General features: G+C 58.6%; 6 protein-coding genes. All 6 read left to right on the top strand.

Translation table 11 applies throughout. The annotated features are described in order from the left end of the window. Positions 1 to 21 precede the first annotated feature (21 nt). Positions 22 to 4,686 carry a non-ribosomal peptide synthetase gene (locus L1N82_RS21960; RefSeq protein ID WP_328284513.1) on the top strand — a complete coding sequence of 1,555 codons (4,665 nt, stop codon included), beginning with the start codon at positions 22 to 24 and terminating at the stop codon, positions 4,684 to 4,686. Between the two features lie 10 nt (positions 4,687 to 4,696). Continuing rightward, positions 4,697 to 16,981 carry a non-ribosomal peptide synthetase gene (locus tag L1N82_RS21955; RefSeq protein ID WP_235289592.1) on the top strand — a complete coding sequence of 4,095 codons (12,285 nt, stop codon included), beginning with the start codon at positions 4,697 to 4,699 and terminating at the stop codon, positions 16,979 to 16,981. 19 nt (positions 16,982 to 17,000) lie between these two features. Then, positions 17,001 to 28,931, top strand: a complete 11,931-nt coding sequence (locus L1N82_RS21950) for a non-ribosomal peptide synthetase (RefSeq protein WP_235289591.1) — start codon at positions 17,001 to 17,003, stop codon at positions 28,929 to 28,931. Positions 28,932 to 29,052: 121 nt separating this feature from the next. After that, positions 29,053 to 33,675, top strand: coding sequence for a non-ribosomal peptide synthetase (locus L1N82_RS21945; RefSeq protein ID WP_235289590.1), 4,623 nt, complete (start codon positions 29,053 to 29,055; stop codon positions 33,673 to 33,675). Between the two features lie 96 nt (positions 33,676 to 33,771). After that, positions 33,772 to 41,112, top strand: coding sequence for a non-ribosomal peptide synthetase (locus L1N82_RS21940; protein ID WP_235289589.1), 7,341 nt, complete (start codon positions 33,772 to 33,774; stop codon positions 41,110 to 41,112). 18 nt (positions 41,113 to 41,130) lie between these two features. Beyond that, a partial coding sequence (locus L1N82_RS21935) for a non-ribosomal peptide synthetase (protein ID WP_235289588.1) occupies positions 41,131 to 46,277 on the top strand: 5,147 nt, incomplete at its 3' end.

Raw genomic sequence — 46,277 nt, 5'->3', positions numbered from 1 at the left:
CAGGGAGAAGCGTACACCCGCATCCCGCAGGCGCCGAAGCAGCCGTTCTACCCGGCTTCCGCGGTGCAAAAGCGCTTGTTTGCCCTAAGCCAGATGGACGGCGCTGGCATGAGCTATAACATTACGATGACTTACAGCCTGACGGGAACACTCGACGAAGCCCGGCTGCAAAGGGCCTGGCAGCAGGTGGTGGAGCGGCATGAAGCGCTCCGCACCTCGTTTGCTTACGTGGACGGCGAGCTGATGCAGCGGATCGACCCGCAGGCGGCCGCGGTAATTGAGCAGCTGCCCCGGACAGCAGTGAAAGCAGGCGAGGAAGAGAGCTCTGACGTCCGGAGGCGGGTGGAAGAATTCTTCAAGCCGTTCGACCTGAAGAAGGGCCCGCTGATCAGAGCCGGTCTGCTGCCTCTCGCGGGTGACCGGCACCTGTTCCTGATTGATATTCATCACACCATTGCGGATGGGATGTCAGTGCCTCTCCTGATGCAGGAGCTGTGCGCGCTTTATAAGGGGCAGGAGCTTCAGCCGGTTCCGCTTCATTATAAAGACTATACCTGCTGGCAGCTGCAGGAGCCGTATCAGCAGGCCCAGCGGGAACATGAATCCTACTGGCTGAACGAGCTCTCGGGCGAGATTCCGGTTCTTGATCTGGTAACGGATCATCCGCGGCCATCAGTGCGAAGCTTCGAAGGCGGCCATGTCCGCTTCCGGATAAATGCGGAGCTGACAGCAAGACTCCGGTCAATGGCTGATGCTTCGGGAACAACCTTGTACACCGTCCTGCTGGCTGCTTTCAGCGTGCTGTTATCCAAGTACTCGGATCAGGAGGATATCCTGATCGGTTCGCCGGTTGCCGGCAGAACCCACGCAGACCTCGAGCAGGTAGTGGGAATGTTCGTCAACACCGTGGTAGTGCGCAGCCGGCCGAGACAGGACTTGACCTTCGGCGGCCTGCTTGATCAATTGAAAGAACGCGTGGTGCGTGCCTTCGAGCACCAGGATTACCCGTTCGAGCAGCTGGTGGACAAGCTTGGGCTGCAGCGGGACGCGAGCCGGAATCCGCTGTTCGACGTCCTGTTCATCCTGCAAAATGTGGACCGGAGCAGCCTGTTGATGGACCAGGTCAGCATTGAACCTTATGATTACCTGCATCGTACAGCCAAGTTCGATCTGACGCTGTTTGCCGCTGAAGAGCTGGACGGCATCAGTGCGGGCTTCGAATACAGCGTACAGCTATTCCAGCAGGTAACAGTAGAACGGATGGCTGCTCACTACATGCAGCTGCTCAGCAGCCTGGCGGAATGCGGAGGACAGATTCGGCTGTCAGAGCTCAGCCTGCTGTCGCGGGAAGAGCGGGCAAAAGTTACGGAAGAATATGCCGTCAACCGGTGGGCGGTAACGGGGCCGGCGACCATCCACCAGCGGTTCGAGGAGCAGGTTATGAAGCGGCCGCAGCACCCTGCGGTGCTGTACAACGATGACACGATTACGTATGCGGAGCTGAACGCCAGAGCGAACCAGCTGGCGCGGTCCATCCGGGCCAGCCATCCAGGCCTTCACGTACCGCATGAACGCCGGCGCGGGCAGGAGGACGGCCTGCTGGTCGGCATTATGGCGAAGCATCCGGTTGACCGGATTGCCGCTGTATTGGCCACTCTGAAGGCAGGTCTGGCCTATGTGCCGATTGATCCCTCCTATCCGCGCGAACGGATAGCCCACATGGCAGAGGACAGCGGCATGCAGCTCGTCTTAACGGATCTGGAGGAAGCATCGCAGCTGCTGCCCGGAAGCATTAAGGTGCTCCCGCTGAGCCAGGAGCCGGTTGCTGCCCCAGGTCAGGGTGTATTGGCGAATCAGGAGAATCTAGGTCTGGACGTCCAGGCAGATGATCTTGCATACATCATTTACACGTCCGGCTCGACCGGGCTGCCCAAGGGTGTGGCTATTGCGCACCGGGGCGTTGTCAACTATGCGGCCTGGCGGACGCAGGCTTACGGCATCGGTGCGGATGACCGGACGCTGCAGATGATATCGTTCTCCTTCGACGGATATGGAGCAAGCCTCTACTCTGCACTCCTAACAGGCGGCAGCCTGGTAGTTGTGAGAGATGAAGACAGCAAGGATTACAAGGTTATCCGGGAGCTTGCCTCCCGGCATGGCGTCACGTCGTTCAGCGCGATCCCTTCGATGTATCAGGCGCTGCTGGATTTTGCGGAAACGAGCGGCGGACTGGATCAGTTGAAGACCGTCATTCTCGCGGCGGAACGGCCGGCAGAAGAGCTCGTGGCCAGAAGCCGGCGGATGCTGCCGAAGACGCTGCTGATTAACGAATACGGACCGACCGAGAACACGATTGCGACTGCAGCCCAGATTGGGATTGAACCGGGCAGGACTGCAGTAATCGGCAGACCTGTCGGCAACCATCAAATCTATATTGTAGACCGGGCTGGACAACCGGTACCGATCGGTGTTCCGGGCGAGCTGTGTGCGGCAGGTCCCGGCCTAGCGCGCGGATACTGGAAGAAGCCTAAACTGACGGCTGAGAAGTTTACTGCGCATCCGGAAACCGGCCGCCGCATGTACCGGACGGGAGACATGGCGCGGTGGCTGGAAGACGGTACGATTGAGTTTCTTGGCAGGCTTGATGAGCAGGTCAAGATCCGCGGCTTCCGTGTTGAACTGGAGGAGATTGCCGCCCGCCTGCGTCTGCATCTGAGTGTCACGGAAGCGGTCGTGCTTGACCGGAAGGACGAGCATGGGCAGCCCTATCTATGCGCCTATATTATACCGGAGGATGCGGCGGGCAGGGCAGACGGCGGCAGTCCGGCCCCGTCTTACACCGTCACAGCCAGGCAGGCGGCAGCGTACCGCACCTTCCTGGAGGAGGCGCTGCCGGATTACATGGTACCCGCCTACTTTGTCCATCTGGAGCGTCTGCCGCTGAGCCCTAATGGAAAGCTCGACAAGAAGGCGCTGCCTGCACCGGATGTAAGCAGCGGGGCTTCTGAGATCTACGAGGCGCCGCGTACCGAGATGGAGTGCAGACTCGCCGAAATCTGGCAGCAGGTGCTGGGCACGGAGCGGGTCGGCATTCATGACCATTTCTTCAATCTGGGCGGCGATTCAATTAAGGCCATTCAGGTTTCATCCCGTCTGCATCAGCAGGGGCTGGTGCTGGAGATGAAGCATCTGTTCCAGCATCCGGTACTCATGCAGCTGGCACCTCATATCAAGGAAGATGAGGAGACGATCAGCCAGGATGAGGTGACCGGGGATGTGCCGCTTACGGCCATTCAGCATTGGTTCTTCAGCCAAGCCTTTGAGGAGCAGCATCATTTTAACCAGGCAGTTATGCTCCAGCGGAGCAGCGGCTTTGACACGGATGCCCTCAAGCAGGCGCTAACGGCAATAGTTGTCCATCATGATGCGCTCCGTATGGTGTTCAGACAAGTTAGTGGGACCTGGACAGCACGGAATCTCAGCGCACATGAGATTGGCCCGGTCACGCTGAATATCGTCGAGACAGGCAGCATGACAGAGGGGGAGCGGGAGGCTTATATTTCCCGGCAGGTGGAATCAGCTCAGAGAAGCCTCGATATAGAGAAGGGCCCGCTGTACCGCTTCACACTGCTTCGGACCGCGGGTGGTGACCACCTGCACATTGTAATTCATCATCTTGTGGTGGACGGAGTCTCCTGGCGTATTTTGCTGGAGGATCTGGCTGAGGCCTATGTCCAGGCGGAACGCGGAGAGGCGGTTCGGCTTCCGGCGAAGACGCTGTCAGTCCGGGAGTGGGCGCACAAGGTCCGGCAGTATGCGGTCCACAGTGAACTGCTGAAGGAGATCCCTTACTGGCAGGCGGTGGAACAGGATAATCCGGGACCGCTTCCGGCCCGCAGGATTGCAGGCCAGCGGCGGCCTGAGGAGCAGGCCGAGGCGGTCATGGAATGCACGCGGGAGCAGACTGAACAGCTGCTGAAGCAGGTGCACCGGACCTACAGTACGGAGATTAATGATGTGCTGCTTACGGCATTGGCGCTGGCGCTCAGGCAGTGGTCGGGCCGGCAGAAGACGCTTATTCATCTGGAGGGCCATGGCAGGGAGAAACTCGACAGGCCGTACAATATTTCCCGGACAATAGGCTGGTTTACTGCCCAGTACCCCGTCGTCCTGGATGCCAGCCGTCCCGATGACATGGGATATATGCTGAAGTCGGTCAAGGACAGTCTGCGCCGGATTCCTAACCATGGCATCGGCTACGGCGTGCTGGAATATTTGACACCGCAGGAGCAGCGGCAGGAGCTGCGGTTCGGACTGCAGCCGGAGATTAGCTTCAACTATCTGGGCCAGTCAGATCAGGCGCAGGATAACGGAGTATTCTCGTTGTCGAAGCTCGGCAGCGGCACGAATATCAGCCCCAGTGCCCGCAAGCTTTATGCAATGGAGTGGACAGGCATGGTGGCGGACGGGAGGCTGCGGATGACGGTCGGCTACAGCCGCGGCGAATATGAGGAAGCGGCGATAGCAGAGCTCACCGGCCTTTACAAGGAGCAGCTGCAGGCCATAATAAGCCACTGCATGGGCAAAACCGGCACAGAGGTCAGTCCCTCGGACTTGGTGTACAACAAGCTGTCGATTGACAAGCTCAGCCAGATCAGCCAGCTGCTCAACAAAAAACTAAAGTAGGTGAAACGAAGTGGATGGCGTACAGATCAAAAATCTTTACCCGCTGACACCGATGCAGGAAGGCATGCTGTTTCATTCCTTGCTGGATCAGGATCATCCCGCCTATCACCAGCAGATGACCTTAACGCTTAAAGGCACGGTTAACCTTGATTATATTGAACAATCCATGAACGCGCTGATCGCCAGATATGATGTATTGAGGACGGTGTTCCTGGTTGAAAATGTCGAGCAGCCGCTGCAGGTTGTGCTGCAGGAGCGGACGCTTACATTGATTCAGGAGGATATCGCTGCTCTTCCGGAGGAAGAGCAGCGGGCCTTCATCCGCCGGTATGAGGAAGAAGACCGCAGGCAGGGCTTTGACCTGACCAGCGACCTGCTGATGCGGGTATCGGTGCTGATCACCGGGCCGGACAGCTGCGTAATAGTCTGGAGCTTCCACCATATCATTATGGACGGCTGGTGTCTCGGCATAATCTTGGACGATTTCTTTCAGGCTTACGAAGCGCTCGCTGGCGGACTTCCGATCCTGGAAAAGGCAGTCTATCCATACAGCGATTATATGGAATGGCTGCTGCAGCAGGACAAGGACGGAGCAAGAGCCTATTGGCAGGAATGCCTGGAAGGTTACGAGCAGCAAGCTGTGGTGCCGGGAATGCGTCAGGATCAGACGGACCGTCCTTACCGCGGTTCAGAGCATGAATTCCGGTTTCCCGAGGAACTGACACGGCAGCTTGAACAGCTTGCGAGGGCTCAGGGCGTTACCTTAAGCACCGTGCTGCAGGCACTCTGGGGCGTGCTGCTGCAGAAATACAATTACAGCGATGATGTGGTCTACGGCACGGTAGTATCAGGCCGCCCATCCGCGTTAACCGGCGTGGAGCAGATGGTGGGACTGTTCATTAATACGATTCCGGTCCGTGTGCAGAGTACACCGGGACAAACCTTCATGGAGCTTCTGCAGGCTATTCAGCAGCAGTCACTCCGCTCAAACGACAACGCCTTCTTCCCGCTTGCCGAAATTCAGGCGGATTCCGTGCTGCGCAGCGGGCTTATTCAGCACCTTGTCGTATTTGAGAACTACCCGATCGATGAGGCGCTCGACAGCCGCTACCCGGGGCTTGGCTTTGCAATAGAGGATGTCCGCGTCTTCGAGCAGACAAGCTATGACTTTAACCTAATGGTCGTTCCCGGGGCACAGCTCAAGCTGGCTTTTAACTATAACGAAGCTGTTTATGACAGCAGCTTTGTCGCAGCTATCGGCGGTCACCTGCTGAAGCTTGCCGAAGCGGTTGCCGGCAATCCTGCCGTCCCGCTGCATACCATTGAAATCATTACGGAGGCAGAAGCTGAGCTGCTGGCCTCGTTTAACGATACGGCAAGAGAATACCCGCTGCATAAGTCCTACATGGAGCTGTTCGCCGAAGCAGTGGAGCTGCACCGGGAGCGCAGAGCGCTGGTATTCGAGGATGCCTCGCTGACCTACGGGGAGCTCGACCACCGCGCAGACAGGCTCGCAGCACGTCTGCGCGGGCGGGGCGTAAGCCGTGAAAGCATCGTCGGCATCATGGTGGAGCCGTCGCTCGAGATGATCGTCAGCGTGCTGGCGGTACTGAAGGCAGGAGGAGCATTCCTGCCGATCGACCCCGGTTATCCGCAGGAGAGAGTACAGTATTTTCTCGCGGACAGCGGAGCGGAAATTCTGCTTACGCAAACCCGTTTTATGGGCACTATTTCATTCGCGGGCGAATGCCTTAACCTGGAGGATAAAGAGCTGTATAACGTGGATGTCCCGTTCCCGGATGGAAGTCTGCCGTTAATCAGCAGGCCGGATGACCTGGCTTATGTTATTTATACATCCGGTTCGACTGGACAGCCGAAGGGCGTCATGATTGAACACAGCGCGCTCGTCAATCTGTGCTTCTGGCATAACAACGAGTACGGTGTCACCCCGGAGGACCGGACAGCCAAATATGCGGGCTTCAGCTTTGACTGCTCGGTGTGGGAGATTTTCCCCTACCTGTTATGCGGGGCCTCTATTTATATGCTTCACAAGGACATCCGTCTCGATATCGAGCGGCTGAATCGTTATTTTGAAACCAACCGCATTACTATTACATACCTGCCAACCCAGTTTGCGGAGCAGTTTATGAAGGTCCAGAACCGTTCACTCCGGATGCTTCTGACAGCGGGTGACAAGCTGAAGCAGTATGTGCCCCAGACCTATAAGCTGGTCAATAACTACGGGCCGACGGAAAATGCAGTCATCACTACCTACTATTATGTGGATCGGCAACAGGACAACATTCCGATTGGAGTCCCTGTCCACAATCATCGCGTCTATGTGCTCGATAAAGGCGGGAAGCAGGTACCGGTAGGCGTACCGGGCGAGCTGTGTGTTTCCGGAAGCGGACTGGCCAGGGGCTACTGGAACAAGCCGGAGCTGACGGATGAGAAGTTTATCGCCAACCCATATGAGCCCGGCGAGCGGATGTACCGGACGGGTGATCTCGCGGTCTGGATGCCGGACGGCAACATCCAGTATCTAGGCCGGATTGACCAGCAGGTGAAGATTCGCGGCCACCGTATTGAGATCGGCGAGATTGAGACCCAGCTGATGCAGCTGGCAGCCGTTAAGGACTGTGTAGTTGTACCGCTTAAGGATGACAACGACCAGGTTTACCTCTGTGCTTATTTTGTCCCGCAGCAGGAAGGCGAGGCAGAGACGCAGCAGCTGCGGAAGCAGCTCGAGGAGCGTCTGCCGGATTATATGGTTCCGGCCGTGTTTATGGAGCTGGAGCGGATACCGGTTAATGTGAACGGAAAAGTCGACCGCAAGGCGCTGCCGAAGCCGGCTGCTCCCGCAGTTTCCGGTTATGAGGCGCCTGAGGGGAAACTGGAGAATCACCTTGCCGAGCTGTGGGGCAGGGTGCTCGGACTGCCGCAGGTGGGACGGCAGGACCATTTCTTCGAAATGGGGGGCCACTCCCTTAAGGCGGTCATGCTGGTAGCGGAACTGCAGCAGAGCATCGATATACCGGTGCAAATCCGCGATATCTTCGCTTGCCCGACAATCAGGGAGCTGGCAGAGCTGCTGGAAGAGCGCAGGCGAGGACAAGAAGCGCCCGCCGGCGGTCCGGAAGGCATTCCGGCGGCAGGAGTGCGACCGTATTACCCGCTTTCCCCGGCTCAGCGCCGTCTGTATGTGCTCAGCCAGATGGAAGGTATCGGCACGAGCTACCATCTGCCTGGCGCCCTGCTGCTGGAAGGCTCCTTGTCCAGAGAGAAGCTGGAGCAGGCGGTGGAGCGGATGCTGGACAGGCATGAAGCGCTGCGTACCCGTTTTGTTATGGCGGATGGCGAGCCGGTCCAGCAGATTATGCCGCCTGCACCGTTCAGGCTGCCGGTGCATGAACTGCATCCTCCAGCGGAGCTTGGAGAAGGGACAGGGCTGGCACGTTATATTCAGTCTTACATGGAGACCGAATTCATCCGGCCGTTCGAGCTGGATCATGCGCCGCTGATGCGGATGGAGCTGCTGAAGCTTGGAGAGGACAGGCATGTCCTGCTGTATGACATGCATCACCTGATTACCGACGGTACAAGTACTGCGCTGTTTGTCCGTGATTTTATAGAGCTGTATAACGAAGAGACGCTTGCTCCGCTTGAGCTTCATTACAAGGACTATGCGGTCTGGCAGCATGAGCGGCTTGCAGCTGGGGGAAGCGAAGAAGACGGGAAGTATTGGCTGGACACCTTCGCAGATGGCATTCCGGTTCTGCAGCTGCCAACCGATTATACCCGGCCGGCCGTGCGCCGGTTTGCCGGCAGCCGTACGGTGTTTGCCGTGGACTCTGCCACTACGGCACGGCTTGAGCAGCTTGCTTCAGATACCGGCTCCACGCTGTACATGGTGCTGCTCGCCGCTTATCATCTGCTGCTCGCGGGCCATTCCGGCCAGCGGGACATTGTAATCGGCATGCCGGTATCCGGGCGGACGCATGCTGACATGCATCAGATGCTGGGCATGTTCGTGAACACGCTGCCGCTGCGCACGGCCTCCCGGCCGGAACAGACGGTGCTCGAGCTGCTGCTGGAAATCAAGGAGCTTGTCCTGCATTCGCTGGAGCACCAGGATTACCCGTTTGAGGAGCTGGTTCACCGCCTTGCCCCTGAGCGGGATACCGGTCGGAATCCGCTGTTTGATACGATGTTTGCGCTGCAGAACATGGATGAGGAAGAGCTCAAGCTGAGCGGGCTGCAAGTCACGCCGCTTGCTGTACAGGCCGATATGGCCAAATACGATTTAACATTAATTGGATCGCAGCATGGCGGCGGTCTGAGCTTTGAGCTGGAATACAGCACCGATCTGTTCCATCCGGAGACGATGGAGCGCTGGGCTGCGCACTATCAGGAGCTTCTGCACCTGATTACCAGGGATGCGGAAATGACTCTGGCGGATGTGAGCTGCCTGCCGGAGCAGGAGAAGGAGCTGCTGCTGCATGCGTTCAACCGCACGGAGCTGGAGGTGGCGGACAAGCTGCTGCATGAGCTGTTTGAAGAGCAGGCGGCCCGCGCGCCGGAACACACCGCACTGTCTGATAACAGCAGGAGACTGACCTTCGCTGAGCTGAATGACCGGGCGAACCGGCTGGCCAGACTGCTGCGCCGTGAGGGAGCCGCACCAGGGCAGATTGTCGGAGTATCGACGGACCGCTCCGCAGATGTCGTAACGGCGATGCTCGCGGTATTGAAGGCAGGAGCGGCGTATCTGCCGCTGGATCCAAGCTACCCAGCGGATCGGCTGCGGTATTTTGCCAGTGACAGCGGAGTCCGGCTGATCGTGACGAACCACGATGCTGCAGCGGAACTGCTGCCGGTTGACGGCGTCCGCGTGATTAATATGAGGGACCATGCTTTGCTTGAGCAGTATGAGGGCGACAACCTGCCGCGGACCGCACAGTCCGGGGATCTGGCTTATGTCATCTACACCTCGGGTTCAACCGGCCTGCCGAAGGGTGTTATGGTTGAACACCGCAGCATTGCAGCCACGCTGCAGTGGCGTCAAAGCGTATACCGGTTTAGCAGCCGGGACACGGCACTGGCCATCTATCCGTACGCCTTTGATGGCTTTATCATCGGCTGCCTGTCGCCCCTGTTTGGCGGATCGGCGGTTGTCCTGCTGGATGAGCGGGAAGCCAGAGATCCGGCAGGCATCAGGGACAAGATCGTCTCCGAGCAGGCCACGCACCTGATGTGCATACCATCCTTGTATGCAGGTATTCTCGGCTGCTCCGAGCCGGAACAGCTGAAGACCCTGCGCATTGCTTCGCTGGGCGGGGAGCGGTTGACCGCTGCTGTGGTCCAGGCGCACTGGCATCACTGCCCCGAAACCGTGCTAGTTAATGAATATGGTCCGACTGAGAACAGCGTCACTTCGACGCATCTTGTTCTGTCCGGCGGGGAGACCGACATTACAATCGGCAGACCGAACGGTAATATGCAGGCGTTCATTCTTGATGAACGTCAGCGACTGCTGCCGATCGGAGTGCCGGGTGAGCTGTGTGTGAGCGGTGCGGGTCTGGCCAGAGGTTACTTGAACAGGCCGGAGCTGACAGCCGAGAGGTTTGTGGACCATCCTTACCGGAAGGGAGAGCGGCTGTACCGGACCGGTGACCTTGCCAGATTCCGCCCGGATGGCCGGATCGAATACCTTGGGCGGATCGACCATCAGGTGAAGATTCGCGGCTATCGTATTGAGCTTGGAGAAATCGAGGAGGCACTGCTTGCTTGTCCGGGCGTACGGGAAGCCGTTGTAATGGACCGGACCGGCGAAGACGGAGCCGCTTATCTCTGTGCCTATGTAGTGGCAGAGCAGGAGTGGAACGGCCCGCTGCAGACCGGTGAGCTGCAGGCTTCTCTATCCGGAAGGCTGCCGCACTATATGATACCGACCCGCTTCATGCAGCTGGACAGCATTCCGCTTGCGCCTAGCGGCAAGGCGGACCGGCAGGCGCTGCCTGAGCCAGCCGGACAGCCGGGCGGCAGCAGGTATGAAGCTCCGCGCGGAGAGACAGAGCAGCTGCTTGCCGGCATATGGCAGGAGGTGCTCGGTACCGGCCGGGTTGGACGAGAGGACAGCTTCTTCCAGCTTGGCGGCGATTCGATTAAAGCGATCCAGGTCTCGTCCCGTTTATATAAATCGGGTTATGCCATGGAGATGAAGGAGCTGTTTCAGGAGCCTGTGCTGAAGCGCTTTGCAGCGACGCTCTCCAAGGTGCTGAAGAGGGCGGAGCAGGGGCCTGTAACCGGGGAGGTGCCGCTGACGCCGATCCAGCGCTGGTTCTTCGGCCGGCAGTTTACGGATGCGCATCATTTCAACCAGTCGGTCGTGCTTTTCCGCAGGGAGCGGTTCGAGCCGGCCAAGCTGTATGCGGTGCTGGACAAGCTGACGCAGCATCACGATGCCCTGCGCGCCGTATTCCGCTACGGCGGAGAGGGGCAGGAGCCCGTGCAGATCATTCGTGGCCTTGAGGGCGAGACGTTCGACTTCCAGGTAAGGGATATGCGGTCTGAACCGAACCCTGCGCAGCGGATGGAGCAGCTCATTGAACGGACGCAGCAGAGCTTCGACCTGCACGACGGGCCGCTTGTCAAGGCGGTACTGATGCAGGCGCCCGAGGGTGACCATCTGCTGCTAACGGTGCACCATCTCGTAGTGGATGGGGTGTCCTGGCGGATTTTGCTGGAGGATTTCAACCTTCTGTACCGGCAGGCACTGGAGGGGATGCCGCTTACGCTGCAGGAGAAAACCTTCTCCTACAAGGATTGGGCACTAGCCCTTGGGGAGTATGCGGATACCGGAAGGCTGCAGCGGGAAGCGGCTTATTGGGGGAATATAACAGCCGCGGCGGCAGAACAAGGCCCCGGGGCATTCCCGGCGGATCGGCGCGCGGATACGAATACGTACCGGACCAGCAGGAATTTAACCGTAACGCTAAGCGAAGCGGATACCGGCAGGCTGCTCCGGCAGGCATCACAGGCCTATGGAACGGAAGTGAACGAGCTGCTGTTAACCGCACTGGGGCTGGCTGTTCGTGAGTGGAGCGGTCTGGAGCAGACGCTTGTGACGCTGGAGGGGCATGGCAGGGAGAAGATCCGGGATGATATGAACATCTCCCGGACAGTCGGCTGGTTTACCAGCACCTTTCCTGTGCGGCTGGATCTGGCGGGAGGCCGTACACTGGCTGATTGCATCCAGAGCATGAAAGAGAGTATGCGCAAAATTCCGATGCGCGGCATTGGCTACGGCATTCTGACTCAGCTCGGCAGGCGCCCGGCGGACTGGGCAGAGACTTCCGTGGGCAGCAGGGTTCAGCCGGCAATCAGCTTCAACTACCTGGGGCAATTCGACCAGGATATCACAAGCGAGCTGTTCGAGCTGTCCAGCCTGTCCATGGGCGAGCTGATCAGTCCGGATATGGAGCGGCAGGCTGAGCTGGAGTTCAACGGCATGGTCGTGGAAGGCAGAATGACCTTCTCCCTTACCTATAACGGTCTTCAATACGAGGATGGTACAGCCGGACGGCTGATCGGACTTTTCCGTCATTATCTGGAGGAGATTATCAGCCACTGCTCGCAGCTGACGGAGACGGTGCGCACGCCAAGCGACTATGGCTGTTATGACCTTAGCTTGCAGGAGTGGACAGGGATTCAGACGCTGGCTGCACAACGAGGCGCCGGAATTGCCGATCTGTATCCGCTCACTCCGATGCAGGAGGGCATGCTGTTCCATGCCCTGAAGGATGCGGATTCATCCGCTTACGTGGAGCAGATGTCTCTGCGGCTGGAAGGAGAGCTGGACGCGGCGGCTTTACGGCGCAGTCTTACTGCCCTCTTCGACTGCCATCCTGTGCTCAGAACAATGTTCGTGTATGAAGGCTTAAGCCGGCCGTACCAGGTAGTCCTGGACCAAGCCGTACCGGATATTCATCTGGCGGACTGGTCGGACAGGCCGGCTGAGGAACAGGAGGAGCTGCTGGCTCGGTTCAAACAGGGGGATCTGGAAAGGGGGTTTGATCTGACGCGTGATCCTCTTGTCAGGCTGACGGTTATGAAGCTGGGCGGGGAGCAATGGCGTCTGGTGTGGACCCATCATCATATTCTGATGGACGGCTGGTGCCTTGGACCGCTGTTCGAGGATTTGTTCACCTGTTACGAGGCTGTTCTTGCAGGCAAAACGCCTGAACCGGCCGCCCGTGCTCCTTACCGGAACTATATCAACTGGCTGCAGGAGCGGGAGCGTGAGGAGGCAGCAGCATACTGGCAGGCTTATCTGGCTGGCTATGAAGAGCCGGTTACCCTTCCAAAGTCGGCTGCAGGCCGCAGGGAAGGCTACGAGCAGGGGGTCGTCAGCTTTACGCTTGACCGCGGCCTTACATCGGAGCTGATTCGTCTGGCCAGCTTGCAAGAAGTAACGCTGAACACCGTTGTGCAGGCTGTATGGGCGGTAGTGCTGCAGCGGTACAACGATACGGATGAGGTCGTGTTCGGCTCAGTTGTCTCGGGACGGCCGCCGGAGGTAGCAGGGATCGAGGATATGATCGGACTCTTCATTAACACGATACCGGTGCGATTCCGGTTCGCGGGACAGAGCTTTAGCGGGCTGCTGCGGGAGTCCAAACAGTCCGCGCTTGAGGCCATGCAGCATGATTACCTGTCACTGGCGGACATTCAGGCTGCAAGCCCGCTGAAGCAGCATCTGTTCGATCACATTCTGGTGTTCGAGAATACGCCGGCACATCAGGACGGTGAATCACGGAACGGGCAGAGCAGACTGGGCTTTTCGGTGACTGACACCGAAGTATATGAGCAAACGAGCTACGACTTTGATATAACGGTAGGCCCGGGCGAGGAGCTGTTCGTCAAGTTCAGCTATAACACCCGCGTTTACGACGAGGCGATCATCCGCCAGCTCGCCGGCCACTTCCGGCAGATCGCGGAGCAGGCTGCTGCCGGGCCGGAGCATCCTGTGGAAGAATTCGAGCTGCTGACAGCGGCGGACAAGCATCTGCTGACAGCGGGCTTCAATGCCCGGAAGGCTCCGGTCGATATGCGGGAGACGGTTCCGCTGCTGTTCGAGCAGCAGGCGGCAGCAATGCCGGAGCGGACAGCGGTTGTGTTCGGGGAAGAGAAGCACAGCTATGAAGCGGTTAACCGGCATGCCAATCAGCTGGCGCATGAGCTGCGCAGCAGGGGTGTGGGCCGCGAGACACTCGTAGCCGTACTGATGGAGCGTTCGCCGCGCATGATTGAGACCATTCTTGGAATCTGGAAGGCGGGCGGCGCTTATATCCCGGTTAATCCGGACTATCCGGCTTCCAGGAAGCTTGCAATCCTGCAGGAATCCGGTGCGCCTTATATGGTATCGGCCTCTGGTTATATGGCTGATCTGCCGGAGAAGGCTCTATCTGCAGTGAACTGCATCCTGCTGGACCGTGACGAGGAGACGCTTCTCTCCCGGCCGGCGGATAACCTGGCACCGGTGGCTTCGGGTGACAGCCTGGCTTATGTCATTTATACATCCGGCTCTACAGGCAAGCCGAAGGGGGCCATGATCGAGCATGCGGGCATGCTGAATCACATTAACGCCGAGATTGAGGAACTGTCGCTTGACAGCCAGTCAGTTATTGCGCAGAACGCCAATCACTGCTTCGACATCTCGGTTTGGCAGATGTTCGCGGCGCTGACGATCGGCGGTACGACGGCGATTGCTTCCAATGATGTGATTATGGAGCCGCGGCGGTTCCTGGGTCAGATTGCCGCAGACGGGGTTACGGTGCTTGAGGTAGTGCCTTCCTACCTGGCTCTGCTGATGGATGAAATCCGCGAGAGGCAGGGGCACGGTTTGGCCCTGCAATATCTGATGATTACAGGCGAAACGGTCAAGCCGGCTATCGTGAAGCAGTGGTTTGAGCTGTGCCCGGATATTCGCATGGTTAATGCCTATGGTCCAGCCGAAGCGGCGGACGATATCAGCCAGTATATGATGGAGCAGGCGCCCGAGCTTGATCCGGTGCCGATTGGAAGACCGGTCCGCAACATGAATCTGTATATCGTCGACCGGCAGCTGCGGCTGCTGCCAGTGGGCGCGGTGGGCGAAATCTGCGTATCCGGTATCGGCGTCGGGCGGGGGTACCTGAACGATGAGGAACGGACGAAGGCCGTGTTCATGGAGGATCCGTACGCCTCAGAGCCTGGTGTTCGGATGTACAGAACGGGTGACCTGGGTCGGTGGCTGCCGGACGGTACGCTGGCGTTCTATGGACGCAGAGACAACCAGGTGAAGATACGCGGCTACCGCGTGGAGCTCGGCGAGATTGAGGCGAAGCTGGTCGAGCATCCACAGGTTCGCGAGGCGGTGGTGCTGGATGCTACAGACAGCCAGGGCAGCCGTTACCTGTGTGCCTACCTCGTGAGCAGCGGAGGGGAGATTGGCGCAGCCGAGCTGCGGAAGCATGCGGCAGCACTGCTGCCTGATTATATGGTGCCTTCCGTGTTCCTGATCCTCGACGAGTTGCCGCTGTCCCCTAACGGGAAAATCGACCGCAAGGCGCTGCCGCAGCCAACACGGCTGCAGGCTGACGGGTTGAACGGAGATGCGGCTGAAGCCGAAGTATTTACCAATATGGAGCACGGGCTGGCGCAGATCTGGTCACAAATTTTGGGAGTTGATTCCGGCCAGATCAGCAGAGAGCATTCCTTCTTTGAGCTTGGCGGACATTCCTTGAAGGCGATGGCGCTTGCCGCCCAGGTTCGGGGGCAGCTCGGGGCGGAGCTTACAATCCGGGAGATCTTCGAAAGCCCGGTGCTGCGGGAGCAGGCCGCTCTGCTGGAAGGCAGGCATTCAAGCCGCTCACACAGCATTAAGCCGGCTCAGAAGCGCGACAGCTACCCGGTATCCTCTGCCCAGAAGCGCATGTTCATCGCAAGCCAGATGCCGGGTGCTGAGCTAAGCTACAACATTCCGCAGTTTACGCTGCTGGAAGGCCGGCTGGATGAAGACCGGCTGCGGCAGGCGCTGGAGGAGCTGGTTCGCAGGCACGAAGCGCTGCAAACATCCTTTGCGCTTGTTGGCGGAGAGCCGGTTCAGCGGATTCACCGCGATGCCCGGCTTGAGCTTGAGGCATACCGGCTGGGCGGGGATGTAGAAGAGCCGGCTGTGGATGAGGCTGTACAGACCATTATCGAAGCGTTCGTCCGTCCATTCGACCTTGGCAGCGCCCCCTTGATGCGGGCAGGCTTTATCCGACTGTCGGAGCAGCAGACGCTGCTGATGCTGGACGTGCATCATATCGTATCGGACGGCGTTACTTCGGGTCTGCTCGCGGCAGAGTTTGCAGCCCTATACCGCGGAGAAACCCTGCCGCAGCCTGCTGTTCAATATAAGGATTTTGCCGTTTGGCAGCAGGAACAAATGAAGGATAGGCTGTTCAGCAGACAGGAGCGGTACTGGCTGGAGCAGCTGGCCGGAGAGCTGCCAGTGCTGCAGCTGCCAACGGACTACGTGCGCCCGCCTTATAAGAGCTATGACGGGGACCGCTTGGGATTTGAAGCGGATGAGCGGCTTGCCTCCGTCATTCAGACAAGGCTTGCGGAGACAGGATCGACCTTGTATATGTACCTGCTGGCTGCCTTTCATGTTCTGCTGTCCAAGTACTCGGGGCAGCAGGATATCATTGTCGGTTCGCCGGTGGCAGGCAGGCATTACGCAGGACTTGAGCAGGTATGCGGCATGTTTGTCAATACGCTGCCGCTGCGCATCCGCAGCAGCGGAGAGTGGACATTCAGCGAGCTGCTGCAGCAGGCGAAGGAATTGGCGCTGGGCGCTTACGAGAACCAGGATTATCCGATGGATGAGCTGGTGCCGATGCTGCAGATGGCAGCTGACCCTGGCAGAAGCCCGCTGTTTGATGCTGTACTGGTTATTCAGAATCTGGATGAGCCGGAAGTGGACCTGGGAACAGTGACACTTCGTCCATATCCGGTGGCGAACAAGACCGCAAAATTCGATGTGACGCTGATGGCCGTGGAGGAAGACGGCAGGCTCAGCTTCAGTATGGAGTACTGCACGGCATTATTCCGTCAGGAAACCATCCGGCAAATGGCGGATGATTACTGCCGCATCCTGCAGACGGCTGCAGAAGACCCGATGATCAGGCTGGATGATATCCGGCTGTCGGAGACCCCTGCGGGTGAAGACCGTGCGATAGACGGAGACATTGTGTTCGAGCTGTAAAGTTGAGGAGGAGCCCTTCATGAAAGAAACGCAAATACCATCCCGGACAGCCGTAACGCGGGATCGTATCCGCAAGGAGCTGGCCTATTGGCGGGAGCGGCTGGAAGACGGGCCGATGTTCAGTTCCATCGCGGGGGATCAGCCTCGTTCCCGGGAAGCCGGGCAGGTGATGGAAGGTATGGCGGAGCGGATTCCGCCCGAAACCGCGGCCAGAATTACCGCCGCGGCCAAACAGTCCGAAGCCGGCATGTATATGATCCTCCTGTCGGGTGTAACGTGGCTGCTTGCCTATTATGGCGGGACGGAAGATGTAATGGTGGCGATGCCGGGCTTTCACAGGCGTTCGGATGCCTCTGGGGCGATGGGGGCGCCATGTCTTCCGCTCCGCATAACGGTGGAGGGGCAGCTGACCTACAGAGAGTGGCTGATGAAGAACCGCAGTCTGGTAATGGAGGCGGATGAGCATAAGGGAATCCCGTTTGCGGAGCTGCTGACACTCCTCGGCCATACCGGGTCAGACATTCTGCCGGTCTGGACAACGGCAGTCTACATGGAGGGTGTGCATCAGCCGGAGCATCTGGAAGCGATCCGTTCCGATCTGGTATTCGGTTTCTATTATGGCGGCGGCGGCATATCTCTGCGTCTCAGTTATAACGCCGAGCTGTACAGTGAGGCATTCGCAGCGCAGCTGGCCCGGCATCTGTTCCGCTTCTACGAAGCGGCGCTTGCCGAACCGGGAGCAGCGATTGGCCAAATTGAAGTAATCGGCGAAGAGGAAAGACAGCAGCTCTTGCACGGCAGCAGCCATCTGACTGCTTCCTATCCGGAGGAGCTCACGCTCCATGGACGGTTTGAAGAGATGGCGGCCAAGCAACCGGACCGTCCGGCAGTACGCTGTGAAGGGCGCGCCCTGACGTACCGGGAGCTTAATGAGCGGGCGAACCGGCTGGCTTGGACGCTGCGTGCCGGGGGACTCGCTCCTGAAGCGCTTGTTGCCGTCATGATGGACCGGTCCGAGGATATGCTGGCAGCCATGCTGGGGATTATGAAGGCCGGCGGCGCTTATGTCCCGGTCGACCCCGAATATCCGGCTGACCGGATTGCTTATACCCTTGCGGACAGCGGTGCGGCTTATCTGGTCACAAGCGGCAGCGGGTCTGCGCGGGCAGCGGACTTAGGTTTTACGGGCACTGTCATTGACCTCTCGGACACAGACAGCCTGGATACCCGCTGCAGCAATCCGGTTTCCGTAAATACGCCGGACCATCTGTGTTACATCATCTATACTTCGGGTACGACAGGAAGACCCAAGGGCGTCATGATCGAGCACCGCAATGTGATCCGGCTGCTGTTCAATGATTCCTTCGCCTTTGATTTCGGCAGCAGAGATGTGTGGACGCTGTTCCATTCAGTCTGCTTCGATTTTTCGGTATGGGAGATGTACGGCGCACTGCTGTACGGCGGAAGGCTTGTCGTGGTGCCGAAGGAGACGGCCAGAGACCCGAGAGAGTTTACGAAGCTGCTCCGGCAGGAGCAGGTGACCGTACTCAACCAGACACCGACAGCGTTCTATTACGTTATCGAGGAGCTTAGGCGCTCAGGCGCCGATGCTGCGCAAGGGCTGGCGCTCCGCTATGTCATCTTTGGCGGTGAAGCGTTGAAGCCGGCGATGCTTGCGCCGTTCCGGCAGCTGTGTCCGGACACCAAGCTCGTCAATATGTATGGAATAACGGAAACGACCGTGCATGTCACTTATAAGGAGCTGACGAGCCGGGATATCGAGGTGAATGCCAGCAATATCGGCAGGCCGATCCCTACGCTTGCAGCCTATATTATGGACGGCGGCGGCAGACTGATGCCCGCTGGCGTGGTTGGTGAGCTGTATGTCGGCGGAGCCGGTGTAGGCCGGGGTTACCTGAACCGTCCGGAGCTGACAGCGGAGCGCTTCATTGACCATCCGCACAAGCCGGGGGAGCGTCTGTACCGGACAGGCGACCTTGCCAAAATCCGCCTGGACGGCGACATGGAATATTACGGGCGGATCGACCATCAGGTGAAGATCAGAGGACACCGCATCGAGCTTGGTGAGGTAGAGTCGGTCTTCATGCGTCATCCTTCTGTGAAGGAAGCGATCGCAATCGCTGCCGATGATGCGGGCGGACAGACGCATATCTGTGTCTATTACGCTTCGGATGAACCGCTTGCGGGCCCGGATATGCGGGAGTATGCATCCGGCTATCTGCCGGAATATATGGTACCATCCTCGATCATTAAGCTGGAGAATATTCCGCTTACCGGTAACGGCAAGGTTGACCGGCGCAGGCTGCCGGATCCATTCAGCCGGACGGATGAGGAGGCAGGCTATACAGCGCCGGCCACCAGTATGGAAGCACGGCTGTGCGGGCTATATCAGGAGCTGTTCGGTCTGGAGCGGGTCGGCGCAGAGGACAGCTTCTTCGGACTGGGGGGCGATTCCATCCGTGCGCTGCGGCTGATCGGCAGCATTAGCGATACACTCGGGGTGCAGCTGCAGATCAAGGATCTGTATATGCATCCGGTTATCCGGGATTTAGCCGCGCACCTGGAGTCTGCAGGCGGGGAGGGGATGAGTCTCCTCCTGCTGGAAGCGGCCGAAGAGCTTGCGCAGCTGAAGCGGGAGATCTGCGGCGATCAAGCATTATCCGCCCTCCTGCCTGCAGGCTGGGAGGATTTGTTCCCGATGAGCGATATTCAGGCGGGAATGATCTATGACAACATGAAGAATCCGGACGAAGCGCATTATCACGACCAGATGCCTTTTCCGCTGCAGGATGATTCATATGACGAGACTATTCTAAGAGCCGCTCTTGCAGGTATGGCCCGCAAGCACGGCATCCTGCGCACGGTATTTGATCTGCAGTCCTTCCGGGAGCCGGTGCAAATTGTGCTGTCAGCCTATAAGCCGGCGTTCGAGGCAGTTGATCTTACAGGACTGCAGCCGGCTGACCAGCAGGAACGCATCGATGCTTACATGAAGGCAGACAGGCAGCGCGGCTTTGATCTCGGGCAGCCGCTCTGGCGGATCTGCGTGTTCCAGCTTGACCGCAGCAGGTATATCCTGCTCTTCATCTGCCATCATGCGATTCTGGACGGCTGGAGCGTGGCGGCCTTCGTCACCGAGCTGACGAACGCTTATTATGCCTTGAAGGCTGGCGGAGGGCCGGCGGCTTCGTTCCAGCCGCTGCAGAGCTCGTATAAGACCTTTGTTACCGAACAGCGTGCGATCCGCAGGGATGCGGTCATGAATGCGTACTGGTCACAGGAGCTGGAGGAATACAAACGGCTGAAGCTGCCGGTCCGGAATTCGGATGAGCCGGAACAAACGGCATTTTACGAATACCCGTTAAGCGGCGAATTAAACCGTGAGCTCGCTCAGCTGGCCAACCGTTATCAGACCAGCCTGAAGCATATCTGCTTTGCCCTGTATACCGCTGTCATGAGCCTGTTGAGCCGGGATAACGACCTGCTGGTTGGAATGGTGGAGCACAACCGCCCTGCCGCCGAGGATGCGGACCGGCTGCTGGGCTGCTTCCTGAATACGGTGCCTGTAAGGCAGCGCATAGAGGCCGGCGATACCTGGCAGGATCTGCTGGTCCGGACCGATGCCAAGCTGAAGGAGCTGAAGCATTATGGACGTCTGCCGCTCGCGGAAGTGATGAAGACGGCAGGCGCTGCATCCGGCGACGGGCAGCCGCTCTTTGATACCTTTTTCAACTATATCGATTTCCATGTCTATAACGATCTTGACCCCAGGGCAGGCGCACAGAGCGGGAATGGCGTACAAGTGGAAGGCTACGTGCGCAATGATATTTTGCTGGATTTTACAGTTGTGCACCATCAAGGGGAAATTAAGCTCAGCTTCATGTACAGCACGCGTGTATTTACGGAGAAGGACGTCAGGCGCCTGGCCGAGAGCTACGTGCGCGGGGCGGAACTGGCAGTCCGGGAGGAGAGGGCTCCCTTCCGGAAGGAAATGCTGCTGGCGGAGGAAGAACGGCAGTGGCTGCGCGAGACAGCTGAAGGCCCGCAGCCGGCGGCCGGGGAACAGACCGTTACCGCCATGTTCGAGGAGCAGGCCAGGCTTCTGCCGATGGAGGCGGCTGTGGTCAGCGGAGAGCAGCAGCTGACCTATGGGGAGCTTCTTACCGCAGCGGACCAGGCGGCACGCGCTCTGGCGGCGCGCGGCATCGGCCGGGGCGACCGGGTGGCGCTCGTATTCAAGCCGGACGTTCAGATGGCGGCAGCCATGCTGGCGGTTCTGAGGTCCGGTGCGGCTTATGTGCCGGTCGATCCCTCGAATCCGGCGGAGCGCACAGCGTATGTGCTGGAGGACAGCCGCAGCAGCGCGGTTCTGACGGCTGACGGTACGCTAGAGGGCGTGCTGCCGGAAGGCTGTGAGGTGCTGGAATTCGGGAAGCTGTGCGCAGAAGGCGGGCCGGACATCTCCGGGATGAAGACTCTGGAGGGGCCGCAGCCGGACGATCCTGCTTATATCATCTATACATCGGGCACAACAGGTACACCTAAGGGTGTGGTCATCAGGCATAGAGGCTTAGCCAATTATGTCAACTGGTTCATTCGCAGCTCCCGGCTGGACAACGGAGACAGCACGGCGCTGCTGTCCTCCTACAGCTTCGACCTTGGGTATACGGCCGTATTCCCAGCCCTGTGCGCAGGCATTCGGCTGCATCTGCCGCCCAAGGATGTATACAGCGATCCGGAACAGCTGCTGTCGTACCTGGAGGAACAGCGGATTACGCTGGTGAAAATGACGCCGTCCCTCTTTGGGACGCTGGTGCAGAGCCACAGGCTGGTGAACAGCCGCCTGGATGCGCTAAGACTGGTTGTGCTTGGCGGCGAAGCGCTGCATCCGGGTGATGTGGAGCGGTTCCGCCAGCAGTTCCCGAACACGGCATTCATGAATCATTACGGGCCTTCCGAGACGACAATCGGCTGCGCGGCAGGGATGATCCCTTTTGAACGGTGGGCGGGCTTCAAGCGCCAGCCTGTGATCGGCAGAGCCATCGATCACACGCGCATATATGTGCTGGATGTCCAGCTGCAGCCGCTGCGTCCTGGCGTAACCGGCGAGCTGTATGTCGCCGGCGAAGGGCTGGCCGAGGGCTATCTGGGCATGCCGGAGCTGACGGCGGAGAGATTCGTAACGGCGGACGTGCTCGGCCGGATGCAGCGGCTGTACCGGACGGGGGACCTCGGCTGCTACACCGAGGAAGGCATGATTGCCTTCCACGGCCGGGCCGACGGACAAGTCAAAATCCGCGGCTACCGCGTGGAGCCGGGCGGCATTGAGGCCAAGCTTCTTGCTCATGAGGCGGTGGCGGAAGCGGCGGTTGTCCCTTACACGGACCCCGAGGGCCGGACCGGGCTAGCCGCTTATCTGACCGCGCACGGCAAGCTGTCTGTGCCGCAGCTGCGAAGCTGGCTGGCAGAGACCCTGCCGGATTATATGATTCCGTCGAGCTTCACGCTGCTCGAGCGTATGCCGCTTACCGGGAACGGAAAGCTGGACCGTAAGGGGCTGCCTGCGCCAGGCAGCGGCACAGCTGCTGAAGGCGGCTACACACCGCCGGGCAGCACGCTGGAGAAGACGCTCGCGCAAATCTGGGAGCAGGTGCTTGGGATTACGAGCCCCGGTATACATGACAATTTCTTCGAGCTTGGCGGCGATTCGATCAAGGCGATCCAGGTATCTTCCCGCCTGTATGCACAAGGCCTGCGGATCGAACTGAGGAATGTGATGAAGCATCCGACAATCGCCGGAATGAGCAAGCATATTACTACGGTTAACAGGGTGATCAGTCAGGGACCGGTTGAGGGCGAGGTCTCGTTCACGCCAATTATTGACCGGTTCCTGGAGCAGCCGGAGGAAGTCAGGCATCACTACAACCAGTCGGTAATGCTTCACTTCCGCGAAGGTATCGCAGCGGATACCGTCCGCAGTATTTTTGACAAGCTCACCTTGCATCATGATGCGCTGCGCATGGTATTGACCCGGGCGCAGACGGGCTGTGAAGGCCGCTTGCGGTTGTACAACAAGGGACCAGACCATACCAGCTACAAGCTGATTGTGCGCAATCTCCGCCATGTAGCTGATCCGGCGGAGCTGGTTGCCAAAGAAGCGGAGATGCTGCAGAGCAGCATCTCGCTAGAGGAGGGGCCCCTGGTGCAGCTGGGCCTGTTCCAGACCGCTGAGGGAGATCACCTGCTGGTTGCGGTTCACCACCTGGCTGTTGATGGCGTCTCATGGCGGATTCTGTTCGAGGATATTCTGACGCTCCACGGACAGGCCGTAAGCGGAGAGCCGCTGCAGCTGCCGGGCAAGACCGATTCCTTCCAATATTGGGCGGAGGAGCTTGCGGCTTACAGCCGGAGCAGTGATTTTCGCAAACAGGCGGCATACTGGAGGGCGATCACAGAACGTGACTACGGGACGCTGCCGACAGACGATGTCCCTGCAGACAACAAAGTGCACCGGGCGCGTTCGTTCTCCGTCCGGTTAACAGAGGAATTAACCGCCAAGCTGCTCAGACAGGCCCATCACGCATATGGAACCGATACGAATGATCTGCTGCTTGCTGCCCTGGGGCTCGCCTGCAGGGACTGGTGCGGGATGGACCGGCTGCTTGTGGAGCTTGAAGGCCACGGACGCGAGGATATTGGACGGGATGTAAATATCAGCCGCACGGTCGGCTGGTTTACCGCCGTATATCCGGTTGCGCTCGAGCTGCAGGGACTGGATGACCGGGATGCTGAACACGGCGGGCTGTCCGCTTATGTGAAGCGTGTTAAGGAGCAGCTGCGGCAAATTCCGGGCAAAGGGCTTGGTTACGGCCTGCTGAACTATATGGCTTCCGAAGAAGAAGAGGCTGCTGCCATATCCGGGCTGCCGGAGCCGGAGATCAGCTTTAATTACCTCGGCCAGTTCGATCAGGATGTGGAAACCGGTGTGTTCGGTGTCTCGCCGCTGCCTATGGGAAGCCCGGTTCATCCGCATACCATCAGGCGCAGCAAGCTTGACCTGACCGGCATCATTACGGGCGGCTGCCTGGAGATGACGGTACATTACAACGGGGACGCATACAAGGAAGCGACAATCCGGCAGTTTGCGGAGGGCTACAGGAGGCGGCTGGAGCAGCTCATTAATCATTGCGCCGGCAAGGAGGCGCCGGAGCGGACACCAAGCGATTACGGCAGCCGGAGCTTGTCCATTGCTGAATTGGAGCTGCTCGAACGGCGCTACCCGGACATGGAGCAGGTGTACCCGCTCTCGCCTATGCAGTCGGGATTGCTGTTCCACTCGCTTATGAATGCCGGATCAGAGGCTTACTTTGAACAGTTCGCCTTCGTTCTGAGGGGAAAGCTGGACTTTGCAAAATTTGAGCAAAGCTTTAATGAGCTGCTGCGCAGGCACGATATTTTCCGGACGGCATTCGTGTATGAGGGGGTTGCGGTCCCGCAGCAGGTTGTCCGCAGACATCATGATGTCTCTGTAGAGCTTCAGGATATCCGGCATATGCCGAAGCTGCGGCAGAAGGAGCATGTTGAGCTTGCCAAGCGCCTGGACCGGGAGCAGGGCTTTGACCTGGCGGAGGGTGTGCTGATGCGTATGATACTGCTGCAAATTGAAGATGAGGCGTATCAGGTGCTTTGGAGCCACCATCATATCGTAATGGACGGATGGTGCATGGAAACGGTCACCCGTGATCTGCTTGAAGCATACCGTGCGCTCGTTGAGGGTACGGAATTAAGATTGGAGCCTGCGAAGCCTTACGCCGACTATATCAGATGGCTGGAAGGCGTTAATAAGGATGAGGGGCTTGCGTATTGGCGGGAAGCTCTTCAGGGCTACAGCCGCCAAGCGGCACTACCGCGAACGCGGAGGGGTGAAGGCTACAGCAAGCAGGAGTACACGCTTGAATTTGGCGTAACGCTGACAAGAGAGCTGGAGCGGCTGGCCAGACAGCAGCGCGTGACGATGTACACGGTGCTCCAGACGCTGTGGGGGATAATTCTGCAGCGCTACAACGGAACGGATGATGTGGTATTCGGCTCCGTCGTCTCCGGCAGGCCGCCGGAAATCAGCGGCATTGAGACAATGGTCGGACTTTTCATTAATACGGTCCCTGTCCGGATCCGTTCGGAGGATGAGCTGCGGTTCAGCGGTCTGCTGCAGAAGGTTCAGGAGGCGTCCATTACCTCAAAAGCACATGAATTCATGCCGCTGGCAGAGATTCAAGGCACGTCGGCCCTGAAGCAGGATCTGGTGGATATGATCATGGTCTACGAGAATTATCCGGTGGGCCAGCAGATAGAGCAGGCGGGCGGAGAAGACGGACTCGCCCTGTCCATTACGGATGTGGAAATCTTCGAACAGACGAACTACGACCTGGATCTGACGGTCATTCCAGAGGACACGCTCCAGATTAAGTTCACCTATAACGCGGCCGTATATGACCCTCGTCTTATCGAACAGGCAGCCTCTTATCTGCTTGAGCTTGCGGGCCAGGTAACCGTGAATCCTGAGGTCAGGGTCGGTGAAATCCGGGTGCCAGGCGAGTCCGGGCAAGCTGAGCTGCTGCAGCTCTCGAGAGGCAGGCGGGCAGATTATCCGCTCGACGTGCCGGCTTACCGGCTGATTGAAGCGCAGGCTGCCCTTCATCCGGAGCAGGCCGCTGTATTATTCGGCGGGGAGCAGATCAGCTACCGGTCGGTGAACGAGCACGCGAACAGAATGGCGCGTTATCTGCGCAGGGCGGGAGCCCGGAAGGAAGAGCTGGTTGCGGTTCTGCTCGAACGCTCCCCGCTGATGCTTGAAGCTTATCTGGCAATCTGGAAGGCGGGCGGCGCTTATGTCCCGATTGACCCTGAGTATCCGGCCGAAAGGCAGCTGACCATCCTCCGGGAGTCAGGCGCTCGCTATGTCTTGACGGAGGCCGCATATGCAGACAAGCTGCAGCCGGCAGCCAGTCTCGACGGCGTGAATATGCTGTGCCTCGACAAGCTAGAGGATCAGATTGGCGCTGAGGCGCCGGAGAATCTGGAGCTGGAGGTGTCCGGAGGAGATTTGGCCTATGTCATTTATACATCAGGCTCCACCGGTACGCCGAAAGGTACGATGATCGAGCATGCCGGCATGCTAAACCATATGCTGGCAGAGATTGAGGAGCTTCGAATCAGCGCCGGTACGGTGCTGGCCCAGAATGCGAGCCACTGCTTCGATGTCTCGGTATGGCAGTTTTTTGCTGCACTGCTGGTCGGCGGTTCAACAGCCATCTATCCGAATGCGCTCATAATGGAGCCCGAGCGGCTGATCAGCCGGCTGCAGGAGGATAAGGTAAGCATCCTGGAGGTCGTTCCCTCCTATCTTGCTGTCCTGTTGGATGCCATGGAAGCAGGCGGGTTTAAGCTGGAAGCTCTCCGGTATCTGATGATAACCGGTGAGACGGTGAAGCCGGCCATGGTCGGAAGATGGTTTGAGCTGTGCCCGGATATTCCGATGATCAATGCCTACGGGCCGGCGGAGGCATCGGATGATGTCAGCCAATATGTGATGACAAGCTTGCCGGACACGGCACACATACCGGTTGGCCGCCCGATTCCGAACATGAACCTCTATGTTGTCGATGAGAAGATGAGGTTATGCCCGGCAGGTGCGGTTGGTGAGATCTGTGTATCAGGCATAGGTGTAGGGCGCGGCTATTTGAATGATAAGCAGCGGACAGAAGCGGTGTTCATGGAAGACCCGTTCACAGACGAACCGGGGGTGCGTCTGTACCGGACAGGCGATCTGGGACGCTGGCTGCCGGATGGGACAATTGAATTCTACGGGCGGAGGGACTACCAAGTGAAGATTCGCGGGTTCCGGATCGAGCTTGGCGAAATTGAGGCCAGGCTGACCGGATACGCGGGCGTGCGCGAAGCGGTAGTCACGGATTTTACAGATAAGCAGGGCAATCAGGCTCTCTGTGCTTATATTGAGGTTGACCCGCAGATTCTGGACGCGAGCCCGGAGACGCTCACAGCGGATGCCATAAGGAGTAATCTGGCCCAGCAGCTACCGGATTATATGGTCCCGGCTGTTCTCCTCTTCCTTGACCGGATGCCGTTATCACCGAACGGCAAGGTGGACCGCAAGGCTCTGCCATCACCAGATTCCGGCCTGCAGGCGGACAGCGGCGGTTATGAAGCGCCTCGCAGCGGCACGGAGGAGATTTTGGCCGCTGTCTGGGCAGATGTACTGGGGGTGGAGCGCGTCGGCATTCGCGATCATTTCTTCAGCATCGGCGGCGATTCCATTAAAGCGATTCAGGTTGTTTCGCGCCTGTACAGCCACGGCCTCAAGCTGGAGATGAGAGACCTGTTCCAGTACCCGCAGATCGCGCAGCTGAGCTTGTACGTGCAGGCGGCACGGTCGGCTGTCAGTCAGGAGCCGGTGCAGGGCGAGGTGCGCCTGACTCCGATTCAGGAGAGCTTCTTCAGAACGGGGCATGCAGAGCCTTCACACTATAATCAGTCCGTGATGCTCTACCGGGCCGGCGGCTTCAATGAACAAGCTGTGAAGCAGGCGTGGCTCGCGATGGTGAAGCATCATGACGCGCTGCGGATGATTTTCCGGCAGGAGAATGATGGCATAACGGCCTACAACCGCGGGATTGATGAGGATGAACAGACGCTCCTGCAGATGACGGTTCATGAGCTTCGCGGCTTGAGTGAATCGAAGAAGCAGGAAGCAGAGGCCATTCATGAGCTCGCTGGTACGATTCAGCGGAGTATGGATATAAGGACAGGTCCGCTGGTACGGCTCGGATTATTCCGCACGGACAGTGGAGACCATCTGCTGGCGGCTATTCACCACTTGGTGGTGGATGGCGTATCATGGCGGATACTGCTGGAGGACTTCGAGCTGGCTATGCGCCAGCAGGAGCAGCATCAGGCGATCCGCCTGCCGGACAAGACTGTGTCCTATAAGCGGTGGTCGGAGCTGCTGGAGGCCTACGGTACAGACAAGGCTATGAAGGCGGAAGCTGATTATTGGCGGGTGCAGGACCAGACTGCCGTGCCGCGGCTGCCGCGTGACAACAGGCTTAGTGGGCCAAGGCTGCTGCAGGATTCGGCAGTGCTGCAGGATACACTTCCTGCAGGGCTGACCCGGGACCTGCTGACCTCTGTCCATCACGCTTACAACACTGAGATTAATGATCTGCTGCTGACGGCGCTTGCCGCTGCACTGACCCGCTGGACGGGGTGCAGTCTGCACCGTATTGCAATGGAAGGCCACGGCCGGGAGGAATTGCTGCCGGAAATGAATGTAAACCGGACGGTCGGCTGGTTCACTTCGGTGTTCCCGGTGCTGCTGGAAGCCGAAGGCGGAGAGGAGAGCCAGGATTCGCCGGGCATCCGGATTCGCCGGATGAAGGAAGCGCTCCGGAAGATTCCGAACAAGGGCGCAGGCTACGGCAGGTACAGGCAGCTGAGCTGCTCTATGGCCGGGAATGTGGAGGCTGCGGCAGAGCCTCAGGCGCCGGAAATTGTATTCAACTATTTGGGGCAGTTCGACAATGATCTAGCGACAGGCGTGTTCGAGCCGTCAGCTTATTCGGGCGGTTATGAATCGAGCGGTAGCAATACAAGCGAGTATGCGCTGGATATAGCGGCCGTAGTAGAGAACGGACAGCTTGCCGTCGCTGTGACCTATAACAGGGATGAATACAGGGAAGAGACGATCCGGGCTTTTACAGACGCCTATCTGCATCAGCTGGAAGCACTGATCCGGCATTGCAAGCAGCAAACCGGGACGGAGCAGACGCCAACAGATGTGGGATACGAAGCGCTGTCACTTGAAGAGTTTGACGAGCTGTCAGCTGAGCTGGCTGATCTGCTGGACGATTAGGGAAAAGGCGGGCGTGTATGGCTGCTGCCCCCAGCTGCAGGGCGAGGTTGAAACTTTATGGTGCCGGATGCCGCATGAGCGGCTCAAGGCACGGTTTTAAGAGAGGCAGGTGCTGAAGGTTATGGCAGGTAAAGCGGATATTCAGAAGATTTACCCGCTGACGCCGATGCAGGAAGGCATGCTGTTCCATTCCATTAAGGAGGCGGGCGGTGCTTACGTGGAGCAGCTGGTCTTCGAGGCCAGAGGCCTGCTGAATATCGCTTATATGGAACAGAGCTTCAACCGGCTGATTGAACGGCATGAGGTGCTGCGGACAGTATTCAAGTACAGCAAGGTCGAGCGGCCGATCCAAATCGTGCTGCGCGGGCGCCGGGCACGAATCCGGTATGAATCCATAGCGGAGCTGGGGACGGATGCGCAGGCCGACTATATAGAAGCTTTCAAAAAACAGGACCGGATAACCGGGTTCGACCTGACCAGGGACATTCCCATGCGAATTGCCGTACTGCAGACCGGACCGGACAGCTTCAGAGTTATTTGGAGCTATCACCACATCATAATGGACGGCTGGTGCTCGGGGATTCTGTTCGGGGATTTCCTGCAGTTCTACCGGCAGTGCGAGACCGGTTCAGAGCCTAAGCTTGACCCGGTTTATCCCTACAGCTCATATGTTCAGTGGCTGGAGCGTCAGGATGCGGATGAAGCCAGAGCATACTGGACCGGATATCTGGAGGATGCGGATGAACCAGCGTCCGTACCGAAGCAGCGCACCGGCTCAAGTGCCTACGAGCACGGGGAGCATGAATTCCGCCTGGATGCCGAGCTTACCGGCCGCCTGGAGCAGCTGGCAAAGGAGAGGGGCATTACACTCAGCGCGGTCGTGCAATCGCTGTGGGGGCTGCTTCTCCAGCGCTACAATTACGCCGGCGATGTTGTATTCGGCTCGGTCGTATCCGGCAGACCGCCTGAAGTTCCGGGCATCGAAGGCATGATTGGGCTGTTCATTAATACTGTTCCGGTCCGTATGCGTACGGAGGGGGAGGAGCCGGTATCGGCAGTCATGCAGCGCCTTCAGGAGGATCTGGTGCAGGCACAGGAGCGCGCCTACTTGTCGCTTGCCGATATTCAGTCGCTTTCGCCGCTGAAGCACGAGCTGATTAACCATATCGTTGTGTTCGAAAATGTCCCGGGCCAGGCTGACAACGGGCAGGAACCGGTTCTGCAGCAAAGTATGGGGGCTGACTTTGAGATTGCTCCACAGGCTTCTGCGGGGGTGCAGACTGTCCCGGCAGACGAAGCGGTTCATTTCACAGTCGGCGAGTTTGAGATCCATTACCAGACCAACTATGACTTTAACGTTATTATTCATCCCGGCAGGGAGCTGACAGTTAAATTCCTGTACAATGCGGCGAGTTATGACACCGGCTTTGTCCGCAGCATAGGCAGTCATCTGGGAACGGCTGCACGTCAGATCGCCGCCAATCCGGAGCTGCCGGTACAGTCTCTGGTGCTGGTGGCGGATGAGGAGGCCCGGCAGCTTGTAGATGACTTGAATCCCGGGCCAGCCGAATACCCGAGAGACAAGACGGTGCAGGAGCTGTTTGCTCAGCAGGCGGAGCTTGATCCGGACGGATTGGCAATCGCAGAAGGCAGCAGGAAGTGGACATACCGCCAGCTTGAGGAGGAGAGCAGCCGCCTTGCCCGCATCCTGCGGGGCAAGGGGGTAGAACGGGATCAGCTGGTCGGCATCATGGCGCCCCGTTCCGCCGAGATGGTGCTGGGCTCGCTGGCCGTGCTCAAGGCCGGGGGAGCCTACCTGCCCATTGATCCTGCTTATCCCAGAGAACGCGTCCGCTACATGCTGGAGGACAGCGGCGCACGCGTACTGCTTGTACACAGCGGGTTAGAGCGCGACGGGCTGAATGCCGCATACGGCGGCGAAGGATTGGACCTGGACATTTTGCCCGTGCTGGACGGCGGCCGCATGGACGTTGCAGCCTCTCCGCTTAAACCCGTCAACAGCCCGCTTGACCTGGCGTATGTCATGTATACCTCGGGCTCCACGGGCAAGCCCAAAGGTGTTATGGTCACCCACCGCAGCGTAGTCCGTCTGGTGAAGAATACGAACTATGCGGAATTCAGACCTGGAGGGCGGATTCTACAGACCGGCTCCGTTGCTTTTGATGCCTGTACATTCGAAATATGGGGTGCGCTGCTGAACGGCATGACACTTTACATAACCGGTGAGGATGTCATTCTGGACGCTGCAAAACTGGAAGAGACCATCCGCACCTGCGGCATCACAACCATGTGGCTGACCTCTCCACTCTTTAACCAGCTGTCCCGCTATAATCCGGCGATGTTCAGCGGCATGGAGCAGCTGCTCGTCGGCGGGGATGCCCTGTCGCCGGTTCATGTCCACAGGGTCATGGATGCCTGTCCGGGATTGGCGGTTATTAACGGCTACGGTCCTACGGAAAATACTACCTTCTCCGTATGCGGCAGGGTCCGCCGGGAGGATGGGCCATCCATCCCGATCGGTTACCCGATCAGCCATTCGACGGCCTACGTTCTAAGCGAAGGCCTGCAGCTGCAGCCTCCGGGAGTACCGGGGGAGCTCTGTGTCGGCGGCGACGGAGTGGCCAGAGGCTACCTGAACAATCCGGAAATGACCAGCGAGCGGTTCGTGGAGGACCCTTACCGCCCCGGGCATCTGATGTACCGGACAGGTGATTTGGCCAGATGGCTGCCCGACGGCCGGCTCGATTATATCGGGCGGATGGACAAGCAGGTGAAGATTCGGGGCTACCGGATTGAAACCGGTGAGATTGAGCATCATCTGCTGGGGCATCCGGACGTGCGCGAAGCAGTCGTGACCGTTTTTAGAACAGAAGACCGCGATCATGAGCTTATCGCTTATTATGCAGCAGCTGACGAGCTCCCGGTCTCCGAGCTCAGGGCCTTTTTGCGCGGCTCGCTGCCGCCTCACATGGTTCCCGCGGGATTCATCTGGCTGGAGCGGCTGCCGCTTACAAGCAATGGCAAGGTGGACCGGTCGGCGCTGCCGGAGCCAGCGGAGCCCGGCGAGCGTGACTCGCCTGCTGAGGAGCTTCAGGGGGGAACAGAGGAAGCTCTGGCTGATATTTGGAAGGAGCTGCTCCGGGTGAAGACGGTCGGCAGAAAAGATGACTTCTTTGCACTCGGCGGTCACTCGCTCAAGGTGACACAGCTGATCGCCAAGGTGCAGAAGGTGTGTCAGGCGGAGCTGTCCGTTTCAGCGGTGTTTGCAAACCCGCTGCTGTACCAGATGGCAGAGGTCATCGCTTCAGCAGCGGCTGCCGCCGGCTCCGGTAATCATATACCGGCCGCTCCCCTGAAGGAGGAGTATCCTGTATCCGCCGCACAGCGTGCGCTGCTGTCCCTGCAGCAGTATATGGGCGAGAGCCATGTTTACAATGTCCCGATTGCACTGCTGCTTCACGGCAGTCTGGATGCCGAACGGTTCCGGCAGGCGCTGAGGCAGCTGGCCGGCCGGCATGAGTCGCTCCGGACATCGTTCCATTTTACCGATCAGGGGCCGGTTCAGCGCATTCACCCGGAAGTGATGCCGGAGCTGGTGGTTAGCGATATCCGCTCCGGCTCGGACGAAGATTTGAATTTACTTAAGGAGAAGCTGCGCATGAGGTTTGCTTCCTTCATCCGGCCATTTGATACGTCGGTGCCGCCGCTGCTGCGGATGGAGCTTGTCCAGTACCGGGATGACAGCTTCCTCTTCATGTGCGACATGCATCACCTGATCACCGACGGCACATCACTGGGGATATTCATGGATGAGCTGGTCGCGCTGTATGAAGGGGAGGAACTGAAGCCGCTGCCGGCGACATACAAGGATTATGCGGAATGGCAGCAGGGGCAGCTCGCGCTGGCTGCCTACAGCCGCAAACGGGATTACTGGCTTAGCGTGCTGTCCGGGACGCTCCCGAGGCTGGAGCTGCCGGCCGATTACAAGCGGCCGCCTGTACAGGATTTTCGCGGTGCGCGAGTTGAGGCGGCTATTGCGGCTCCGCTTGCCGAAGCGGCTGAACGAACGGCAGCGGAGAATGGAGCTACCTTGTTTATGGTGCTGCTGGCCTGTCTGAAGAGCCTGCTCTACCGCTATACCGGCCAGGAGGATATCATAATCGGCTCGCCGGTAGCGGGAAGAACCCATGAGGATCTGGAGGCTGTCGTCGGCATGTTCGTCAATACCGTTGTCATTCGCAGCCATCCGGCAGGTCATAGAGCCTTCCGTGAGCTGCTGGCTGAAGTGAAGGTGCATACACTTGGTGCTTTGGAGCATCAGGATTATCCATTTGAGGAAATGGTGAAGGAGCTTAAGCTGCCGAGGCGTGCAGACCGGGGCCCGCTGTTCGATGCGGCGTTCGTGCTGCAGTCCATGGACATGGGCAGCAGATCGGCCCGGGGCCTTAGCATTGAGCCGCTTGAGCAGGATACCGGTGTTTCCAAGTTCGATTTAACGCTGCAGGTGATGCAGCATGAGGGTGAGCTGCACTGCAGCTGGGAGTATGCGGCTTCCCTGTTCAAGGAGCAGACAGTTGCCATCATGCATCAGGATTTCACCGCTGTGCTGGAACAGGTATGCGGGAGCCCGGATGTGAAGCTTGGCGAGCTGTCACTTGCAGGCAGCAAGCCTGCTGCGCCGGTCGGCAGGACGCTCACGGATGATGTTGTGTTCCAGTTCTGACAAGGCTGCAATTGTTGTGAATTTGAGGGCCATCGGGCAAAAACAGCACCATGGCGGAATACCGCCTGGAGAAAGCTAAGCCACAAGGAGGCACGCATGAGCGTTATTGACCGACTTTCGTACAACGTAATGCTGTCCGACCAGCAGTTCGAGGCTGAACGCAATTATTGGCTGGGCCAGCTGGAGGGTGAGCTGCAGTTCGGACGGTTCCCGGCCAATATGCATGAAGCGGCGGGGCCGGTGCCGATGAAGGCGGAGCCATACCGGTTTGATCCGCTGCTGACCCAGCGCATCTATACATTATGCGGGGGCTCTCAGGCCGGGCTGTATATGATTCTGACAGCAGGCGTTTTTTACCTGCTGTACAAGCATACCGGCAATGATGACCTGACGGTCGGCATGCCGATGCTCCGGCAAGGAGAAGCGGAGGGCGGCGGCCACATGCTGGCGCTGCGGCTGGCCATGGAGGAAGCAGGGAGCTTGAAATCCCTGTTAGGCCGTGTGAAAGAAATTGTGATGGACGCCGACCGTCACCAGAGCCTGCCATTCGGAGCAATTGCCGCCCATAAGCAGCTTTCCTGGGGCTCGGACCACTATTTTCATACAAGTGTGTCACTTGACGCCCTTCATCGGGAATTACCGGAAAATGAGCGGAGCGATCTGCATCTCAGGTTCCGTTCGCACGGCCCGGATGACCTGCTGCTCGAGGTTTCCTATGACGGGGCGTTATATGAGGAGGAGACGATCTACCGGTTAGCCGGCCAGCTGCAGCTGTTCCTGGACCAGGCACTGGCTGCGCCGGAGAAGCCGCTTCAGAACATTCAGCTGATCACAGCGGCTGAAAAGGACCGGGTGCTGGGACAGCGGCGTGAGAACGAGGCAGCCTATCCGGATACGGCTACCATTCACAGCCTGTTCAGGGAGCAGGCATCACGGCATCCGCATCGCACGGCTGTACAATCGGGCGGCATGCGGATGACATACCAGGAGCTTGACCAGCGTTCGGACAGGCTTGCTGCCAGGCTGCAAGGCCTTGGCATCTCGCGTGACAAGCTTGTTGCTGTCCTGCTGGACCGGTCCGCACAGATGGCGGTTGCGGCGCTGGCTGTTCTGAAGGCGGGCGGCGCATATGTGCCCATAGATCCCGATTATCCGGAAGACCGGATCGCCTACACGCTGGAGGACTCCGGAGCGGAGGTGCTGGTTACGGAGAGCCGTTTGAAGGAGCGGCTGAAGCTGACGGGCGGCAGCTATACGGTCGTGGAAGCTGACGACGCTGAGCTGAGCCGTGAGCCTTCTGCCGGCGGGCACCCGGTCCTGGTTGATCACAGCAGCCCGGAGGACTTGGCTTACGTCATCTATACATCGGGAACAACCGGCAGACCGAAGGGGGTCATGATCGAACACCGCAATGTGGTGCGGCTGCTGTTCAATGACCGGTTCCAGTTCAGCTTCAGCGAGCATGATGTATGGACGATGTTCCACTCGTTCTGCTTCGATTTTTCCGTATGGGAAATGTACGGAGCCTTGCTTTATGGAGGACAGCTTCTGATTGTGGACAAGGAAGAGGCCAAGGACCCGGCCGAATTCCTGAGGCTGCTGGAGCGTGAAGGCGTGACTGTACTCAACCAGACTCCGTCCGCCTTTTATAGGCTGGTAGACGCGGCGGGTGCCGGGGCAGGCTACAGGCCCGCGCTAAAGCTGCGGTATGTTGTATTCGGCGGGGAAGCGTTAAACCCGCAGCTGCTGCGGCCATGGCAGGACATCTACCCGGAGACACGCCTGATCAATATGTACGGCATCACCGAGACGACTGTCCATGTCACCTTCAAGGAGCTGACGGCTGCGGAGCTGGCATCGGCCCGCAGCAATATCGGAAGGCCGATTCCAACGTTAACGGCTTATATTATGGACAGCGGCCTAAACCTTCTGCCTTCGGGCATTGCCGGCGAGCTGTGCATAGGGGGACTGGGCGTTGCTAGGGGCTATCTGAACCGGCCGGAGCTCACCTCAGAACGGTTCGTAGACAATCCGTACCTGCCTGGTGAACGGCTGTACCGCTCCGGTGATTTGGCAAGAATGCTGCCAAGCGGCGATATTGAGTATTTGGGCAGGCTCGATCATCAGGTCAAGATCCGCGGTTACCGGATTGAGCTTGGTGAGATTGAGAACCGGCTGCTCCAGCATCCAGCTGTGAACAAGACGGTTGTGCTGACCCGCTCGGACCGGGGACAGTCCGATATCTGTGCTTATTATACGGCAGAAGGCAGGCTGTCTTCGCCTGAACTGCGGGACTATCTGGCCGGATTGCTGCCGTCGTATATGATACCGGCCCATCTGATCCAGATCAGTGAGATTCCGATGACGCCCAATGGTAAGGTCGACCGTAAAGCGCTGCCTGACCCGCTGGGCATCGTACCGGCGGATGAGCTGGTTGAGCCGCGCACGGAGCTGGAGCAGCAGCTGTCATCTCTATGGGCCGAGGTGGCGGGAGTCAAGAAGGCAGGTGTGACAAGCAGCTTCTTCCACCTTGGGGGAGACTCCATCTCCGCTATTACGCTGATTAACCGGATTAACCGTGAGTTCGGTGTGCAGCTGCAGATCAAGGATCTGTACCTGCATCAATCTGCTGCCGAGCTTGGCCAAATTCTGCAGCAGCAGCTGGAAGCAAAGGCAGCGCAGGAGCTTGGAGCAGAGGCAATACAGGCGGAACCGGCAGAGCCTTCCTCAGGGCCAGACTCATCCCGGCCATTGCTCCCGATCGATCAGGCATGGCAGGAGCTGGACGAGCTAAAGGAACGGATTATGGGTGATCCCAAGCTTCGCGCCCTGCTGCCAGCCGATGCCGAGGATGTTTATCCCATGAGTGATATTGAGCGGGGAATGGTCTATTACGCGATCATACACACGGGTGAAGGCGTCTATCATGATCAATTCATTTACCATTTCGCTGATGACAGCTTTGAGCTGGAAACCTTCGTGCAGGCAGTTCAGCTGATGGCGGACAAGCACAGCATTTTCCGGACAAGCTTTAATTTGAGCGGCTTTGACAGTCCGATGCAGGTGATCAGCCGGGAGGTGCAGCCTGATATCGAATGGGCGGACATCACCGCTCTGCCGCGCAGAGAGCAGGAGGAGCGGGTAAGGCAGGTGCTGAAGGAGGACCTTGCCCGGCCATTCCAGGTGCATGAAGCGCCGCTCTGGCGGATCAAATTGTTCCGGATTGCAGCTGACCAGTTTTGCATGTGCTGGATTTTCCACCACGCCATTCTGGACGGGTGGAGCAATGCCTCGTTCATGACGGAGCTGTCGAACACCTATTTCCGTTTGAAGGAGGAGCCAGCCTTCCGGCCCGAGCCGCTCCGCAGCGATTACCGGTCCTATGTGGCCGAGCAGCTGGCGCTTAAGGCAGACCCGGCTATCCATGCCTTCTGGGAGCAGGAGCTTGACGGCTACAAGCGACTAAACCTGCCAATTCTGACGGAGGTAACGGAGAATGCGGATATGGACCCTGCTGAAGACCAGGGGACATACACGCTGGCGCTGGATGTCGGCCTGCTGCATAAGCTCACGGATAGCGGAAGGCGGGAAGGCATCAGCATTAGAACCTACTGCTTTGCAGCCTATGCCAGCATGATGAGCATGCTGTCCTACGACAGCGACTTCATCGTTGGCCTGATTGAGAACAACCGTCCGGTATGCGATGACTCGGACCGCCTGCTTGGCTGCTTCCTGAATACGGTGCCGGTCCGGGTCCGCATGGAGCGCGGAGTGACCTGGAACGAGTATGTCCGCGGCATTCACCGCCAGCTGATTGAGCTGAAGCATTACGGCCGGCTGCCGCTCTACGAAATCCTTAAGGCGGCCGGGGAGCCGTCACAGGACGAAAATCCGCTGTTTGACACGGTGTTCAACTACGTTGATTTCCATGTCTATGAACAGATGGAGCATTTTAGCCGAATGGACGAGACGCTGGCCGTGCAGGGACAGGAAAAGACGAACACGCTGTTCGATTTTTCCATCTTGAATACGTTCCAGCAGTTCGCCGCCCATATCATATATGATCCTTCCCGGTTCTCGGGCGGGCAGGTGAAACGTCTGGCAGGTTATTTCACGCAAGCTCTGCGGGCGATGGCGGAGCAGCCGGACTTGCCGGTCCGCAAGCAGGATATTCTGCCTGACCCGGAACGGCAGCAGCTGCTGTACACCTGCAATGCGACTCGTATTCCATACCCCTCCGGCGCTTCATTCCCGGACCTGTTCCTGGAGCAGGTACTGGCAGGACCTGACCGCACCGCTCTGCGCGGCGGCGGCAGGAACTGGTCTTACCGGCAGCTCTATCAACAGGCGGCCGGCACGGCTGCCGAGCTGAAGAAGATGGGCATCGGACGCGGGGACATTGTCGGGCTGATGAGCTCCCACTGTCCCGAGGCGGTGATCGGCGCCCTGTCCGTGATGATGGCTGGCGCGGCATTCGTTCCGATTGACCCCGGGTATCCGCAGGATCGTGTGGCGCATATGCTGCGCGACAGCGGGGCGAAGCTTGTACTCGCCCGTGCGGCGGAAGACACCACGGCTGCGCAGGGTACAGCCGAGACTCAGGTGCTGCTGCTGAATACTGTCCCTGCCGCTTTGGAAACAGACATCGGCCTGAATAAGGGTGCGTTCCATGACTGGCCTCAGGCAGACGATCTTGCTTATATCATCTATACATCCGGCTCCACCGGCAGGCCTAAGGGCGTTATGGCAGAGCACCGGGGACTCGCTAACCTGAAGACATTCTTTGCTGATCAGCTTGGCATTACACCGGAGGACCGGGTTATCCAGTTCGCCAGCAGCTCATTCGACGCTTCCATCTGGGAAATGACGATGAGCCTGCTGACCGGCGCCAGTCTGGTCATTCCAACGAAAGACATCATCATGAATCCCTCCCAATTTGTCGCTTATCTGAATGACGAGCGGATCACAGTGGCAACACTTCCCCCAACGTATCTGCAGCAGCTTGATCCGGAAGGCATCAAGACTCTCAAGAAGCTCTTCTCCGCGGGCTCCGCAATCTCACCCAAGCTGGCGGAGCAGTGGAGCACACGCGTCAACTACTACAATGCTTACGGACCGACCGAGACGACCATCTGTACGACCGTCTGGCCTTATGAGAAATCCTGTTCGCCGCTGAACACCGTTCCAATCGGCCGGCCGATCGCCAATACAGAGGTATACATCCTTGATGATCAGGGACAGCTGCAGCCAGCCGGAATACCGGGCGAGCTGTGCGTGGCTGGAGAATCACTGGTCCGGGGCTATCTGAACCGCCAAGAGCTCACTGAAGAGAAGTTTGTCCAGGCCGAGCTTGACGGTCCGCGCAGACTGTACCGGACGGGCGACCTGGCGAGCTGGCTGCCGGACGGCAACCTGCGCTACATCGGACGGATCGATCACCAGGTCAAAATCCGCGGTTACCGTGTGGAGCCCGGCGAGATCGAGGCATGTCTCGGCAGGATGCCGCAGCTTGCGGAAGCTGTGGTAATAGACCGGACAGACGGACAGGGAAACACATACTTGTGTGCGTACTATGCAGCTGCAGCTGATGTAACGGTCAGTGAAATCAGACAGTACTTGGCCGGCAGTCTGCCGGATTACATGATACCGGCCTATATGGTTGCACTGGAGCAGATGCCGCTGACACCTAATGACAAGATTGACCGCAAGGCGCTCCCGGCGCCGGAAACCATCATGCAGGAGGCTGCTGCCGGTGAGCTGGCTGATCTGCAAACCGAGATGGAGTGCAGGCTTGCGGAGGTTTGGCAGGAGGTGCTCGGATGCCGGGCGGGAAGGGATTCGCACTTCTTCGAGCTCGGCGGTGATTCCATTAAGGCGATTCAGCTGACAGCCCGCCTCCAGGCGCAGGGGTTAGAACTGAGTATCCGTGATCTGTTTCAGAATCCCACAATCCGTCACGCAGCATGCTGCATCCGGGCAACCGAGCATACAGTCGACCAGGGTCCGGTAGAGGGTGAATTCTTATTAACGCCGATTCAGAGATGGCTGTTTGAGGAGCATGCAGACGAGCTGCATCATTTCAACCAGTCCGTCATGCTGCTAAAGCCGGATGGCTTTGATGAAGCGGCACTTGACCGCGCGATGGCGGAGATCGTCCGGCATCATGATGCGCTGCGGGCTGTCTTCCGCCGGAAAGGGGATCAGGTAGCCGGCTGGATACGAGGGGTTGATGAGCCGGGTGCCTATTCACTGGATGTGCATGACATGACAAAGCTGGAGAACGCAGGCGCTCATATCGAGAAGCATGCGGCGATGCTCCAGGCAAGCATGAATCCGCAGGAGGGACCGCTCTTCAAGGCTGCTCTCTTCCGGACCGGGGAAGGCGATCATCTGCTTGTCATCGTCCACCATCTGGTGGTGGATGGGGTATCCTGGCGTATTCTGCTGGAGGATATGGTGGATGCTTACCAGCAGGCGCTGGAAGCGCGGGCGATTCGCCTCCCAGCCAAAACCGAATCGTTCAAGGCCTGGTCGGCGGAGCTGCATGAATATGCCGCTTCCCGCGAGCTGCAGAGGGAGAAGATGTACTGGGCGGCGATGGAGACGGCGGATATCAAACCGCTCCCTTACAGGAAGCAGTCCGAGACGAATCGTATTGCGGACAGCGAGGAGGCGGTCATGACGCTGGATGCGGAGCAGACCTCCCGTCTCTTGAACCAGGTTCATCATGCTTACAACACAGAGATGAATGATCTGCTGCTGGCCGCGCTGGGGATGGCGCTTCAAGATTGGACGGGTAATAGCCGGATTTTGCTGCAGCTGGAGGGGCATGGCAGAGAACAGCTTCGGCAGCCGCTGCCGCTCGGCAGAACAGTGGGCTGGTTTACTTCGGCCTATCCGGTAGTGCTCGATATGGAAGCGGGGTCTGGTTCAGCGAGCGAGGGTGAACGGCTGGCTTACCGGATTAAGCGGGTGAAGGAGGAGCTGCGTCAGATCCCTGGCAAAGGTATGGGTTACGGCATCCTGAAGTACCTGGCACCGCATGAAGAGACGGCGGCGCTTAAGTGGTCGCTCCAGCCGGAAGTTAATTTCAATTACCTGGGGCAGTTTGATGCAGCCCGGGAGGATGCAGGCATCCTGACCTCCCCATATTCCATGGGGCCGACGGTCAGTCCGGATTTCCGGCGCCCGGCCGTACTGGATGTGACGGCGATGATTACAGGCGGGCGGCTGGCCGCGGCAGTCAGCTACAACCGTTATGAATATTCAGCAGAGCAAATGGAGCAGCTGGTCCGCTCCTTCCATAACTGCCTGCAGGCCATTATCGAACACTGTGCAGGCCGGGAGAAGACGGAGTTGACGCCGAGCGATCTTGGCAACTCGAAGCTGTCGCTAGAAGAAGTGGAAGATATCGAGGACTTTTTCAACAATTTATAGGCAGAGGTGGTAGCTGGCATGTCCGCAAAGCTGGAGGTTCAACATATTTATCCGTGTACGCCGCTGCAGGAGGGAATGCTGTTTCACGCGCTGCTTGACGGGGAATCGCAGGCATATTTTGAACAGACCGCCTTTCACCTGTCCGGTACTCTGAACATTGTATGGCTGGAACGAAGCTTTAACGGGCTGATTGAGCGGCATGATAGCTTGCGGACCAATTTCATACACGGGAAGACGAAGATGCCGCAGCAGGTCGTGCTGAAGAACAGGCAGCTGCGTGTGCAGACGGAGGATTTGTCCGGCTACGGGGAAGAGATGAAGCAGTGGAAGCTGGAGGAATTCAAGCAGAGGGACAAGGAGCGGGGCTTTGACCTGGCGCGCGATCTGCTAATCCGCATTTCGGTGCTGAAGCTGGATGACAGCCGTTCCGTGCTGCTCTGGAGCCATCATCATATTCTGATGGACGGCTGGTGCATCGGCATCATCATGAAGGAGCTGATGCAGCTGTACGAAGCTTGTGCCTCGGGCCGCCCGGCAGAGCTCGACAAGCCTGTTCCATACAGACGGTTTGTGGAATGGCTGGACAAGCAGGACCGGGAGGAGTCCAAGGAGTACTGGCGCAGCTATCTGAGCGGTTACGAGCAGCCTGCCGGACTGCCGGCGAGGACGGAGCGGGCAAAAGCAGAAGGTAATGCAGCACAGGAGGAGGTTTCGTTCCGGCTGTCAGAGGAGCTGACTAGCAGCCTGCGGGAGCTGGCGGGTGCACAGCGCGTCACGCTAAATACGGTGGTCCAGTCCCTGTGGGGCGTTCTGCTTCAGTATTATAACCGGACGAGTGACGTCGTCTTCGGATCGGTTGTGTCGGGCAGACCGGCCGATATATCCGGCATTGAACAGATGGTTGGCTTGTTCATCAACACTGTGCCTGTGCGCATTATGGGCGGTGACAAGCCGTTTGCCGCCGTGCTGCAGGAGGTGCAGGCCGCTTCCGCGGCTGCGGAAGGCCATCACTATTATCCGCTGTATGATATTCAGGCCGAGAGTCAGCTGAAGCACAGGCTGCTTAACCATATTGTGGCCTTTGAGAATTACCCCATCGCACAGCAAATTGAGGAGTCAAATGAAGGGTCGGATACTGGTTTTATCATTGAGGATGTGGATGTATTCGAGCAGTCCGGCTATGACCTGACAGTAGCAATCGGTCCAGGCGCTTCCCTGTTCGTCAAGCTGAGCTATAACCCTCAGGTATACGACCGCGCCTTCATGGAGCGGGTTGGCGGACATTTCCGCCAGGCAGCGGAGGTTGTTGTCGCAGAGCCCGCTATACGGGTATCGCAGATACCTGTGACAACAGAGGAAGAACAGAAGCAAATTCTGCTTCAGTTCAATGCCACACGGCGTGACTATCCCGCAGACCGCAGTATTCCTGAGCTGTTTGCTGCACAAGCAGAGGCCAGGCCCGAAGATGAGGCCATACGCTGGGCAGACGGCGGAATGACGTACCGGCAGCTTGACGAAGCCAGCAGCCGGGCTGCGGCTGCAATTCTGGCGCGGGGAGTGTCTGCGGAGCAGCCGGTCGGGCTGCTTGCTGACCGTTCGGCTGCGACGGTAGTCGGCATGCTGGGCATCTTGAAGGCAGGCTGCGCCTATGTGCCAATTGACCCGAATTATCCTGCCAAGCGGATTGCGTATATGGTCCGGGACAGCGGCATCCGCCTGATGCTGAACGCTGTGGATACGATGGACGCTGCGAATGCTGTGAGTGCCGTCAATGATGCAGGCAGCGGAGGATTTTCCTATAACGGGGAACTGATGTCAGTAAGGGAGATTGCCGGGGCCTCAGAATCCGAGGACATGACGGATGGGACGGTGTTCCCGCCGGCAGGTGCCGAGCAGCTCGCGTATATGATGTACACATCCGGCACAACGGGCGAGCCCAAGGGGGTCATGATCACCCACCGCAATATTGTGAGGCTGGTCTGCCGTACGGATTATGCCGAGCTGCGGGCGGGTGACCGGCTGCTGCAAACCGGTGCGGCTGTATTTGACGCCAGTACCTTTGAGGTATGGGGCGCGCTGCTGAACGGGATGACTCTCTGTCTGGCGGATGAGGACACGCTGCTGGACCCGGAGAAGCTGGAGACGGCCATCCGGCAGTACGGTGTCACGACCATGTGGCTTACTTCCCCGCTGTTCAACCAGCTGTCGCAGGAGAAGCCGGACATGTTCCGCAGCATGAAGCAGCTGCTTGTGGGCGGTGACGCGCTGTCGCCAGTCCATATTAACCGCGTTAGACGGCAATGCCCGGGGCTCGTTATCATTAACGGCTACGGGCCGACTGAGAATACGACATTCTCGGTTTGCGGCCGTGTGGACCGTGACTACAGTCAGAATATACCGATCGGCCGACCGATTGCCAACTCGACCGCTTATATTGTTGACGAAGCGGGCAAGCTGGCACCGGTCGGCGTACCCGGAGAGCTGTGCGTGGGCGGAGATGGAGTCGGTCGGGGTTATCTCAACCGGGAGGACCTGACTGGCAGCAGGTTTACTGCTGATCCGTTCCTGCCCGGCGGGATGATGTACCGGACCGGCGACCTGGCCAGGTGGCTGCCGGACGGGCGGATCGAATATTTGGGACGAATTGATTTGCAGGTAAAGATACGCGGCTTTCGGATCGAACCCGGCGAGATCGAGATCCGCATGCTGGAGCATGCCGCGGTTAAGGAAGCGGTAGTCGTCGTACGGGAGGTACATGCTGGGCAGGATGAGAGGGATATCGCCGGCAGCAAGTACTTATGCGCCTATTATGCCGGACAAGAGGAACTAACAGCGGCTCAGTGGCGCGAATGGCTAAGCGACCGGCTGCCTGACTATATGATTCCCGGCGCCTTCGTGAAGCTGGAGCAGCTGCCGCTCACGCCAAACGGCAAGGTGGACAAGTCGGCCCTGCCTGAGCCGCCGGAACCATCGGCAACCGGCACAGCCAGCGAAGCACCGGCAGGTGAAACGGAGGAGCAGCTTGCGGCGATCTGGATGGAAGTGCTGGGCGTCGCCCGTGTGGGACGCGAGGACAGCTTCTTCGATCTTGGAGGCCACTCACTAAAGGCGACCCGGTTAGTTCAGCTGATACAGAAGCGAATGGAGGTGCGGCTGCCGCTTAAGCAGGTATTCGCAGCGCCGACCTTATCACGGATGGCAGGGCTGCTGGTTCAGGGGGACACCGAGCAGCTGCCGCCAATACCAGAAGCGCGCAAGCGCGATTACTATCCGGTATCCTCCGCACAGAAGCGGATGCTGATGCTGCAGCAGCTGGAGTCGGCGAAGGCGGCTTACAATGTGCCGGGTGTCTATGAGCTGAACGGTTCGCTGCAGAGGGACCGGCTAGAAGAGGCATTCCGCAGGCTGATTGCCCATCATGAAGCACTGAGAACCTCTTTTCCGCTGGTCGATGGGGTGCCGGTTCAGCAGGTTCATGCGGAGGTGCCGTTCACACTGGCTGCACATCCCGTACAGGAGCATGAAATCGGGGAGCGGATTGGAGCATTCATCCGGCCCTTTGACTTGACGAGTGCACCGCTGATGCGGGCTGAGCTGCTGGCAATCACGGACAGCCGCCATGTGCTGCTGCTCGATCTGCATCATATCATTACGGACGGTATGTCGATGGGACTGCTGCTGGACCAGCTGGTAGCCTGCTATGAAGGAGAAGAGCTTGCTCCGGCAAGACTGCACTACAAGGATTATGCGGTCTGGGAGCAGGAGTGGCTGCAGTCTGAAGCCATGCAAAAGGCAGAGCGGTTCTGGCTGGAGCGCTTCAGCGGAGAGCTTCCGGTCCTTGAGCTACCTTACGATCAGCCGCGCCCGGCTCAATACAGCTTTGAGGGAGACCGGCTGACCTTCAAGCTCGATCAGGCTTTGTCAGCCAGGCTTCAGCGGCTGAGCGCGGAGAAGGGCGTTACGCTGTTCATGACACTGTTGTCCGCTTATCAGGTGCTGCTGGCGCGGCTGTCAGGCCAGGAAGACATTATCGTTGGTTCACCAATCGCCGGCCGCAGCCATCCGGACTTGGAGCAAGTCGTCGGCATGTTTGTTAATACGCTGGCCTTCCGGCTCTATCCGCAGGCTGGCAAAACCTTCGCCAGCTTCCTCCAGGAAGCAAGGGAGCATGTGATGCAGGCCTTCGAGCATCAGCAGCTGCCTCTCGAGCATGTGCTCGGAAAGCTTGAGTTGAAGCGCGATGTTAGCCGGAATGCGCTCTTCGACACCATGTTCGTTCTGCAGAACATGAGTCCTGGCCAGGGCAAACCGGGAGCCTTATCCGTTGAACCTTATGCCTTCGATCACCCGGTCGCCAAGTTCGATCTGACCTTAAGCGCGGTGGAAGACAGGCAGGATAGCTCGATTGGCTTCAGTCTGGAGTACAGTACCCGGCTGTTCCGGCGGGAGACAGCGGAACGGATCGCCGGTTATTATGTATGGATTCTCGAGCATATAACAGCAGATCCGGATGTCCGGCTGCAGGACATCGCTATGCTGTCTGCCGGTGAGGAGCATAACCTGCTGTACGGGTGGAACCGGACAGCTGCGAAATATCCGCGTGACAAGACATTACATGGGCTATTCGAAAAGCAGGCTGCAGTCTGGGCAGACCGGACGGCACTCGTGCATGAAGGACAGCGGCTGACCTACCGGGAGCTGAACAGCCGGGCTAACGCTCTGGCACACCGTCTGCGCACAGGAGGGGTAGGCAGAGAGACGGTAGTTGCTGTCATGATGGAGCGTTCGGCAGGCATGATTACGGCTCTGCTGGCTGTTCTGAAGGCAGGCGGGGCGTATCTCCCGATCGATCCCGCTTACCCGCAGGAACGGGTGGAGTTCATGCTGGAGGACAGCGGTGCGGGATGGCTGCTGACCGATGGCTCCGGTGAAATTCCGATGACGTTCAAGGGGCAGGTAGTCATGCTGGACAGAAAGCAGGCTGTACCTTCGGGTAAGCCGGGCATAGCGGGCGCGGGCCAGGTATCCCTACATGCGGGGCAGCAGTTCGGTTTAGCTGACGCTGATGGCCTGTATGCCGGCCCTGAGCCCATCAATGAGCCGTCCGATCTGGCGTACATTATCTACACCTCGGGCACGACGGGCAAGCCGAAGGGCGCGATGCT

It is taken from the genome of Paenibacillus tarimensis (genome assembly GCF_021532315.1).
GTDB classification, from domain to species: domain Bacteria; phylum Bacillota; class Bacilli; order Paenibacillales; family Paenibacillaceae; genus Paenibacillus_I; species Paenibacillus_I tarimensis.
This window is presented reverse-complemented; position numbering and strand designations above follow the sequence as displayed.

Coding starts and splice junctions, on each gene's coding strand:
- L1N82_RS21950 (WP_235289591.1), top strand. CDS start 17,001: ATGAAAGAAACGCAAATACCATCCCGGACAGCCGTAACGCGGGATCGT.
- L1N82_RS21945 (WP_235289590.1), top strand. CDS start 29,053: ATGGCAGGTAAAGCGGATATTCAGAAGATTTACCCGCTGACGCCGATG.
- L1N82_RS21940 (WP_235289589.1), top strand. CDS start 33,772: ATGAGCGTTATTGACCGACTTTCGTACAACGTAATGCTGTCCGACCAG.